Genomic DNA, 57,671 nt, shown 5'->3' on the forward strand with positions numbered 1-57,671 from the left:
AATGATATGAGATCAGGATTTACGTTCTGTGGAATAACATTTGAGGAATATAGAGGGCAAGCAACAGATCCTGAAGGAACCGTGAGAAGATTTATTGAGAAAGATACGGGGCACTGTTTTCCACTAGGAACAGCAAGCACATTTACAACGCATTTTGCACCAGCAGACTTTAATGAGACAGTAAATACTCTTGGACAGCCACTCTATGCAAAACAAGAGCCAAGGAGGTTTGATAGAGGGACCGATTTACATACACAGTCAAATCCTTTGCCAATGTGCCACAGGCCTGGAGTGCTAGTAAAAATTAGTTCTAGCTGATGAATATAGGAAAACTATTGAAAGATTGTTTTGAGCATTTAGGAGTGGAAGCCATATACTGTAATAAAAATAAGGAGGCGATTCGAAAAATAAAAGTGCTAATTAAACGTCCTGAGACTACGTACTCTCTAGGTGAAGATGGAGCATTAACTCAGCAAATTGCCTCAATAGAGATATGCAGTGAGGACGTTACTTCCTTTAGCATAGGTAATTATATCAAGATTGAAAAAAGATTCTACAAGATTTTTGAACTACCATTGAAAGATTCTTCGGGTAAGATATTGAAAATTGAGGCAATAGAAAGTGTTTGATATAAAAACTAATAACAATATTAATGAAATAATCTCGAATATTGAAAGAAAAGAGCAGAAAATAAGACTGGCAGCTATAAAAGCGCTGAACAAAACAGCAATATGGCTAAAATCAAAAGCAGCTAAGGAAATCAGTGAGGAAAAGAGAATAAAATTAAGTTTGATAAGAAAGAGATTAAGAATTTTTAAGGTGAAAACTAGCAGATTAGAAGTGTTAATTAGAGCAAATCTCTATGACATTAGAGCATCGACAATTGGTAAAATACAAAAAACAAGAAGAGGATCGAAAGTAGGAAAGCATGAGTTTATAGGAGGATTTGCAGCAGTTATGCCAAAAGGAAATAGCGGTATGTTTAAACGTGAAGGAAGGGCAGCATTGCCAATAAAGGAAGTTAAATTGCCATTGGAACCAGAAGCATCAAAAGTAATAAGAGATCTTGTTAATTATGAGGTTGAGAAAGTGTTTGAAAAGTTCTTTGAGCGTGATATTACAGAAAATGTATGAATTTTAAAGATTTACATCAAGCAATTTGCACTAAGTTAAAAGAAGAAATATCAGCAATACAGACGTGCGAAATTTATCCATCAATAAGAAAAGAATTATTAGCGCCAGCGGTGTTTGTAGAACTTAGCAGTCTTGAAAAAGGAAATGATCCTGGAACAGAGGAATTAGCCCTAAAAGCAAGATTTGAAGCGAGAATTGTAGTTGATGGAACAGTCGAGGATTCCTCGTTAGTTGTAAGGTCATTAGCAGCAGAAGTAGCAAGAGTAGTAAATAAAAATACTTGGAACGTGGAAAATATTTTTCCTGCTGAATTTCTCTCTGCGGAAATTGAAGGATTTATGCCAGAATTAGATGCATATCTTGTTTGGGTAGTTGATTGGGTTCATGAGATACATATTGGTGAGTCAGTGTGGTCAGAAACTGGAATTAAACCGCATATTATAGAGATAGGTAACGTACATGTTGGATCATAGTTTTGCAATTTCAGAGCTGAATAGGAAGCTAGCAAACGTTATTCGTATAGGAATTGTAAAAGAAATAGATTATGAAAAAGCAAAAATAAGAGTGAAAATAGGAGAATTTTTAACAGATTATTTGCCGTGGATAACAAGTAAAGCAGGAAAAGATAGAGATTGGTCTCCGCCAGATATCGATGAACAAGTTGTGGTATTTTCTCCTCTTGGTGAACTATCATTAGGAGTGGTGTTAGCAGGAATATATCAGGAAAAATACTCTGCACCAGAGAATAAAAAAGAAATAAATAGTGTGAAGTTTCAGGATGGAACAAGACTGTTATATGATAAAGAGAAGCATCATTTGGAGATTGAAGTAATGGACAAAGTAACACTGAAGGCTGGGAAATCAAGTATAGAAATGACAAAAAGTGGAATAAAATTGAAGGCAGATAGAATAGAACTTAATTAATTGGAAGAATGAATAAATCAGTTGTGCGAGTAGGAGATTATTGTGCAGAAGCAGCACCACATTTTTGCATTAGCGGCAGTAACAATGTTTTTGTAAATGGTAAGCCAATGTGCAGACAAGGAGACAATTTTAGTGAAGGAAGAGCATTAACTGAAGGATCAAAAACAGTGTTTGCAAATGGGTTTGGAGCGGGAAGAGTAGGAGATATAGTTTCATGTGGTTTTAAAGTAATAAAAGGCAGTGAAAGCGTTTTTGCAAAATAGAAATGAAGGGTATGGATGCTAAAACAGGAAAAGCATTAGAAGGAATAGAGCACTTAAAGCAATCTGTCGTAGATATTTTAACTACCCCTATTAATAGCAGAGTAATGAGGAGAGATTATGGGTCAAGATTATTTGAATTGGGGGATAAGCCAATAAATAGAGATTTAACACTTGAGATATATGCAGCAACAGGAGAAGCTTTGGAAAAATGGGAAAAGAGATTTAAGTTAGAAAAAGTAAAAGTTGAAGGAGTAAAAGAAGGGAGAGTAACATTGAATTTAGAAGGTGTCTATCTTTCAGAAGGCAAGTTCATAAATATTAGTGGAGTAGTTGTTTAGAAATGCAAACATCTAATATTATTGAAAAACTAAGATATGAGGAAATATTTTCGAGAATGAAGGAAGAGTTAGTAAAAAGTTTTACAGCATTAGTAGAAAGTGACCCAGCGATAAAGGTATTAGAAGTAGCAGCATGGAGGGAATTGTTACTAAGACAAAGAATAAATGAATCAGTAAAGAGCAATTTACTAAAATTTGCAAGGGGAGAAGAGCTTGATAATTTAGCTGAGTTTTATGGAGTAGAGAGGCAGAAAGAAGAAGAGGATGAACGATTTAGAAGAAGAATTAAAGCAAAGATAGTAGGCTCAAGCAAGGGAGGAAGCAAAGAGTATTATCGTTATCATGCACTTTCGGCAGATAGAAGAGTAAAAGATGCATTAGTAGAATCACCTATACCAGGGAAAGTACAGATCTCGATTTTATCAACACAATTATCCACAACTGACATAGCTTCAGAAGAGCTACTTGAAATTGTAAAAAAGCAGGTTACTAGAGATGATATAAGGGTTTTAACAGATACAGTAACAGTAATTGGTTGCAATATTACGGAAATAGATATTCACAGCAGAATGAGCATGAGTCCTGTAATATCAGAGGAAGAAATCAAGAAGCAGTTTATTAAGAAGTTTGAACTAGCAAAAAGATTAGGGTGGAGTGTGACAAGATCGTGGATAATAGCAAATCTATTTGTAGAGGGTGTAGAAAATGTGGAATTAATCGAGCCAAGAGAGGATGTTATGGTGCTAGGTAACGAGTGTGCAAATTTGGGAAATTTAAAGATTGAGTTGAATTAATGTTACTGCCACCAAATGCAACAAAACAGGAAAAAGCGCTAGTAGATGCGATAGATTATAAAGTAGATCCAGGCTGTATCAGAGGATTTAAGTTTAGTCTTAAAGAAGAAACATTGCCGTGGTTGATTGAGGAATATGAATTGGGGGAAATTTTACGTTGGATAAAGGATAAAAGAAAAGCCGTAGTAGAAGGAGTAAAATTTCAAAGACTGAGAGGAACACCTGCATCACTTAAAATAGCACTAAAGTGGGCAAATATAGAAGATATTACAATTATCGAAGAACCACCTGGTAAACACTTCTTTGAATTACAAATAGGAATAAAAGATGTTCCAAATGACTTTTTTGTAGATGCAGTAGTAGAACTTGCAAAACTATCATTACCAGCAAGATCAAGGCTAATGAGGATTTTTAATGACTACTATAACGTTGATAGGTTTATATTAGATGAAAGTATATTCGGCAGCTTATTATCAGACTATTCAGGTAGAAAAGTTGAAAAAGATGGACCAGTGTTATCGTTTGGAAGAATAAATTTTTTCAGTTCTAGAGGTCCGTTAGTAGAGATTGTAGACAACTATTTAAGAGAGCATTATGAACAAACATTTAGTAATGACATATATCGATTAGATGTAGCAATACTTGGAGAAACAGAGCCTCACACAAAGAATTATAACGGTATTTATGAAAGAAATCATTTGTGGTACAACTTAAAAGCACTATATCCATTACCACAGAGTTTATTACCATCGATTAAATTTGCAAAAGCGCAGATAGTATTATCAGACAGTTGGGATTTAGGAGACATAAATACGTGCTTTCCAGTTAGTAGCGTAGAAGAAAGAGGAAATAAATTTGTATTGGGAAGCGATAAACTTTCAGGGCAATATTGGAATTTAAAACACAAGCCAATTTTAGAAAGGTTTAGCGTTACTCATTTTTATCAAACAAAGAATTTCATTGACCAGAAAATAGTAGGATACGTTATAGCAGAACACAATGTTTACTATAAAAATGATTCAGAGCAAAAAGACTCAATACACGAATTAGAAAATCACGTTTTAGTATTTTATTCAGGAGTACTGAAGTGGCACGAACATCGACATTTGCACAGAAGTTGGAAAAATAGTCAAGTGATATGTGTAATAAGTTAAGTACTTATATTTAGATCCTCATAATATATTGTATTAATAATAGGTTAAAATGTATGAAATAAAAAGAAAAGGACTTGCTTTCTCATGCTAAAAAGGACATGACTTGAATAGCAGCAGGTAAATATAAGAAATTTATCTAACGCTAGAAAAGCTAATTTTGTGAGGTATGAAATGAGTTTTAGCAAGAGTAAGTTTTTTAAAGAAGTATCAAGTAACGGGTTTAAAAACATTAATAAAAGAAATAAAGAAGAAGAGACAATATTACACCAAGCAGTAGAAATCTCTGATTACAAAACAGTAAGATTATTAATAAAAAAAGGGGCAGAGGTAAATGCAAGAGATAAAAATGGTTATACACCACTACACTGTGCAGTATTTGCGAAAAGCTTAGAAAATGTAAAAGTGCTGCTAGGGGAAGGAGCAGAAGTAAATGCCACTCAATATGTCACTGGATGTACGCCACTGCACTCTGCATGCAAAATAGGAGGAGCAGGAGTTGAAATAATAAAAGAGCTAGTAAAAGCGGGAGCTGAAGTTAATCAACTGAATAAATATGGTGCAACACCAATGTATTACATCTGGGAAAGTGAAAAGTATTGTCTATGTGATAGCAAAGAGAGTGAAAAGGCGAGTAAATTTCTGAGAGAAAAGGGTGGAATAACAAAAAGTAGAGAACTGACGTGCTATGGAATAGAGGGGCTAGTGGGAGAAATAGCAGACATGTTGAATGGAAGCTACATGCCGGAGCTAAAAATAATAGAGATAGGAGAAATAAGGAAGAGAGACAAATCGCTAATAAAGAAAGAATGTCAAAATTTAGCAAACAAAATAATGAGCCAAGTAAATGAAATGATAGATGAGGTGGTGAAAAGGAGGGCTTAGGCCAAAAGGGCAATCAACCTTCCAACACACAGTTTCAGAATCTTCAGATTTTAATTCAAACCAAGATGGCCAAGGATGTTCTTAAATGAGCGTTCTTCCGCAGAAATGAGTAAATATATGTAAAAAATAGCGTGCTTCACAAACGACAGGTCGTAACAATTGTAATAACAAATCATTCTGAATAATTTGAATTCATGGATGGGCTGCCCTCATGGACACTAGTTCTATTCGCGGCAGGGCCGGATTAAGGGGGTGGCCACATGGGCCGCGGCCCATGGCGGCAAATTTTGCAATTTTTTAAATGTAGGTAATAAAAAAATGGGATTCAGAAAAAAAATTATCAATGAGTAAAGGGGACAAAATCTCTCTTTCCTGAGAATATAGTAATTTCTATAATTTTGTTGTTTTTCGGTGATACAAGAGACAGCATCTTTAATTAGTCGAGTTAAGAGAGGGACTAAATACGCAATTTGGCCTGGAGCTCAGAGCAGAGAGGAATGATGACGAAGACTTGAGATGAAAAGAAGAAGCCCTTGGCGCGGCGGTCGGCATGTAACACATATTAGCGCCTATAAGATTGCATGGATACTTCACGCATTGCGTCAGGCACAGTGCGGTCAGCAGCGGTCGGCGCGGCGTGAAACACATAGCGCCTACAAGACTGTAGGAATACTTCCCGTATTGCGCCAAATACAGTGCGGTCAGCGCGGAGCGGCGGCGGAAGTTAAAATTATTAAACCACATTTATGTTTGTTCTTTCTTAATTTTTTCGTTCAATTCTTATAAATGGAAGGCCTTGTCCACAAAGAGATAGGTTTACAAGACTTACTTTCGCGCCAAGTTCTGTGAACTTTTGCCAGTAGTGTTGACAGGGCTTTCGCAAAAATGTGTCTAACACGATTAAACGCTTTGCTGCACCTTTTGAAGGTTCAAAACTGGTGTCATACAGCAGGTCTATCAAGGGTATACCATTTGCGATTTGTTCTTTTGTAATAGTGTAACTAGAAAGCAATGAACTGTCTTCATTTTCAAAAGCAGAGATTGCAGCAGATCGTGCAAGTTCGGCTTCTTTGCAACCGTGACATATTTTCGTTACTTCTGTTGCCAAGACCTTTTTTGCTTCGTTTGTTTCTTGATCCTTCAAGGACTCTAGTTTTTTAATTTCATCAATTGATAAATCAGTGAAAAGTCTCAAAAAACGACCAACATCTTGATCATCAACATTGCGAAAATATTGCCAGTAGTCATAAGGCTTTAACATACTGCCATCAAGCCATAATGCCCCACTTTCAGTTTTGCCCATCTTTTTTCCTTGTGCGTTTAATAAAAGAGGTGTGGTAAGACCAAACAGCTCAGATAAATTCAACTTTTTGCCAAGTTCAATTCCGTTTACTATATTTCCCCATTGGTCTGACCCTCCAATCTGGAGACGACAGCCATACTTTTTATTCAACTCGACAAAATCATAGGCTTGTAACAACATGTAGTTAAACTCGAGAAAGCTTAGATTTTGCTCCCTGTCTAGCCTAATTTTCACACTATCAAAGCCTAACATGCGATTTACAGAAAAATGTGCCCCTATATCACGCAAAAAGTCTATATATTTTATGTTATCTAACCAATCTGCGTTGTTTACTATGATTGCACCGGTTTTTCCATCATTGAAAGATATCATCTTCTCGAGGGTTTTCTTTATACCAAGTATATTTTGATTGATATCTTCTATCGGCAAGACGCTTCTTGCTTTGTCTTTACCAGATGGGTCACCAATTTTTGTTGTGCCACCTCCAAGTAGAACTATTGGCTTATAACCGAATTTTTGTAGGTGACGGAGCATCATGATTTGAATGAGACTGCCAATATGCAAACTTGGTGCCGTACAATCAAACCCAATGTATGCAATTATATAATTATCTTGTGATAATAGCTGGTCTAACCCGTCAATGTTTGTACATTGATATAGGTATCCTCTTTCTTGAATGAAGTTTAAAAACTCAGATTTATGTTTCATAATATGTTATTTTGTGTGTAAATGGTGTTGTTAATGATGGCGTCATTCCAGTGCTTGACGCTGAAATCCAGTTTATTATGAAATTTCATCAAAAATGTTGTATAGTGTGCTAGTTTATGATTAAGTTTTCTAGATTCCAGTGTCGAACACTGGAATGACACCACCAACTTCATAAGGGTTGCCTTCAAAATTACAACATTTGAGCAAGTGTATACCAGCTACCTGGATAATCAATTCCATAACTCTTCTATCTTATAATATTCTCTTACTTCTGGCCTGAATAGGTGAACCATTATACCTTGAAAATTCACAATCACCCAGTTACCTTCATCCATACCTTCTACATCTATTTTATCATATTGCTTGAGATTTTTCATCACGTGCTCAGCTAATGCTTTTACATGGCGGCTCGAATCACCAGATGCAATGATCATATATTTTGCAATGACAGTTTTATTCTGTACATCAAAAGTAACTATATCTTGACCTTTGTTTTGATCTATTACATCTACAATTGTATTTTTTATTGATTCTGTATCACGATTCATTATTCTAAATTATATAATTTATCTGTAATGATACACTCAAAATTTCTGAATATGAAATATTTTTGATATGCTTCTAGTGTAACGTTTATAATACATATATTTGTAATATATGATAGTTTTCTGATGGTATGATCATTTACTTAATCGGATTTTCGGGTAATGGCAAACTTACGATTGCAAAAGAGCTGTGTAATATTATTGATGGAGTGATAGTAGACAATAACCTGTTTAATAATATCATATTTGATATGATTGATTTCAGAAAAACTGAGGTTACAAGTGAAATATGAGAAAAAATTTTTGTGATTAGAGAGAATATGTTAGCAATATTGGAAAAATACCATAAAGCATTATATATTTACAAATGAAAGGAAGTTGCAAAAAAAAATTGTTGAAAAAATGAATAGTAAAAAAGTAGTTGGAACTTCTATGATAGATAATTTAGCAACAGAGAGTATTTGTGATTAGTGAGGAGAAAGAGTATCGCCCTTGTGTTGGCATAATGTTATTTAACAAACAGGGAAATATTTTTATTGGAAAACGTTTTGATAGTGACTCTTATTGGCAGATGCCACAAGGTGGAGTTGATGAAGGTGAAGAGCTAGAGCAGGCAGCGCTACGTGAGCTATTGGAGGAAGTTGGTACTGATGAAGCAGAAGTTGTGGCTCAAAATAAAGAGTGGATATATTACAACTTACCCGAGGAAGTTATACCGATATGTTGGAATGGGAGGTATTCTGGCCAAAAGCAAAGGTGGTTCTTAATGAAATTTTGTGGGAAGGATAAGGATATTAATATTAACTATACTGATCATCCAGAGTTCAAAGAGTGGCGTTGGCAAAATGTGGATGATTTGGTAGCCAGTGCCATACCGTTCAAAAAAGAAGTTTATAAAAAAGTGATAGAAGAGTTTTCTTCTATCATAAAAGGATCTATTTATGATAGTTGATTCTCATTGTCATCTAATTTATTTTTCTGATGATGAAATACCAAAGGTAATTTCAAGAGCAGAGCAAAATGGTGTGAGAATTTTGCATAACATATGTATAAGCATTAATGATATCCCTAAATTATTAAAAATCTCTTCATCCTATGATCAAGTCTACTGCTCCGTTGGTATACATCCGCTTGATACTAATGTGGAAAAAGGTGAATGTATAAATGCTGATGAATTGATTGAATTTACTAAGGGCAAAAAGGTAATTAGTATCGGTGAAACCGGATTAGATTTTTATAAATCTGATAACAAAAGCTATCAAAAAAAAAGTTTTGCATCACATATAATAGAAACAGCAAGAGTAACAGGATTACCTTTAGTTATTCACACTAGAAATGCTGATAGTGAGATGATTGATATGTTAAATTCAGAAATGAAGAAGGACGCTTTTAGTGGAGTAATGCATTGCTTTGCTTCTTCTAAAGAGCTTGCTTATAAGGCTATGGACTTGGGATTATACATTTCATTTTCTGGAATTATTACTTTTAAAAATGCGAGCTTACTTAAAGAAATTGCACAAAATGTACCACATGAGCGTGTTTTAGTTGAAACTGATGCACCTTATCTATCTCCTGAGCCTTACAGAGGAAGAAAAAATGAACCGGCAATGGTAAAATATGTTGTGGATTGTTTAGCGGAACTGTGGAATAAACTACCAGATAAAGTTGCAGAGGTAACTACGAACAACTTCCTTAAACTATTTACAAAATTGAATGATAGTCTTTAAGTTGCTTTCATTAAACTAACTTTATTATAAATTGAGTTAATATTGAAAATCTTTTCAGCTTTTATAGCTATAATCCATAAGCTTATGCCTAAGATTCCAAAAAACATGGATTTATGAATGCCATTCCAGAAATATTCAAAAAATCTAGTGTATAAATTGATCATAAGAAATGTGATACCAAAATTACGCGTGACTGAGTCATCAAAACTGAGACCATGGTAAACTGCACCACCAGCAACTAAAGCAAAAATTAACGACCAGTGAAATAGCTCTATTTGTTTAACATCATACCAAGAACCAATATCACCATAATTACCAAATATTGACATAATCCATAAGGAAATAAATAAGTAGAGCAAGCCTACTACTAATGTAGATCTATTTAGAGATAACATTTTTGGATGTAATCGCATAAACATGGATGCATTAATTAAAATTACGCCAAACAATACAAACCTTAAAGGTTGATTCATTCCTAAATAATAAGCACCACAAAAACGAGCAGAATCAAGCACTCCTGCCATACCAACGATCATATTAGTTGGCAGATTTGAAGATTTGTGCACCACTGAAACCATAGCATCTAAGGGGTTAGTAACCACTATTACAAATGCGTTTGGAGAATGTTTTTTAATATTTTCCCCAACCTCTTTCATTACTGCAGCATTAGTTTGCAGAAGGTCATCTCTGCTCATTCCCGGTTTTCTAGCAATACCAGCAGTTATTATAATTGCATCGGAATCTTTTATATCTTCATATCTATTTGTGCCAGTAATGTTGACATTAAATACATCAATAGGAGATGATTCTGCCATATCAAGCGCTTTACCTTGTGGTATCCCATCGCTAACATCAAGTAAAACAACATCACCTAACTCTCTTAGTGCAATCATATGGGCAAGTGTTCCACCGATATTTCCTGCACCAATCAAAGATATTTTTTTTCTTTGTGCTGTCATTTTCTACTCCTTTCTATTTACTTTTGTGGCTTTACTACCTTCCCAAGGGGATAAGCTATCAAACATACGAAAATCTTGCGGTAAATCTATAGGGTTATATACAACCTCCTTTTTTGCCTCTATATCGTATCTTACTTCCTCGTAGCCAGTGAGAGAAAAATCTTTTAACATTGGATGACCTTTGAATCCATAATCCGTTAAAATCCTACGCAAATCAGGATGATCAGAGAACTCTATACCATACATATCAAATACTTCACGCTCAAACCACGAAGCTGCGTTAAATATCTTTGCTACACTTAGAGGTATATCACCTTCACATAACTGAAGCTTTATGTGCACTCTGATATTGTGTACAACGCTGAGCAAATTGTATATTAGCTCGAAACGTTTTTCTCTATCTGGGTAATCAACTCCAAAAACGTCAACTAATAATTCAAGCCTACACTTTTCATCATCACGTAGAAAGAGTAAGTGATTTTCAATGTCATTCAAAGCTGAATATATTACAATAGTACCATCATTTTTCTGAATACATTCACATTTAGTCTTTTTTTGTATGTATTTTGCAGTTTTATCCATGCTATATATTTTTAGTTCTTTTTATTTTATTTTGTAGACATAGCATTCCATATAGCAACGCCTCAGCAGTTGGAGGGCATCCAGGAACATACACATCAACTGGCACAATTCTATCGCAACCACGGACTACTGAGTAAGAATAATGATAATAGCCACCGCCATTTGCACAACTTCCCATAGAGACGACGTATTTGGGATCTGCCATTTGATCATAAACTTTACGCAATGCTGCTGCCATTTTATTAGTTAACGTGCCAGCAACAATCATAACATCTGCTTGCCTTGGGCTTGCACGAAAGATTATGCCATATCTATCAAGATCATAACGACTGGATGCAGTCTGCATCATCTCTACTGCGCAACATGCAAGACCAAATGTCATTGGCCACAATGAACCAGACCTTGCCCAGTTCATTATATAATCTATTAAATCGCCAAATTTAGTGATAAGAAAACCTTCTTTTTTGTAACGATTCCAGTCACCATTAGATAAATTTATTCCCATTCCAACGCACCTTTACACCACTCATAAATAAAGCCTATAGTAAGTATTGCAAGGAATATCATCATAGAACAAAATCCGCAATAGCTTATTTTAGATAAAGAAACGGCCCAAGGGAAAAGAAAAACAATTTCTAAATCGAATATTATGAACAATATTGCAACTAAGTAAAATTTTATGTCGAAACTTTTTCTGGCTCTTGATAAAGGATTAAAGCCACACTCATATGTAGAAAGCTTTTCACCATCTGGGTTACTGACTGCAAGAAACATAGGTAATACACCTAAAGTAAAGGATACTACAATTGATACATAGATAAAAATTAATATGGTTAAATATTCACTCATTTAAAAAACATATAACACTATGAATTTACATGCTTTCCTAATCTTTTACCACCTAAAATATGTATGTGAAAGTGCGGTATAACTTGCTCTCCATCTTTACCGTGATTAGTAACTAATCTATATCCTGTTTTTTCTAAGTTATATTTATGTGCTATTTCTCTAACAGTTTTAAAAAAACTTACTATTTCCTCTTCGGAAGCTTTCAGAACAAAATCATCGTATGAAACGTATTGAGCTTTTGGTATAACTAGAATATGAACTGGTGCATCAGGATACTTATCATGAAAAGCTAGCACATTTTCATTTTCATATACCTCCTCAAAAGATAATTCGCCTCTTAGTATTCGAGCAAAGATGTTATCGCTATCATAAACTTCATTGCTCATATCTTAAGAGCGACCTTTTCCTTCATCTCCTTTTGTAGATGGTGTAGATAACGGCTTTATTGATTCACCAGAGAAAACATCTTCAAAATTTAAAATACTTCCAAGCTCCCTTGCTTGTTCCTTTACCTGCTGTTCTCTTGAGAAAGATTGCACTTTACTCGCCTTTCCAGCAATAACTTCTGGCTGTAGATGATACATTTCCCGGGGATTAGTCATATTATTTTGAACAATAATCTCATTATTAGGTTCTGCAGTATTTAACGACTTTTTAGGCACCACAGTCTCTGATGATTTTTTAAGTGGTATTGCAGTTTCTGACGACCTGTTACCATATTCTCGATATAACTTTTCTGCAATACCATACAGCAATTTTCGGTCTGTGTGAATTTTAAACTCTCCACCAGTAATTTTTGTCAAATTTTTGAGATCACAATCAACTTTATTATAGATTTCTTTAAGAGCGCGGCTTTTTATTGCTTTTTCATCCATACCTGGATTTTTATCTTTTATTTCTTGAATAATCTCCTCAACATCAATTTCAATTACAACTTTGTTCTTTTCTTTAAAAATAGTTATATTTGGCAGTTCTCTCTTTATTTCATCTAATTGCTCTGAACTCAAGTAAGGTATATCCCCCGTTAAAGTTCTTGACGCTAAAAAACTTACCTTTCCTTTTTCTTGTTTTGTTATTTGTATGCCAAGGTACTTACTAGCTTCTGTGATTTCTATGGGTGTGTCATATTTCTTTTCTTCTTTAGGTACATCTATACCAACAGCCTCTTTTAATGAAACTTTAGCATCATGTTTCATTTCATCAATTGAAGCAAACGGTTTCTTTATAGGATAAATAAGTGCTTTAGGCACAAGAAAAGACACGCCTTTTATCTTAGCCAAAATAGACTTTTTATTTGACTTATCTTTTGCCATACATACCTCCAAGTCACTTTCTACAACCAAATAGTAAAACACACCTAATTATAGACGAAAACATTTAAGCTTGTATATCTATTATAAGATGAAATTATAGAGGTTGCAATCATTATTTGCACATTACCAAAGCATGTAGTATTTTTGCTGCTTTTCTTGTTCAAATTACCTTTAAAGATAAATTATGTTAAAATGGAACGCAAATAATATTATCGATGCTACTGGCGGAAGAGGGGAGGGTGTTTGTAATTCGGTATATAGCTCAAATATTTCAACGGATACAAGAAACATAAAAAAAGGTGATTTATTTATTGCTCTCAAGGGGAAGAAATTTAATGGGCATGATTTTCTACATGAAGCATTTTTAAAAGGAGCTGTTGCTGCGGTAGTAAGCGAAGATAAATATAGAAATTTTCCTCTAATTATTGTGCAAGATACTCTAAAAGCTTTGCATAATATGGCATCATATTACATTAGAAATATTCTTGTTAATGCTAAAGTTATCACAATTACAGGTAGTGTTGGGAAAACCACTACAAAAGATATGCTTAACACTGTTTTGTTGCATTATGGAGTATCTCATGTAAATGAAGGTAACTTGAATAATAATATAGGATTGCCTTTTACGATTCTAAAAGCGCCAGAAGAATGCCAGTACTTAATCCTTGAAGTAGGAATGAGTAGAGCTGGTGAAATAAAAGAGTTATCGGAGATTAGCAATCCGGATATTGCAGTTATTACCAACATTGAACCTGCGCATGTTGAAAATTTTTCATCTCTCCTTGATATTGCGCAAGCGAAATTAGAAATTCTACATGGTATGAAAAATAATGGTACTTTGGTTTTGAATAAGGATAATGGACATTATGATTATCTCTTATCAAATGCTAACAGAAATGTAGTAAGCTTTGGTAAGAATGAAAGTGCTACTGTTTGTTTGTTAGACCTAATAAGAGACGATAACGGTCTAAATTTAAAAATCAAACTGAACAATGGTCAAATTATGAACTGTAATTTACCTGTACAAGGCGAACATTTTGCATACTCTGCATTAGTTGTTACAGCAGTTTTGCAAAGTCTCGAACTTGATTTATCTAAATTACCACTAGCACTGGAGAATTTTACTGTAACAGAAGGTAGAGGTAATGTTCATCAAGCTAAATACAATGGAAAATTAGTACATTTGATTAACGACTCCTATAATGCTAACCCTACTTCAATGAAGGCTGCAATAAGAACTTTAGGTACATATTCTAATTTAAGAAAAGTGGCACTACTTGGCGATATGTTAGAACTTGGTAATGAAAGCATAGTATTTCATACAGAATTGCTTGACTCTATAGTAGAACAAAATGTGAATAAAGTTCATACGGTTGGTAAATTTATGTTAGAATTGAATAAACTTTTACCGGAGAATATAAAAGGCATGCATTTCGATGATTCTAACAAATTGAAAAGTAATTTAGCTAATATTGTTCAAGGTAATGATGTAATTTTAGTTAAAGGTTCTCATGGAATGAGAATGGACCTTATAATGCAGGAGTTCACAATAGAATATTAAGTAAAACTATTGTATTAATTTAAAGTTAAGTTATTGGAAGTTTTAACTGTGATAAAACGTATAGTTATTTTTGGTGGAACAGGATTTATAGGAAAACACATCGTAAGACGCTTGGTAGCGGCGGGGTATTTAATAAGAATATTTACTCGTGATCAGGAAAAAGCTGCTTGTCTAAAGTTATGTGGCAACTTAGGGCAAATATCAATAATTGAAGGAGATTTTTTTAATGAAAAATCAATTTTAGAAAGTATGGAGGGGTGTGATGTTGTTATAAATTTAGTAGGAATATTATATGAGAAAAGAAAATACGATTTCTATACAGTTCATGTTGGAATAGCTGAAAGAATAGCAAAAGCTGCGCAAATAAAAAATGTATCCATGATGATACATTTTTCTGCCATGGGAATAGAAAATGATAAGTTATCAAAATATGCCCAAAGTAAATTGAAAGGTGAGAAAGCTGTAGCTTCGGCGTTTCAAGGAGCAATGATAATTAAGCCCAGTCTTGTATTTGGTAAAGAAGATAATTTCTTCAATAAATTTGCAAGATTAGCAACAATTCTTCCTTTTTTGCCGTTGATCGGTAGTGGAATAACGAAGTTTCAGCCGATATGTGTAACAAACTTAGCTGAAGTGGTATACCGTATTATCAGCTTTAATAAGCAAGATAAAAAAATTTATAATATAGGTGGATCAAAAGTTTACTCTTTTAAAAGCTTATTAAAGTTTATTCTGAATGTGACTAACAGAAAGTGTCTACTGATCAATGTACCTTTTCCAATGGCAAGATTGATAGCCTTTTTCTTAGAAAGTAAAGTTGTTTCTGTGCTGTTAAAACCTATAACTGGAGATGCAAGCCCTATACTTACTCGAGATCAGGTGAAAGTTATGATGAGTAGTTCAATCGAAAAGTCAGATGATCTCGAAACAATGAAAATTAGACCACTAGCAATTGAAAATGTGGTACCAGAATACTTGAAAATTTATAGAAAGCATTGATAGAAGAATGTGCCCGGTAGGATTCGAACCTACGACCCACAGCTTAGAAGGCTGTTGCTCTATCCAACTGAGCTACGGGCACACATCATATATAAAATGCTTCTTAGTACACGTGAAGTCAAGTATTTCTTGTGAATATAATGTTTGTGATAATATCTCAAAACTTTGTCAGTACAGCATGTAACGATAAAATTGAGAAAAAAGAAGCGTGGGTAATAGGAAGTCTAATAGCGCAGTAACACAGAACCCCAGGCTAAACCTGCACCTATTGAAATCAGCAATATCAGATTTCCTGACTTTATTTTTGATTCTTGTACTGCATAGTCTAAGGCTAGTGGAATTGACGCTGCTGAGGTGTTTGCATGCTTATCAACTGTATTAATTACTTTTTCTATAGGAAAATTTAATTTCTTTACTACTGCTTCAATAATGCGAATGTTTGCTTGATGGGGAATTAACCAGTCAATATCAGTAATCTTCAAACTATTGCATTTTAGAGTTTCCTCTACTGAGGCTGTTAATTTCTCTACTGCATGTTTAAACACTTCTCTTCCATTCATAAGTATCTTTCCAGAATCACGAGTAGAGGATATTCCTCCGTTTGTACATAATAAGTCCACATTGCCATCAGAGTGTAAGTTTGTTGATATAATGCTACTGCTACTCATTTCTGATTTCATTATCACTGCACCAGCACCATCACCAAAGAGTACACAAGTTGACCTATCTTCCCAATCAACAATCCTAGACATTATTTCAGCACCAATAACAAGCGCGTATTTAATTCTATCGTTAGACTTTATAAGTGAATCAGCAACTGTAACTGCATATATAAAACCAGAGCATGCTGCCTGTACATCAAAAGCAAATGCGTTTTTACACTTTAATTTACTTTGTATAATCGTTGCACAGCTAGGAAAAGTTTTGTCAGGTGTTGTTGTTGCAACTATGATCAAACCAATTTCATCTATTGAAATTTTCCCTTTTTCTATAGCATTTCTCGCTGCATTAACAGCTAAATCTGACGTTAGTTCTCCTTCATCTGCTATATGTCTTTGAACTATTCCTGTTCTTTGCCTTATCCATTCATCGTTTGTTTCAACTATCGATGCAATTTCGTTATTACTCAAAATTTTTTTTGGTAGGTAAGAACCAGTGCTCAATATGAAACTTTTATTCAATATGACTTACCCCGTTAATTATCTTCTGGTTTAAATTTTCACTGATTGCATTTACTGCAAATTTTATAGCGTGAGCAAAAGAAATAGCATCAGAATTTCCGTGGCTCTTTATAATGATACCATTTAGCCCTAAAAACATAGCTCCACTTCTAATTTTAGGATTAAAACGCTCTAATGCTTTATTTAGCTTGGGTTTCAACAATATGCCGACAAGCATTTTTGTCATCCATGAATTAAATACTTCCTGTTTTATTAGACTGATAAAAGTACCAGCAGTTGCCTCAGCTGTCTTGAGCATTACATTACCAACAAAACCATCAGCAACAATTACGTCTATATTACCATCTAAAAATTCACTTGCCTCTATATATCCTTTGAAGTTAATACTTGGAGCATTTTTGAGTAACTCAAAAGCTCCTCTTACTGAGTCAGTACCTTTCACTTCTTCTGTACCAATGTTTAGCAAAGCGACTTCAGGATTTTCAACTTTTAATGCTATTTTTGCAAATATACTTCCCATTAATGCAAATTGAAATAATGAGTCAGTATTACAGTCAACATTTGCACCAAGATCAAGCAATGCAAAGCTTTTTGTCTTAGTTGGACAGACAGATGCAATAGCAGGACGATAGATATTGGGTAATGTTCCTAAAATAAATCTGGAGATAGCCATCAATGCTCCAGTGTTGCCTGAAGACACCATTCCAAAAGCTTTACCTTTTTTCACTGCTTCAACAGCTGCCTTCATACTTGAATCTTTGCGATGTTTCAGTGCAAAAGAGGGTTTATCATTTGGAAGAACATTATCAGAGCAATGGGTAAATTCGGAGTTATCGATTACTTTTTTGTATTTTGAAAGCAAAGGAGATATTTCTTTCTGATCTCCATAAATATGAAAAAAAACTTCAACACCTGGATCAACAAGATTATCCAAGAAAAAACTAGTACCCTGAATTATGGAAAGAGGTGCAAAATCCCCTCCCATAGCATCGAGTGCGATAACTATGTTGTTGTTGACCGTGGGTAACATATCATGAGTTACTCCGCCTTTTGTTTAATGAAAACACGTTTTCCTTTATAACTATTGTCAACTGCTATGTTGTGAGGCAACATGAATTCTCCAGTTGTTGCACATACCACAATATTCTTAGGCTTAATAGTATGATGAGAACGATGCATATTACGCCTTGACTTTGACTTTTTTCTCTTCGGAACTGCCAAAACTTACTCCAATTCAATTATATAACACAATTTATTAGTAGCATGTTTTTTACAAGAAGTAAATAGCGAAATAAGTAAGGTTTTCTTATACAATTCAGTCTTATAAACTTAAACTCAAGCATTTTGATCAAAGTATATTGAACTTAAGATATATCTTGACTATACTCTGGCGATAGAGTTAATAAAAATTTTAATAAAATCAGTAAAACTAATTTTAGCTAAGATAAATGCAAAGTGAGTTCCTTTGATGTAAACAGTGTTAGAATAATCGGTAGGTGCTTTATCAACTTTCTGTTGAGGCTTGGTAACGCATTTGTGTTTTTTATTCAATCTCTATACCACTGCTTTGTGCCACCGTATTATTTTAGCAATGTGGCAAGACAAATTATAGAGATAGGCTTTTTCTCTTTGCCAATTGTTGGGCTCACTGGAGTTTTTATAGGAGCGGTGATAGTTTTACAAAGTAGCTTAAGTGGTCTATTGATTAATCAAGAACAAGTAGTACCTAAGCTTGTTACGATCACTATCATTAAAGAGTTAGGGCCAGTTTTGATTAGCTTAATAATGGTAGGAAAGGTTGGGTCCTCAATTGCAGCAGAAATTGGCACGATGCGCATCACTGAACAAATAGATGCACTTACAACTTTGGACATCAATCCTTTCAAATATTTAATTGCACCAAGAATTCTAGCTTCAGTTATAGTATTTCCAATACTTACAGTATGTGCAGATCTAATAGGAATATTTGGAGGGTATGTCACCGCAGTCTTTGAATTTAACCACAATTTAAATATATACATAAAATATACAGCTCAATTCTTTAATATAAACGATTTTGTTGTTGGGCTGATGAAAGCGACTGCTTTTGGGGCTATAATTTCTGTTTCAAGTTGTTATTACGGTTACCATTGTAGAGAAGGTGCACGAGGAGTAGGTGTTGCGACAACATCAACTGTTGTTTTTTCGTCCATATTGATCATTTTAGCAAACTACTTGATTACTTTGATACATGTATAGCCCCATAATATCAATATTGAACCTAAGCTTGTCTTTTGATGATAGAACGATATTAAACAACATAAGTTTTAATATATCGAAGGGGGAATCATTAGTCATACTTGGCGGCTCAGGAAGTGGTAAATCTGTATTAACAAAAATAATCATTGGATTGCTAAAACCAGACTCAGGGTCTATTAAAATAAATAGTGAAAGCAAAAATAAATTTGGAGTCTTATTTCAAAATTCTGCTTTATTTGACTACGTTACAGTGTGGGAAAATATATCTTTTAATTATAAAAAACGCTTTAATATCAGCGAAAAGGAGGCAAAACAGCTAGCAATCGAGAAGTTAAATGATGTTGGACTGGAGGAAAGCATAGCAGATATGTTTCCAATCGAGCTATCAGGCGGAATGAAAAAAAGAGTAGCACTTGCAAGGGCGATTGCGCACAATCCAGAAATTATTGTATTGGATGAGCCAACTTCAGGATTGGACCCAATTATGTCAGATATGGTAAACGAGATAATAATAAAATTATCTAAAGACTTTAACCCTACAATTATCACGATTACACATGATATTCATAGTGCATTTAAAATAGCTGATAAAATAGCAGTATTATACGAAGGGAACATTATCTACCACGGAACTGTCCAAGAAATACAAAATACTAATAACGAATATATAAAAAAATTCATTCATTATATATAGCTATAGGTTTACAAACGATATTGTGAATGCCATATCTAGCCTAACTTGAGCTACTGATAATTGTCATTCTGTTACTAGTGTAGTGCCACGGTGGTATGGTGTGTTATCTATAAAACAACGCATTAAATATAGCTAAAGTAACTTATATCAATTTTTATTATTATGCCAATTCCAACTGCGGAAATTTATTGAATTTGTTACTTCACTACTCAACAGCAATTACAACTGATGATTTTATTTCATTCTACTACCTGCTGATTTATTTTCTGCTCAGCATATCCATCAAATCAGATTCTTTGAGTTTATTATGATCAACTTTACTGAATTTATTCACCATAGAGCTCATTTGATTATACTGCTTAATTAGAAGATTAACGTCAGTTACACTTGTTCCGGACCCCTTAGAAATTCTAAGTCTTCTTTTGCCATTTAAAATATCTGGATTTTGCCTTTCTTTTTCGGTCATTGAGTTTATGATGGCTATATATTTTTTCACTTTATCGTCGTTTGGCACACTGCTACTTAGCTTTTTTGTGAATGAACTAGGGATGAATTTCATTATGTTGCTAATGCCATCCATTTTACTCAGAGTTTTTAACATTCCCACTAGGTCGTTTAGGTCGAATTTACCCTTTTTTACTTTCTTTTGTAACTTATCAATTTCTTCCTGACCAACAATCTCAGCAGCTTTTTCAACCAATGATACAACATCACCCATGCTAAGTATCCTTTTTGCAATTCTATCGGGATAAAAATCATCGAGGTCACTTAATTTTTCACCACAAGCAATAAATTTAATTGGACAATCGGTGATCATTTTCATAGAAAGAGCAGCACCACCACGTGCATCACCATCAACACGGGTGAGAATAATGCCGGTTACACCTATTACCTCATTGAATGATTTGGCAATGTTGACCGCATCCTGGCCTATCATTGAGTCGGCTACTAAAATAACTTCTGCAGGTGAAGCTATTTCCTTTACGGCTTTCAACTCATTCATCATATTATTGTCAATATGAAGCCTGCCTGAGGTGTCTAGTATTAATACATCATAATTATCGTTCTTTGCTGCTGCCAGTGCCCTTTTTGTAATTGTAGTGGGCTTCTCGTCTATTACTAAAGGTAAAGTTTGCACATCTATTTGTTTACCTAGCACTTCAAGTTGTTTTTGAGCAGCTGGTCTATAAATGTCCAAAGAAGCAAGCAACACTTTTTTCTTTTGTTTTTTTAACTTCAGAGCAAGTTTCCCTGAAGTAGTTGTTTTTCCCGCACCTTGCAAACCCACCATCATAATCACAGCAGGAGGTTTAACCGATAAATTTAAGTCACTTTTTTCTGATCCAAGAACTGCAACTAAATTATCCTGCACAATTTTGATTATCATTTGTGCCGGAGAAACACTTTTTATGACTTTTTCCCCAATCACTTTATCTTTAATGTCGTTGATGAATTTTTTTGCAACTTCAAGTGAAACATCAGCTTCAATTAAGGCTATGCGTATTTCTCGCATGGCAAGGTTAAAATCATCTTCAGAAATAATTGACTTTCCTCTCAGTTTATGAAATACAGAATTTAAACTTTCAGTTAACGATTTAAACATAATATAATTAGTAGAATACTCATTAAAAAGAGAGAAGAAGCTGAAACAAAACTCACTGAGTTATAACTCAGCACTTCTTTAAGTTTATTAATATTATTAAAGTATAAACTAGCAGGTGAATTAGTCAAGTTTTGCAGTAGGTTGGCAGATATTTCTCTCACTTTAAAGATCAGTTGATTGAACAGCAAAGCAATATATGGTATAAGAGCTCTGAAAATCCAATCAACATCCATTTTAAAATTTATTCTTGGATAAAACAACTTGCGTAAAGGAATAAACAATAAAGTGGTACATAATAACAAATTAAATTGCGACAAAATATTTTTTGTGTTGTACACAAAATCGAAAATCGAAGATTTATTGTAAATAGGTAAGTAAGGATTGCCAGCGATTACACATATAAATGCTAAAATAAGCATAGATATTTTACCTTCCCTCTTTGCTAAAGGTTTTGACTTACTTTTTGCAATAAATATGTAGTAAAGAAATTTGAGTCCCACGCTTAAATAAAGCAGTAAATTCAGAATCTTGTATAAATTTTTATATCCTTTTAGGGCAGCACCATTTATTTCAATTTCAGCTGCAATGTATGATTTACTGACGAATCCAGCAGTTCCAGGAAATGTAGCCATTGTGAGTACTGCGATCATAGCGCACATACCTTCCACTGACATTAGTTTACCCATTCCATTAAAACTAATTGTTTTTGTTTGTGAAATAATCGAATTGCTGACTACAAATAATAGTGATTGATAAAGAAGAGAGAAAATTATGTGTAACATCAAAATTGGTATTGCATTTTCTGAAGGGATGAGCAAACCTCCTGCAATAATCAACAAGCCCATTTGTCCTACAACGTTATAGCATAAAAATCTACGAATATTTTGCTCAAGGGAAGCAAATATAATGCTGTAAATTACAGTAATGGCGCCTACAAGTGCTAATATTTCAGTACAATCTTGCCATAGGGTATAAGTGTGTAAAAGCATCACTAAAAAAGAGACTTTAGTGGTAAATAAAGAGAGATATGTAGTGCCATGCAGTGACGCATCAGGATACGCATCAACAACCCAAAATGAAAAAGGGAAACAAGCACAGTTTATCAATAAACCCAAAATTATCAGGTTAGTGCTTTGAGATGCCAATCCTGCTATCAATATAACTCCAACGAAAAAGTGTATACAAGCGTACCTTATTGCAGATCCACTATCTTTACAGCTAGCCGCGATAACAAAAAATGCACTGATGGTCATTAACTCAAAGAATATTATAACCAATATCATATGTTCAGACAAAACTGCATGAAGTGAACTAATAGTGTAAGCAGCAAAAGATAGCATCTCTGAAAAAGTCAAATTTTGTGCTGGTAGAACAGCTAAAAATGCAACTGACAAAAAAGATATTAGTATGATACGAAAAGATAAATCAAAATTTAGAACTGGATGAGAGCAATTCAGCGTAGTACCTAAATTTTCAGGTAATATTAGGACTATCACTATTAATGTAGTCAATAGAAATAGCAATAAAAATTTATAAAGTTGCACAATGATGTAAAACAGTATGGTTTATGCTACCTCAACATACAAATAAAATCAATTTGCGTATTAACCGTTAAGCTAATTACCATATAATTATATCAGGGTTTAGAAGGTTATAGAGAAACCGGTCAGATTAGATTAAAATCTAATCTGACCGATAGCTTTAATAGTGAGGTAAGCTTTAATATAGCACTCATAATTCACAGTGCTACACTCGTGCATAATTTATTTTTAATTTGTGCACGAGCGTTAGTAAATTATTTACTTTTTGAAATAAAGTTTGGCATCACTTTAATATCTAGAACTTCATTAAGTCTGTCAGTTGAGAGTTATTTACTCGCTTTTTCTTCAGTATTTGCATAAATATAATGGAGCTGCCAGTTTTTAATGCACTCATTCGACTTTTATGCTCTTCGCAATATCTGATTCTATTAAAGAATTCTTCGTTAATTTAGTTTTTTATGTTTTTTGGATAATGATATAGATAGGTTCCGCTAACACGTAATGGAATATTAAATTGTTTATCTATAGATCCCTGTATCAAGCATTGTAATGACGTCATTCGAGTAGAGATAATGGAACCAAGAGAGCTCTGAGTAGCTGTATAATGAAAATTAGATTATATAAAAACCTCTGACAACACATTCTGTGTTGTATCATTGTCCATAACTGTGTAATCAATATTATATTTATCGAATTCATTGTGCATCCTAGTTAAATGTCCTTTATCATGATCCAAAAGAACACTTACGTAGCTCAAGCTATCATTAAAAAGATCATTATAAATTACTGGAAATTGAACTGTGTAGGATGTTGTACACTCATCTTGACCGTTATTATCTTTACAAAGGGACATTTTTCCTGTTTTGCCAGTATCATCTTTAGTAGAAATAAGAAATTTCATACCTAAGTCTTCGTTTTTTGCTATAAACTCCTTACACTTTCTACTTTTTGCAGAACATGGTCCTATAGCTATAGAGTAGCTTTCTTTTGGAAGTGTGAATATTAACTGATGTGTCATAATACTACCTTAATAAAAATCATTATTGTAGTATAGATTTATTAATAAATAATATACATTATGGTATAATTAGTACAAAATAGGTTTAACCAATCTCAGTAGGACTGCCAGTTGGACCCATAAGAATTATTTGTTCACCTTCTTTAAAACATTTACATAAATTAGTGGAACCGCCATTTTCAAGCACAATAGTGGAAATAAATCCTTTTTTTTTGTCTACTTCAGTGCCGGTTACTGCTATACCTTCCATAGCAAGGTTTGTATTATTGGCTTTTCTGCTATTGGTTTCAAAATTTTGCAACCTAAAGAATTGTCCAGGTTTAAAATTCTTTGCCGCAAGTGGTGCTTTGATCACTATTTCCACAACTTTGTTTGTTAAATATTGAACTTTTATAACCTTTGCAGTGAATTTCTCTTTGATTTTTTTGAAAAATTCTTTGTTAGTTAGGTGTTCTGATATTATTCCAGCGCGTGACGCTTTAGCGTGCAAATGCTGCAATTTGTAGGTAATTCGCATAGCAGGTGGTGTCGTGCAAATAGCTGACACTGGAATCCAGTTCTGACTATATAACCATCTGGTGTACTCATTCAAAATTAAGTTTTCTGGATTCCAGTGTTTGGGCACTGGAATGACATCTTTTTTGGTGAAAGTTACTCTTATATTACAACATTCATACAATTGTGCATATGACTCCGAGATTCTAGCCGGAATGATATAAATGAAGCTATTAACTCTATTCAAAAGCTGAGAAATGATAGGGTAACCATTCTTAGCGCTTGCCATAGCTTTGACTACACTGCCGCTATACGAGGGATGAAGATCACCAAAAAAGCTAATTGTTTTATTGCCTTCCTTATATACTAATATTCTATCTTTGTCTCGCATCTTAGGAGAAAAGATAGGATCTATTTCTTTTCCCGATGAATTCAAATGAGTAAAATATCCGTTACTTAATTTAAAATGCTTTTTATCTTCTGTTGCAATAACTGTATTTGGCTTAGTACCTGCTGCTATAAAAATAGAACGTGCTTTTATATGCTTGATTTCATCAGATTTTGTGTCTATTAGTTTTATTGATTCAGCGTAGTTATATTTATCTGTTACAACTTCAATCGGCTCTAAGTTTTCAATAAAGTAAATCCCTTCTGATAGTGCATTTTGCACCTCTTCGCTATTTAATCGATAACTTGGTGAATCTTTTAGCTCTTTTCTATATACAATTTTCACTCCCCCTAGACTTTGCATTAGTTCCAATATTTTTGCTTCTCTATTCTCTTTTTTTGCTGATTCTTGCTCTTTTCGGATCAATTGTGCATGCGATATCAGCTCATTTGCAAGTTCATATTCCTCTTCTTTCCAATCTTTTTCGACATATTTCTTTCCATACTTATCAACCAATATTTCATAACGAAGAAGAAATTTTTCTACTTGAATCGGATAGTAAGCTAAAACTTCAGTAGCAGTATCAATTGCAGTGAGTCCTGCACCTATGACAACTATCGGCATACGAACTTGCAGATTTGCTATAGAATCAAATTTAAGAGCGCCAGTCAGTTGTAACGACATAAGAAAGTCAGATGCCATGCGCACTCCACGGGCTAGTATGTTTTTTATTTTGATCATTCGTGGCTTACCAGAGCCAAGTGCCAAGGCAATGTGATCAAAACCCAAGTTAAATGCGTCATCAACAGTTATCGTACTGCCAAAACGAATGCCTCCATAAAGTGCAAAATTCTCACGTCTTTCCAGCAGTAATCTAATAATCTTTAAGTAATTTTTATCCCACCTAGAAGTAATGCCGTATTCTGACACTCCACCAAACCCATCTGCCGTGCGTTCACTCAATTTTTCGTGTTCAAAATCTTTAATTAGCTGTAAATTATCGATCAAAGGTTCAATCTTTAGTCCATCAATGGCGATAACGTTATGCCCATCGTTTAATAAATGATGAGCTAAATTAAAACCCGCAGGACCAAGTCCTACAACTAGAACGTTTTTTCCAGTATTTTCTTTTGGCAATGGACGCTGAAAATTTAAAGGATTCCAGCGGCTAAGCAGAGAATATATTTCAAATCCATACGGTAAACTAAGCACATCATCTAGAATCCTTGTTTCAATTGCTGGCACATTTACGGGTTCTTGTTTTTGATATATGCACGAATTCATGCAGTCATTGCATATTCTGTGTCCAGTAGCCGCACATAATGGGTTATCTATCATCACAATTGCAAGACTTGCTATGCTGTATCCTTCGCTTTTTACCAGATTCATTTCTGATATTTTCTGCTCTAGTGGGCAGCCGTGAAGCTCAACTCTAAGTGGAGACTTTTTGAAAGTGTTGTCATCATTGATTAGCCCCTTTGAGCAGTTGTCCTTACTTTGCTTATGACAAAATATGCAGTAGTGAGCATTATCTAGTGCTTTATTCAAACTCACCTTTTTGCTTGTTAGATCAAAACCATATCTTCTTTTCACCTCATTTGAATACAGAACCTCAACCTCGTCTACTTCTTTTTTCAAGAATGATACGAGATTTTCGTAATCAATTTTCTTATGTATGCTAAATAGTATACTCTGTTTATTTTTCACTCTCCAAACTGCATATTGAGCCGCAAGTTCTATTTCTTCTTTGTGATCCTCTTTATTTTCAAGCCAACTCATTACCTGCTCAGAAAAGTTTTTTTCTGTTGTCGGTAAAGTAATGAAACTATTTAATTTGTTAGTGACATAATCAATATTTGCTACATCAGTGTATTTCTTCAATGCATAACGCTGAACAAATAATCTTTTGCATCTGTATATTACAGCAAAGTCATTGTGTTTTCTCTTTAACTCTTCTACTTCTTTTTCAATATTGAAAAATTTTGCAATAAATTCATCAAGTAAATGTGAGAGATCCATTATTAACTGGCTATTACAACCATCTTTCATCCAAGCTGGAATCCATCCTTCTTGTTTTCTGGATCCCAGTGTCAAGCACTGGGATGAACACTGGGATGACATCGAAGAAGAAGCTGCTTTTTCTCTTGCTTCAACTAATGAATAAAACAAGCTTTCATCGCACGATTTTATGTAATCCAAAAACGCCTTATCTAACTTTATTAATTCACTACGAGTGTATAAGTTTGAAAATGAGATTTTGAAATTCAGTTGCATCTTTATACTATACAGTGTACATACTGTTTCTTATAGATGAAGATTTTATTTATCTTGCAGTTTTGCTAAGATTGTTGCTCCTGCAACCTCTTCTTTTCCAACAGATGCAACACACTTAAATTTGTATACACCTAAACGCAAACCTTTAAAGTTAGATTGAAGAATTAAGGTATCTCCTGGAGTGACTGGCTTTCTGAATTTTGCGTTTTCAATGGACATAAAGTATACAACTTTATTTTCTACTGTTTTTTTACCGAGAACACATATAGCAGATGCCTGAGCTAAAGACTCAATTATCAAAACTCCTGGCATTATCGGATGGCCAGGAAAATGACCAATAAAAAATTGCTCGTTGAAAGTCACGTTTTTAATTGCTTTTATACTCATACCAGGATCGCATTCTATAACCCTATCTACTAAGAGAAAAGGATAAGAATGTGGTAGTATTTTTATAATATCATTGATATTACATTGCATAAGTCTATTCAATGTTTTGCAAAGCAAATTCGGGTATTTCCTTGTTTACATTTTTTAATACTACATCCGATAAATCTACTTCATCCATAGAGTATAAAACTTGATTCTTTTTTGAAATAAATAGTACCAAATCTATGTTGTTTTTTTCTGCTGTTTTTTTAGCAACTTCTTTTATCTTGTTAAAGACATTTTCTACTGCTTCTCTATAATTTTCTTCTAAATGTGATATTTTCTTAGCGTAATTATCCCTAACACTTACAGTATGCTTACTAAATTGTTCTGTCTTTTCTTTTTTTGCTTCTTCTGACAAAAGGTCAAATTCTTCTTTCGATGGCTTAAATTTTTCTAACTCATTTTCAAATTCCTTCTGTAATCTAGAATTCTGCTCCTTTATTTGTTGTTGTATATTTTGCAGAGCCAGAGATTCATTGATAACCTTATCACTATCAATAATGGCAGCCTTTGTATTAAGCGTGCTCTGAGGTTGATACCCTACAAACTTATACCCCACAAATAAGGAAATAATTAAGGCAATAACTGATGTAAATAACTGTATATATTTCATTTAAATCCCCGCTTCAATAGAAATTTTAACGTTTGTCGATGGTATTATGTCATAAGCTTCCTTTACTAAAGGAAACCCAAAATCTAATCTAATTCTACCAAAAGGAGAAGGCATTGAAAAGCCAAAACCTGGTGATACTCTTATAAGCTTACTATCGTAATATTTCCCACTATATCCCTTCTTTTCATCTAAACCAAAAAGTGTTGCATAGTCAACAAATAGTGAGCCTTTGATACCAGCATAGTCGTATAATTTAGATAGTGGAAAATCTACTTGCTGTGTTAAATTAAAATAAGTTTTGCCTCCCAATGAGCTTTGATTTTTGTCTTCTGCTCTTGGTCCAATGCCGGAAAGGTCAAATCCTCTAATTTCATTACCCCCTTTAAAAAAGTGCTGGCCAATGTTTAGCTCTTTATCGGTATAAGAGAAAATATGACCTGCTGCCATTTTAAAGCGCAGTGTTATATCATCATCAATTTTGCTTAGTATAGGGCGTGTATAAAAAGACAAAAACTCGGATTTTAGGAAATTTACATTTCCTCCCAATCCTGAAATATCCTGATTTAAGCGCAATAAATATCCCTCTTTAGGAGTATAGAGGTTATCCAGTTTATTGTATGATAACGTGTATCCCACTGATGAAACCTGATACTCACCTTCTTGATCTCTTATTATCTCAGAGATATCCTCATCTTTTTCACCCTTATTGTCCATGTGTATGTGATTATACTTATAAGAATATTGAAAGGAATTGGTTAGATTTTCTGAGATTTTATATGATACTTTTGCTATTCCTCCCCAGTTGCAGGTATCGAAAGTAGTGTTTGGTTTGTCTTGTTTTTCATAAAAAATACTCATGCCTAGTGAAGTATCAGAATCGTTAAAATTATTTTCAACAGCGTCTATACTAGTAGAAAGAACATATTGACTTTTTTCAAGAGCAAAAGATACCTCTTTACCACTACCAAATAAATTACGATCTGTGAAATCGGTTTTAACAAATACTCCACCAGGAAGAGACATGCCACCTGTTAAAGATAACGAGGCAGTTCTTTTTTCTTTGACATTTAAATCAAGATTTACTGCATTTTCATCCACTGTATAACTATTTATTTTTACTGTTTCAAAAAAAAAATCACTATATATCAATTTTCTACGTGATTTTTGAATCTCAGATGTGTTATATGCGTCGCCTTCTGCCATGCTAAGTTTTCTTCTAATTACTTTATCTAAAGTGCGGTCATTGCCATCAATGGTAATTTGGTTTATATAAATCTTTTTACCTGGTAACACTTTGTAAGTTACATTCACAATATTGTTATGTTGTGTATATTCTGGATTAACTTTTGCAAATATATATCCTTTTTCGTTTAAATGTTTACTTATTTTTTCTGCTGTATTGTTAATTTTAACTCTATTAAATATTTGATTATTTTCCTCTTTGATAAATTCTAATATTTCTTCCCTTAAACTTAAATCCTGAATCTCAGTTTCAATATCAACTTCATTATTTCCAAATAAGTATTGCTGCTTTTCATCAATCAAAAAAGTTAACTCTATTTGGTTGTTATTATCAACTTCAACAATTGGTTGGATATTATTTTGAATATATCCCTTAGATGAATAGAAGCGATCAAGCAGTTCTGTGTTAATCAGTAGATATTGAGGTGAATAATGAGTTCCGCTTTTAAAAATGGCTCTAAATAACTTACTAAATATATCATTGCTATGCCTTTTGATAACTTGCTCTAGCTCATTTGCTGAAAAGTTTTTATTACCTATGAATCGTAAACCCTTAATTTTAGACGTTCTTCCTTCTTTTATCTTAAAAATTAGATTTATCCTATTGCTACCAAGCTTATCTAGCTCATATGCAATTTTAACACCAATTTTACCACTGTTCCTATAAAGAGTAGCTAGATTTATTAAATCGTTTTGTAATTTTGTTTCAGTGAAAATAGTTAGTGATTTTGACTGGATAACGTTATTTAGCAACTCTTTACTGTTAAATAACTTATTGCCTTTCAATATTACTTTGTTAATCAATGGATTCTCATGAATTTTTACTACTAAGTTTTTTTCATCATCGATATAGGCGTTAATACTAGCAAATAACTTTGTTTTATATAAATCTTTTATAACTGAATCTACATCATCATCATTTATATGATTACCTGGTTCTAATTTTGTATAAAACCTTATTGTTTGATCACTTACTCGCTCATTGCCAATATACTTAATATTTTTTATCTGTACTTTTTCCTTATTTTCTAGAGCAACAAGTAGAGTGGGAAAAGAAATAAATATTATTATTAGTATGTGAAATAACTTTTTCATATGTATCTTAAAAAAGATGCCTAATATCATTTGTGATTGCAACTGCCATCAACAAAAACAGTATGGTAGCACCAAAAGTGGCTGCATATTTTTGATATTTCAAACTCAAATCTCTACGTATAACTGCTTCTATAATATAATGAAATAAATGGCCACCATCTAGTAGTGGTATTGGTAGCAAGTTAATTGCAGCTAAATTCGCTGAAATAATTGCCATAAAATATAGAACCATAATAAGTCCCTTTTTAGCTGATTGCCCTGAATATTTTGCAATTTTTATTGGCCCACCTATTTCATTTATACTCCTTTTACCAACAACAATTTGAAAGAGTGCTTTGATTGTTAAACACATAGTGTGGTAGGTTTCATTCACTGATAGGCTAGCAGCTCCAAGAAAAGATGACTCTTTTAACCCTATCATATTAATTGAGGTAATTCCTATAGTTTTTCTTTCTATTATGTTACCAAAGACATCTCTATCCTCAACTGTAAACGGAGTTAGAATAGTTCTGTATTCTTCGTTATTTCTGCTATACTTAATTTCTATTCTTGTTTCAGGGTTGGACATTATCACGCGTGAAATATCTTCAAAGTATTTTATTTTGTACTCATTGATCTGTGTAATAGTGTCACCTGGTAATAGGCCAGCTTGCTTTGCTGCACTTTCTTCAATTACATTACCAATTACTGGTGGAGTACGATAATAACCTGCCACGCTGAAAAATATTGTGAAGGCTATAACGGTAAATATCATGTTTGCAAAAGGCCCTGCAAAAACTATTGCTGCTTTTTGATACCGAGGTTTTGTATGGAATGAGTATAATTTTTCTTCTTCAGTTAATTTTTGTTGATCAACAGGAACGCTTGCTGCATTAGTATCCCCTAACATTTTAACGTAACCACCCAATGGAAAGGCACTTAATTTCCATCTAGTTCCAGACTTGTCGTTAAAACCAAAAATTTCAGGACCAAAGCCTATAGAAAAAGATTCAACTTTAACCTTGCATGCTTTAGCAACAATATAATGCCCACATTCATGCACGAATACTATGATAGAAATTATTAAAGAAAACGATAAAAAATAATATATTCCAGCACTAAGTTGATGAGAAATTAATTCCACCTATGTTTTAAATCTTAATCAAACGTTGAGTATATTAAAATGCGCCTTGCTTGACAAGTATTTAGTTTAGTCTTTAAATTAAAAAAAAGTTTAATGACAATGATAGATATCTCCTTATTAAGAAGAAAACTGATGTATAGGAGTTGGCATAGGGGTTGTAAAGAAACTGATATACTTTTAGGGCATTTTGCATTGAAATATCTTGATAAATTTTCCTTAAGTGAACTAATTGAATACGAAAAAATAGTTGATCTTGATGATTGCGAATTATATTGTTACATAACTCGTAAGAAACTTCTCCCCCCTGATTTGAGTAGTGAGGTAGTCGATTTGATTGCTTGCTTTAATCACTTATGCACCCAATAATCTTGTTTACCCTATCTAATACTTCAGCATATTCTACTCTTTTTTCCTCCCTATACTTTTTGCATTCTTGATTTATTTCGTCTAATCGCTTTGTTAATTCTAAAATTTTGTCTTCGAGAGTCAATGCTGCAAGTAAGAAATTTAATGCATCTGAGCCCTTACCTCCAGTTCTTTGAGATATGGAGCTAACTAGCTTGTTGAAGCTATTAGCAAGTTGTAATAAATGGTCCTTCTTTTTACTTTCGCAAGATATTTTATATGTGTTATTATGTATAACTATTTCTACTACTTGCATATGATGCTATATTGTACAACTTTCAAATTTACAATATAGATTTTCATTCATTTATCAAGAGGGATAACTTTTTACTGCTACGAAAATAAGTTTTAAAGTATTGATGTTTTGCAACCTTCTGTGACGTCAAATTACTTGCTTCTTTCAAGTTATAGCTTCTAATTGAAAAAGAACCAAACCCCCTGATTTCAACTCTATTATGATATTTCAACGTGTTTGAAAACACTTGAAAAAAAATATCAACTATGGCTGCTATAATGACCTTATCTAACAAAAGGTGTTTTTTTGCCACTCTTGCTGTTATATCAGATTTCGTTGCCATTTATATGAAGCACAAGAAGTTATTTGGCAGATAATATTATATTATATTTTTCAACACCTACTACTTCAACTTGTATTTTTTCTGATATAGAAAACTTTTTATTTTCTGGTAAATGCTCTTGATCTACTAAAAGGGTTACATTGTTCTCAACCTCAACGATTAGACCATTTTCCTCTCTCTTACTTACAGTAACCTGAATTTTATCCCCTACTTTAACTTTCTCTATCAGTTCTTCAAGAGGATCATACTCTATTTGCTTTACTCCAAGATAAATTCTTGTCCGATCTACGTTAGCCCTTATCACTTTTGCTTCTATTTCATCACCTACATTATACTTTTTTATCTCATCTGAATTGTTTTGCGACCAACTTAGATTTTGCATATAAATTGTTCCTTCTACGTCCTCAGATATCTCAGAATTATCAAAAGTCACAGATATTTGTGAACCATTGTTGCTTTTAACTTTACCAGAAACAATAGAACCAAGAGGATATTTATCAATAAATACTTGCCAAGGATTCTCTACGCACCTTTTTGTGCTTAAACTCATCTTATTTTTAATAATGTCAATACCGAGAATTTTTACATCCACTTCTTGTCCTATTGTTACAAAACTACTGATTGGTAAATTATTCTTGCTCCAAGTGATTTCTGATGAGTGTACCAAACCCGCAATCCCAGGTTTAATCTCAACAATGAATCCACAATCTTTTATACCCGTTACACATCCTTTGTGTAAGCTGTTAATTGGACATTTTGACTCTAGATCTTGCCAAGGATTATCTCCTAATTGTTTTACACCAAGGGAGATTTTTCCATTTTCTCTATCTATTTTTATAATTTTAGTTTTTATATGCTGACCACAAGAAAAAATTGCAGATGGATGACTTACATTACTCCAAGAGATATCTGTAATATGTAGCAGTCCATCTATAACTCCCACTGTATCTGATTCATGAATGCCAACAAATGCACCGTAGTGAGTGATGCTTTTTATTTTGCCTTCTACTACATCACCTTCATTTAAAGATTCTAAAAACTTAATTTTTTCACCAGCATGCAATTTCTCTAATACCAGCTTTCTTGATACTACAATATTCCCCTGCTTCTTATCCATTTTAAGCACGATGAATTTTTGTTCAGTTTCAATAAGGTGATTAGCATCTTTTATTTGCTTCAAATCCACATGACTCAGCGGTAAAAACGCACTTATTCCATCACCAAGATCAACAATAAAACCGCATTTAATTGAGCGTTTAATGATTCCTGTTACTTCATCTTTTGTAATTGCGCTTTCTTCCAATTTATTCCATTTTTCGTCTCTGATTGCTTTCTCACGACTAAGAACAACATTACCATGGTAATCTTCAATTCTTTCAACATAAACTCTAATTTTCGAGCCAACAGTGATATCATCATTACAACTGAGCTCCTTAATCAGAATTCTTCCGTCTGACTTTAAACCAACATCAACCACAATATCATTAGAATTTCTTCTTGTGATTATACCTTCTACCACATCTCCTTCTTTGATTTTGTTAGCAAAAGAATCTTCACAAAAGTCATTGTCTTGATTATCAAATTGATCTTGAAATATCTCTTCTATGAACCTATTTGATAATAGCCTCTTGATAGCAACTGTATTTTTCATACCTTTTAATTTTAACTTCATTAGAACTCATATATTATATAATATTAATAATTAGTGACAAGTAAATTCTCATTAATTCATTTCGAGAATTGTTTAAGCTATAAAAGATTAAGTTATGTAAGATATGTTATCTAGGAATAATAATTGGATTAGGTCATTTTCCAGAAGATCTAGGTTGAAGTTGAATGCTCTGGAGAAGTATTCTATTAAAAACAGCAAGGAATCTATAAAAAAGATCGTAGACTTACAAAAAAGAATACGGGTAGAAATAGGTTTCGGTAATGGTGAAAATATGCTCCATCAGACATTCAATGAATCTGATCTATTATTTATAGGATGTGAGCCTTATTTAAAGGGGGTCTCTTCCTTGCTAAAAAGCATAGAAGCACACAGCATAAAAAATATTTTAATATGGACAGAAGATGCAAGAGAATTAATTGTCAATTTTCCTGACCACAGTGTTGAAAAATTCTTTATTCTCTTTCCAGATCCATGGCCAAAAAGAAGTCACAACAAAAGACGGTTAATTAATACGGAATTTTTAAATTTATTAGCAAAAAAAATACTTGTCACAGGTGAAATATTTATTGCAACTGATCATCAGGATTATGCAGAGTGGATAGAGTTACATATAAAGCAGTGTAATTTTTTAACCTATAAGGAAGATAGTTTTGCAAATTATACCCCAACAAAATACCACAGAAAAGCGCTAGAATATCAGCGTAAAATAAAGTTTTTTAAAGTAAATGTTATATCTAAACTGACTTAGATTTACCTCTGCTTGTTAGTACAGATGTGTACATGACACTCTATAGTGCAAGTAGCCTACCATATACTGGGAATAACAGTTTACTGAATTCTTTAATCTCACAAATAGAAAGATCAATAAACTTGATAAACATCAACATTATCAGCCAGCATTGCTTTTGTAACTTCAATTTACCTTTTTTATGATCGGTTTGGATAATTTTATAACCTATAGCATTTTGTCTAGCAACCAATCTGGTGCTTCTCTACCTTTTTCCCACTTAGCAAATCTCATCTTTTCTTTTAAGTAATATTCTCTATAGGCTTCTATTGGGTTACTACATTTATATCGATCAGGTAACGCTTGTGTAAAAGCTTGTATATCAGCTGATCGAAATATTAGCAAATCCTTGTTATTATCGCACCAATCTATGACTTCTTCGGATTTATGCGTTCTTTTGTATCGCAAGCTATATTCTATACACAATTCTTTTCCATGTTTTATTAACCAATTAAAGTTTCCTTTTGATTGTCTAGCCCATAAAGAACAAGGATGGTTTTTGTGAGTAAGTTTATATGGAACTTCTATATTCTGATTTGTAATGCTGACTAAAGGATTTGGCTCTTTTAATGCTATTGAAAAAACACTGCTAAGCAATTGAGCAGTTTCTAGCGGCATTTTTACTATGTGCTTATCGCATAACATTTGTGCTGCAGTTACAGGATTTTCGTCTAATATAAAGATATTCATCTAAGCACCCAGAGATAGAATTTTTGCGTAGTATTTATTTCAATAAACCCTAAAATATCATTCAGAAAATGGATAAGTTAAATAAGCTCAGTTAAAAAAATTATACACAATTCCGAGGAACCTTTTCAAGCTACAATGAACGTATAGCTACCACTCTAGCAATATTATTTCTCACCCACTGAAGATATTGCACGGTACTGTCTACTTGATCGTCGTGACGGATTTCTGGAAACATTAAAATCTCATACTCAAAGTCGCTAAGCCATACTGCTTGGTTAGGGAGAAAAACCCGCTCAGATTCTATAATTGGGACAATTCGGTGAAATCGAGTTAATTTGTCATCATGTGGTACTATTTGAATAATAGGTAAATCACTGTTTTTCCTGAGCTCCTGAACCAATTGCTGACCGCTTGCTTTTGCTTCGATTAAAATTGCGTGTGGCTTCCACCTTGCAGCCAGCGACAGAACTTTCTCTTTAAGTTTTGGATATTCAAGTTTTGCGCGATATACATCGAGTAAATAGAATGTATTATCTACTTTTGTCCAGGTAGTGCAGACACTAAAGTCACTTGTATTGTTTGTTGAAATTGCAGTATCCCAACTTTGTGTTACATGCAAGAGGCTATCAGGAAAATTTTTATAGCGCTTCAACCACTCTCGTTTAATTATACCACTTGAAAGTGGCAGAGGATTTTGTTGGTATTGAGCAGCAAAACCATAACTCCCAAGTTCAGCTTTTATCATCTCAATTTCTTCTTTTCCTTCAGTTAGGGAATACAACAATTGACCTTCTTTTCTTGAGTATATTTCCTGTTCATGCTCTGGAATATGATTATTAACTGAATAAATAATCTCCTTATCTTCAGCTATTATTGGTAAACAGACATGGTGCCATATGTTTCTTGGTTTACAGAGGAGGTGAGCAGTTAAATCTTCTAAATGGAGTCTGTGCATCACAAGAACGATAACTCCTTTTTTTCTGTCGTTGAGCCTGGTTACTAAAGCCTGATCAAACCAGTTTGCAGCACGCTTTCTAAATGTTTCGCTCAAAGCTTGTGCGGGACTTAGTGGATCATCCACGATAATGAAATCTCCACCTTCACCGGTTAATGTTCCCCCAACTGATGTTGCAATTCGACATCCTCTTTGCACTGTTTGAAATTTATATTTAGTGTTTTGATCTTTGGATAATTCTACTTTCGGAAATAGCTTTCTATACCAATCAGATTGCATTATGCACCTGGTATCGAGTGAGTGCTTTTCGCTAAGCAGCCGAGAGTAACTTGCAACTATTATTCTTGCAGTTGGCTGATTCCCAAGTATCCATGCCGGCCATGCAACACTTACACAAATGGACTTCATTGAACGTGGCGGCATGTTGAATATTATTCGCTTCACTTCTTCACCTGCGCTTGCTGCTTCAAGCCTATCTGCTATGACTTTTATATATTGATAATCATTATACTCACACCCCGGCACTACCGTTTGAAAGCATAATTCAATGAATTTGAGAAGGTTTATATTGTTCATAAAATTAAGGTTTGTTGATTTTTTTAAGATTTTGTTGTATAATTAAACCAGCATAGTGAAAGTTAAAATGTGAAAGAAATAAGAGAGCAAACTGAGAGAGAATTTATAAAAACTCAAAACGGGATGAAAATAGAGACAATTACGCTTCTTGGTAAAAATCAAAATAGTAATCAAGGTGAAAAACATCTGATATACTTCATTGGCGGAAATAGAGCATTAAGTCCTAGTAAAGATTATTCCCAAAATTGGAATTGGGCCACAGAGTAAGGGATAACTGTACATCTTTTTAATTATCCTGGACTTGGTTTAAGTAAAAACAGTTCATTGATACGTAGCAATAGAGTTAAATCTGGTATAGCAGTTGTAACTAACTTGTTGGAAAAAGGTATAAAACCAGATGATATTATATTGTTTGGAGACTGCCTAGGTGGACATGTGGCTGCAGAGGTTCATAAAAATTTTAAGTGTAAGGATATACATTTAAGATGCATCGTTAGCAATGCTGCAAGTTCACTTAAACAAGCTTCTCTTTATTATTTTGGATTCTCATAGCAAAATTAAAAATTTTTCTTGCTCCGATAATCAAATTGGTACTAAAGATTTTTGGCTGCCACTGGAAGACATATAAAATCGTAAATTCAATTACTCCTTATACAATGTACTTTAATCGAGAGGGAGATAAAACGATAAAACAGCCAGCGCAACTTGCAACAGAAATAGAAAAAATAGATCAAAGCGGTAGAAGGAAAGATTATCAAAAAAAAGAAATATTTGAAGATTTTGAGGAATATGAAGGCTTTTTTAAGCAGCATACAACATTAAGAAAGAATGATAAATGTATTGATTCTAAAAAAGCTGATAAAGATATACATAAATTGCCAATTACGTGTTTAAAGTCTTCCAACAAAACTGATTACACTTTTCCTGAGTTGATTAGTTTATATATTCACATTACAGATGAATATTTTTCTAAATATGGCTCATTAAATAATGAAGAGAAGATTAAAGCATTTAAAGAAAGTAAATTTTATAAAGATTTTTCAAGCTGTAAAAATTCAAAGGGCTTTTTGCATAATCACATGAAGAAGCAAGAGATGTCATTTCAGCATGTGATAATAGAATCTAGGGAAAAAAGACCTTTGTTAACAAGTTAAAGAAGGCTAGTTGCTCTTAACTTGACGCGTATGCTTTCTTCAATATTTTAGCCATCTGTATCTGTTCAGATGTATGCAAATATTGAAACCAGTGTTTCTTTTCTTATCATCCGAGTAGCTTACACTGGGATCCAACTAAATTGGTGAACACTTTACAGCATTTTTGATGGAAAGGACTAGATGCCAGTGTCAGCTACTTTTGTGACACCCATTTAGGTGTCTTTTCTCATCCACCTCATTTTGCTGCTCTGCTGAACAGATACAAATAAATTTGCCAAGTAAGTTTTTGCAGCTTGCGTTCTATTATAAGTATTTCATACCACTGCGGTACTAACGAGTGGCAAAATGATAGCAAATCCAAGTTTTAAATTTTATTTTCAATAACGAAATTTGGCACATCTTGCTACACTTCCAGTTTTTATTGTATAAAAGAGGCTTCTGTCTGTGTCTGACATGAAGCTAATGTTATTCTCCCTCTTCCTTGTCCTGGATTTAGCTTGTCAAACGCGTGGTTGAAATCTTCCTTATTCACTACTTTGGACTTTCTTTCAAGAGCAGAGTGTATTTTTGCTTCATTGACTAATTGTTCTAACTCAGCTCCAGAATAGCCTTCTGTTTTTTCTGCAATATCTTGAATATTTAGCCTTCCATCAGTTTTTGTATTTTTGGTATAAAGCTCCAATATCTTTTGTCTCGTTTCCACATTTGGATTAGGTATATGAACCCTTTGACCTAAGCGTCCAGGCCTAATAAGTGCTGGATCTATCTCATTGACCAGGTTAGTTGCACCAATTACTATTATATCTTTTCTGCTCTTAAATCCATCTATTTCAGTTAGTAACTGTGTTAAGCTCTCTCGACAGTGGTAAGCTGAGTTATTAGCGGTACTTCTTTTTTGCGCAACTGCATCTATTTCATCTATGAATACTATACAAGGAGAATGTTTTCTCGCTACTTTAAAAAGCTCGCGTACAGCATGTGCACCATGACCAATATATACTCCAATAAGTTCTGGACCTGAGATACTTATAAAATTCATATTTGATTCACCTGCAATTGCGCGGGCGATAAGTGTTTTACCATTTCCAGGAGGGCCGTGCAGTATATAACCTTTTAGTAAGTTAATACTTTCACTTCCAAACATCTCACGCATTTCTTCTGTCATTTGGTTACAGCAAATAATCTGCAATCGTTGTTTTAAGGAATCGTCAATTATAACATTAGCAAATGTTGTTTTATTATCTGAATTAGCTAATTCTATTTCTATAGGCAGCTCTACTTCCTTCATTTTACTAAATACTTGATCATATATAAACCAAGCGATAAAAAAGAAAACAGTGAGCAACACAGCAGGCATAGCTTCGCTAATATAATGTGCAGCCAGCTCATATCCTTTACTGAGCAACATTGCATGCATATAGGCAAACAAAAGAGCAATAGAGACCATAATTGCTATGCATAGTAAACAGATAGCAATTCTTTTGAGTAATTCTGAAATTTCAATTTTTTTCATCTGACTGTCTTATATCGATTTTAAATTGAGAACAATTTTATTTGGATTAAATACTAAAAAGTATACTCTTACACTTCTTTGAATTCTACTAAATTCACTTTTAAAAAGCAATTATAATATACTTTGTGTGTGGTTAAGATAGCTCTGGAATAGTATAAAGGACTATGTCATCATTGAAGAGAAATTCATCTGTTGTTTCGTACTCTTTATTAATTTTATAAGAATCATAAACATCGTAATCTGCTTTTCTATGGTAATCACAATATTGAAACTTACCCTCGGTTTTTCAACACATCATTATATTTTATATCCTTCTGCTTATCTAAGTCTTCTTTCCCATCATAGTAAGATTTTCTAAGATCTTCACCATGTTTTGATAATATCCTCAAAGCTTGCATTTTATACTCTTGACTATTTTGATATTCATTACCTTGTTGATCAGAGTAAGTCAGCTTAACCTGCCCATCAGTAGTTTTTACTACCTTTAAAAAATGATATTCCTTTGATATATCGAGGTTATCATTTGTTGCCCTATTAAAAGCACGAGCATAATCGTAAAATGACACATGCTCTACAGCAGAGAAACTTCCAACGTTTTCTCCATCTATTTTTTCTATATTTGCTTTATAATAGGATACATCTTTAATTTCTCCACTCACTATTTCTTGACCGGTTGCTATAAAATCTCCTTTTGTAACTTGTAGGGCATTAATTTCTTCCATAGCAGTTTCCGTATTATTAGAAGCCAGCCAGCCTTTGAAGGAATCATTATGACCTTTTATTTGGTCTAGAAAATTTCCTGATTTATTTGCATCACCTTTACATAAAGCATCTAGGTAGTCTCTTAATAAACTAGGATCTTTTTCCTGTAAGTACATTATCAACGCATGACCAGTTTTATACACTAAACTGTTTTCTTCACCATTGGCTGAGTATTGTAAATTTAAAATTCCACCTAGATCCAAATTTGTGGCTTCAGTTTTATCAATGCTTGACCCTTGAGCATTGAACTTGTGATCTGAATGATGTTCAAAGTAATCTGCAATTCCCTCCATTAATACTGTAGGTAGAGATTTTCCTCCTGTAGCCAAGTAAGTTAAACCATGTGCAAATTCATGCTGAAGGTTATGAACGCCACCTTGCTGATAGACATACATCTCAGCAAAAATATCAGCTTCTCCTTTGTAGTAACATTTACCACCTTCATCTCCAAGGTAAGAACCAAAACGCTTGCTTCCACCAAGGTGAGTGTAATCAGCCTTATCATCAAACACATAAATTTTGAATGTTTGTTCTGAGCTACCAGGCTCCAGCTTAAATGCATCTTTAAAATTAGTAGCTGTTTCTCTTATCTCACTTTCAATGTGAGCAACTTTACTTGCTCTTAAATTATGAGAATAAACTTCTACTTTAATATTTAAATCTTTAACTTCTATGATATGCTTGTTGTTAAAATATTCATCTTTAGATATATTTTTATTTACTTGTCGATTGATTGTCATTACTTTAACCCCTAGTTTATTAGTCTTTACAATATCAAGCATAAAGTGACTCATCTGAAAAAAACGTAAATTCTCATATTAGTATAATTTGTATCTTAATAAAAAAGTATAGATAGTTAACTTAATATGTAACATTTAGAATGTGGCTAAAATTCTATAGCTAACCTTAGGTGGCTGCTAACAAGTAACGGAATTATAAATATTAAGAAATTTATCAATTTTAAAAAAGGCAAAAAAATCCCTATGTAGCGAGTTTTGACCCTATAACAATGTAAATTGGCGTTGTAATAATGTGCTAACAAGCGCGATTTAGCTGAATGTAGAAAAAATAAAAAAAGCCGCTATAATTTTTATGTAATTTGCCAATAAATATCTGAGTTTTTTACTGAATTTTTGTTGTTGAACCCAAAAACAAGGATAAATACTCTTATTGGTATGATAAGGAAAGTGGGAAGGTTTGTCAAGGAGTTTCATTCAGCAAGAAGTCTAAAAGCAAATTGACTTTCATTTCACTGAAGCACTATACTAAAGCTACGATGGGTAATTAGCTCAGTTGGTAGAGCACTTGCTTGACGTGCAAGGGGTCGCTGGTTCGAGCCCAGTGTTACCCACGTTTTTTTGCTCATAAAAAGATTTTATATGACAGCAGTGCACAATGGCAAACACTCAATAGCAGAGTCCAAGCGCTTAATTTATTCCATAATAATAGTTGCAATAACAATGCTTATGGAGATAGCAGGTGGAATAATTTCACATTCGCTTGCTCTACTATCAGATGCAGGGCATATGCTCACTGATCTTTTTGCCTTGATTTTAAGCTGGATAGCGCACAAATTTTCAGCTAAGAAATCTGATTTACAGAGGTCATATGGGTATCACAGATTGCAGATAATTGCAGCATTTGTTAATGGTTTAACTCTATTTCTCATTGCAGCGGTCATTATAATTGAATCAATAAAAAGATTTATTTTTCCAGTCAATGTTGAATGGAAAGTAATGTTAATAATTGCTACACTTGGCCTAATTTCTAACATTATAGTCTTTTTTATATTACATAGTAAATGTGAAAGCAATATAAACATAAAAAGTGCTGTATTGCATGTTATAGGAGATATTTTAGGTTCTGTAGCTGCTATACTTGCATCCATAATTATCATGTTTACCGGATGGCAAATAGTGGACCCTATTTTGTCAGTATTTGTCAGTGTAATAATCTTAAGCAGTGGCTATAAAATTCTCAAGAATTCTTGTCATATACTTCTTGAAGGTACACCCGAAGGTGTATCCGCTGAGGAGGTAAAAAGTGAGATTGTATCTAAGTTACCTGAAGTGATAGATGTGCATCACATACATGCATGGTCACTATCTGATAATTATTTTATACTTACTATGCATGCCAAGATAAAGCAAAATGGACAACACACTAATATTTTGTATGAGATAAAAAAAATACTATTAAATAGATTTGAAATTGCACACTCTACAGTTGAAATTGAATACGATGAGTGCGTAGACAGTAAAATACTTAAGCATTGACATTTATAGCCTATTTGTTATTACTACAATATCATAATATTATAGAGAGTAGGCTATGATAGGTATTTCTCAAATACAATTTCCTGGAAAGGATTCTTACAGATTAAAGACAGCAAGTTACTTCGCAGCTTTTGTTTCTTTAAGCATTTTAGTTAATCCTGCCAATGTCTTTTTATCTTTTGCCACATTGTTTTTTAGATCTGAAATAAAAACTTATTTGTCAAGGAGTTTCATTCAGCAAGAAGTCTAAAAGCAAATTGACTTTCATTTCACTGAAGCACTATACTAAAGCTACGATGGGTAATTAGCTCAGTTGGTAGAGCACTTGCTTGACGTGCAAGGGGTCGCTGGTTCGAGCCCAGTGTTACCCACGTATTTTTGCTCATAAAAAGATTTTATATGACAGCAGTGCACAATGGCAAACACTCAATAGCAGAGTCCAAGCGCTTAATTTATTCCATAATAATAGTTGCAATAACAATGCTTATGGAGATAGCAGGTGGAATAATTTCACATTCGCTTGCTCTACTATCAGATGCAGGGCATATGCTCACTGATCTTTTTGCCTTGATTTTAAGCTGGATAGCGCACAAATTTTCAGCTAAGAAATCTGATTTACAGAGGTCATATGGGTATCACAGATTGCAGATAATTGCAGCATTTGTTAATGGTTTAACTCTATTTCTCATTGCAGCGGTCATTATAATTGAATCAATAAAAAGATTTATTTTTCCAGTCAATGTTGAATGGAAAGTAATGTTAATAATTGCTACACTTGGCCTAATTTCTAACATTATAGTCTTTTTTATATTACATAGTAAATGTGAAAGCAATATAAACATAAAAAGTGCTGTACTGCACGTCATAGGAGATATTTTAGGCTCTGTAGCTGCTATAGTTGCATCCATAATTATCATGCTTACCGCGGATGGCAAATAGTGGACCCTATTTTGTCAGTATTTGTCAGTGTAATAATCTTAAGCAGTGGCTATAAAATTCTCAAGAATTCTTGTCATATACTTCTTGAAGGTACACCCGAAGGTGTATCCGCTGAGGAGGTAAAAAGTGAGATTGTATCTAAGTTACCTGAAGTGATAGATGTGCATCACATACATGCATGGTCACTATCTGATAATTATTTTATACTTACTATGCATGCCAAGATAAAGCAAAATGGACAACACACTAATATTTTGTATGAGATAAAAAAAATACTATTAAATAGATTTGAAATTGCACACTCTACAGTTGAAATTGAATACGATGAGTGCGTAGACAGTAAAATACTTAAGCATTGACATTTATAGCCTATTTGTTATTACTACAATATCATAATATTATAGAGAGTAGGCTATGATAGGTATTTCTCAAATACAATTTCCTGGAAAGGATTCTTACAGATTAAAGACAGCAAGTTACTTCGCAGCTTTTGTTTCTTTAAGCATTTTAGTTAATCCTGCCAATGTCTTTTTATCTTTTGCCACATTGTTTTTTAGATCTGAAATAAAAACTTTTTACGTTTATAAAGACATAAAAGCTGCAAAGCAGGAAAAAATAAGTAAAAAGGAATATTGGGAAATATTTTTTGAGAAAAATAAAATTAAGATAGCATCTTTCCTTTTATTTTTTGCTTCTGTAACATATCTAACCTTTACGACTACTTTTCTACTCGTTTCGTTACTTGCAACAATACCACTTGCAATGGTTTTAATTCTATTACAAAGTGAATTAAGGCCAAAGGATTTTAATCCATTTACGTTACTTAAAGCTGCTATAAATTTCTTTTTAGAAGGCATAAAAGAAAATACTCGCAGTATGACAAATAAGTTTGATGGTACTTATGAGCATTTACTACCCCATCAATTAAATAATGATATCATTAAAAATATTGACAAATTAAAAGATAAATATACTGAACAAGTATCTGAAGACACTATTAATAATGAGGGATTTAAAGAGTTTATTGAATATATAAATCACTTACATATGCTTGATGGCCAACCATTTAGTAATGAGAATAAGGGAAAATTAGTAATGTTTTTGCAAGATTTTTGCAAAGGTAATGAGAAACATAGCTCTGGTTTCACTGGTGGACAAATTCTTCTGTTAGTTCTTAGAGCCTGCAATGATGGAGATAGAGAAGCTGTAAAAAATAAAAAAGACGCGTTGATTGCAAATTTACTAGATAGCCAAACTTTCTCTAGAAAAGAACGAATTCCTAACACATGTTTTACTGGTGTTATCTACAGAATGTTAAGTACATTAGAGGGTATTCATTCCGATCCAGAGATTAAATTTACACCACCTAGACAAATGCTCCTTACAGAAGCAGAAAATGAAGCACGTAAGTTTATGTTAGACAGGCTAAAAAATAAGAAGAACAGTAAAGAAATTCTTAGGACTTGGCATAACGCCCAAAATAATTATGAAGATGATAAAAGTCAAAAAATAGTTGATGATTTTATTGCAGAAGTAAGTATTTCCTTAATGAGAAATTTACTGAGTTTTACTTCTCAATATAGTGAACAAATTGTGCTGACGTTAATGAAAAATATTAACTCTGTAAAGTTAAATAAATTAGAGCATTATGCGCTGTTTCAGCACATAACAAATAAACTACAGGGGGATGGTTTAGACGATCAACTCGAAAACATCAAAGGAAAAGTCTTTTTGGAGCTTTTAAACCAAAATTTACTTAGAACAGATTTTTTTCTCAAGGACTCATCTTTAACTGAAGCTAAGAGAATAGCTAGCAAAATAATAAAAGAAGAAGTAAAAGAATTAAAATTGAAAGCCAAGAAGACTATTAAGGGTCAAGTGGACAGAATGTTAGATAGTTTAAGAATGTTACCACTAAAGAAAAGGTGTCACAGAGTATACACAGAACTGAGTAAAAATAATAGGGATGGGAAAGAAGAAATAAAGAAAATTCTGCAAGAAAAATTAGCAATAACAGAAGCAGTAATGAATGATATGTTAAAAAAAGAAGCTTCATGCAAACTGAAGCTAGAAGCTGAAGATATGTATAGTCAAAATAAGCACGATCTAACTTCACTTTATGAAAAAATAAAAGAAGTGAAGCAAAGATTTATTGAAGATGGACTTTTAACACCTCAAGAAGTAGAGAGTATAACAAAAGCAAAAATTATAGACTTAAATAAAGAAGACAAAATAATGCCATCAAGCAGCTTATCTCGTAATTTAAGTGTTAATAACCTAGCAGTACACCGTTTATAAAAACCTGTGTTCCTTGCTTTGCAGAAGATTTGCAATATTTCTATAGTGCTTCAAGAAAATTAATATTGCTACAGTAAGTAGTGTAAGAAATAAGTCTTTTTGAAAAAAGAAAGATGCTAATAAAGCTGCTGTAGTAGAAATCAAAGAAGCAAGGGAAGAATATCGAAAAATAAAAAATACTACTAACCAAACAAATACAAACACTAATGACAAAGGGATACTGAGTGTTACCAAAATCCCTAAAGTTGTTGCAACCCCCTTTCCTCCGTTAAACTTCAGCCATATAGGAAACATATGTCCTAGAACTGCTAAAACAGCAGATGCATATATATACATATCGTTACTATCAAAGAATTGTTGTGCTATATAAACTGCGATAAATCCTTTAAATGAGTCCAGAAACAACGCCAAGGCAGCAAGGAATTTGTTTCCTGTCCTTGCAACATTTGTAGCACCAATATTTCCAGAACCTACTTCTCTTAAATTTATTCCTTTTATTTTTGTAATAATTAAGCTAAACGGTATTGAACCGAATACGTAGGATAATATAAGAATTATATATTTCTCCATTATTCTAGCATCCTCTCTCTTGTCATCCCAGTGTGTGACACTGGGATCCAGCGAACTTTGTTCGCAAACGAATCTAGTAGATAAATATAAAATTTTACATTAAAACATAACACTATGGTGGAACTATATGCAAAATAGATCCCAGTGTCACACACTTGGATAACAAGAGAGAGTTTTGGGATAACAAGAGGGAATTTTGCTATGAAAAGAAGATGACACTGGAATGACATCTGTTGTTGTACTTTCATATGCCAAAATTTAATTAATTTTATTATTCCTCAGCCTTTTTAGGTAACACTGAACTTCATCATTAATCTGATTACTAAATAGTATAAGTGCTGTCATATTGATGAGTGCTAAACAAGAGAATAAAGCCCCACCAATATTAGCAATAACCATTATATCTTTAGAAAGACCAGAAAAAAATGCAACCACTACTACTGCTATACGGTATATTACTATACTTTTTGCACCAAACAGATACAACCACCCCATCTCACAGCAATAGACAAACGAAATTACCGAAGAAAAAGCAAACAAAGGTGCCGCTATCGTTAAAAGTATAGGAAACCAAGAAGAAACTGTTTCAAATGCTTTTTGGGTGATCAATATTCCCTCACCAACACCGGTTTGGTATGCACCTGTTATTACTATTGTTATTCCTGTTAAACAACAAATTAACATCGTATCAAAGCATGGTTCTATCATCGCAACCAGTCCAGTTCTAACTGGCTCTTCATCCTTAGTTGCTGCATGAGTAATTGAGGCAGAACCAACACCTGCTTCACTGGCAAAAATTGCCCTTTGAATTCCAGCAACAAACGCTCCTACTACTCCTCCACCAACGGCGTTGAAGTCTATCATACTGGAAAACAATATTTTTAATGTATTGCCAAAGTTGTGAATATTAAATGCAATAATTGTGAAACAACTCAAAATATATATAAGTGACATAATAGGTACTAATGCAGAAGATACTCTAGCTATTCTCCTAATTCCACCGATAATCACTAGAGCAAGTAGCGTAGAAATTATAGAAGAAAGAAACCAAGGATGACTATCCACCCAGTTTGAATAACCAGATAATATTGAAACCATTTGGTTAGTTTGAAACGCTACACTTCCACCAAGACCTGATAACACAAAAAATGCTGCATATACTGCAGCCAATACAATACCAAGTTTTTTAAATCCAAATTCTTCTAGACCATTTCTTATATATTGAAAGGGACCACTGAATAACTGATCTTGACCTTCTGTTCTGTGTCTGAATGCTAAAGTCACTTCAGCAAACTTTGCTGACATACCAAAAAAGCCTGTAATCATCATCCAAGGAACTGCTCCTGGTCCTCCCATTGAAACTGCAATTGCAACACCAGCAACAGTTCCAAGGCCTACAGTACTTGAGAGTGCAGTCACAAATGCCTGAAAATGTGTAATGTGACCATCGTGATGATCTGTATCATATTTTCCACACAAAATGGCGAATGCATGCTTAAACATCCTTATGTTGAGAAACTTAAAACGCAGTGTTAGGAATACATAACCAAAAGCTAAAAGAAGAATTATAAATGGCACATAGAAGATTTTGAAAAATAATACTTCATTCATGAAGTTGTTTATTCCACTTAATACAGCATCATAGCTTTCGTAAAAACCTGAAGCTGCATAGACATCACTAAACAATAGGCAAAATGATACAATATAAAGCAATCTATAAATCATGTTCAATACCTTTTGTAATAAGAATCTATTGTATTTAAAACTTCCCTTCTCAGTAGATATATCGCAACAGCATTTGGAATCATAAGGCACATAAACAGGCTATCACCTAAATAAGATATAAATTCTATATTTTTTGATATACAGCTGATATAAACTGAACCCGCTATAAAAAACTGAAACAATATCAGTACTTTTTTGTTACCAAATAAGTACACTAGTGCAACTTCACAGTAGTAATAGTAAGCTATTATTGTGGAAAATGCAAAGGAAAACATTATCAGCGGAAGAGCTATCTTGCTCAATAAAGGCAAGGCTGTTGAAAATGCTGAGCTAACTAACGTAATATCACCTACGGTATTAGTGCTATGCATATCGGTGATAATTATCACAATACCAGTCAAAAATGAGACTAATATTGTGTCTACAAATGGTGCAATCATTGCAACACTCCCAACTTTAACTGGGTCTTTCTCTTTCACAATCGAATGTGCTATAGCTGCTGTTCCAGTGCCCGCTTCATTAGCAAACACTGACCTTCTTACCCCTGCTATTAATCCACTCAATACTCCACCTCCTATAGCTGATTTGTTAAAGATATCTTGAAATATTATAGATAGAGCATTCAGTAGATTATTTCCGTTTACATAGATTAAATATATACACATGCCTATATATAACATTATCATGATCGGTCCTAAACCTGTTGCAACTAAAGCAATTCGCTTTATTCCTCCCAGTATTACAATTAATACAAATAGCGAGATAATAACAGATGTGTTGTATTCAAATAAGTTACTTGACAACGCTGCAATTTGATTTGCCTGAAATGGTATGCCGCCTAGAATCATTGCAACAAGCAGCATAACTGCGTAGATAAATGCAAGGAATTTGCCAGTCTTCATAAATCCAATCTTTGCAAGTCCATGTTCCATATAATAAAAAGCCCCACCAGTTGTGTTTTCAGAGCGATGAGTAAATGCAAGCACTACTTCAGCAAATTTTATTGACATGCCAAGTACCCCGGTAATTATCATCCAAAAAACTGCACTTGGTCCCCCTATTGTAATAGCTATTGCAACTCCTGATATTGTTCCAAGACCAACTGTTCCTGAAATTACCGTTGCAAATGCCTGAATGTGGGTGATTATGCCGTTATTATTATGGCTCTCTAGGTTGAATAGTGTTTGTATTCCATATTTGAACAACCTAAAGTTAATGAATTTGAATCGAATCGTACAAAAAACCCCAGTTGCAATTACCCAAATAATTATAAATGGTATGTTGAATATCTTTATATATAAAAAAGAGTTTAATAGATCAATTACTTTTATAATCATGCTGCTCACTATTTTTTATATAGCTGACTATTTTTATATAGCTGACTATTTTTATATGCGTAATGTATATAAAGTCCGGTACTTATTGGAATAGTCAAGATATAAACTGCACCTAAAATTGGTAGTGTTATCCAGGGCTTACTTATAAAAAATATGATCAATATTCCAAAAAATGACACAAATATATAGGATAAACTTTTAGGGACATAAATGTATTTTGCAGAGAAAGTTGGAATATGACTTATCGAAAAAAATGAGATGGTCAAAAAGTAACAAGCTGTATTCTTTACGTTAAAAAATTGCTCTATAAGAAGTAGATATTCACTTTCATGAGATTGAAAGGTAATAATTATTGGAAACAGAACAAGTAAAGCGCATACAGGAGCTGGAACACCAGAAAAGAAAAATTTTTTCCAGTATAATTGCTCTAAATGTAGCGAAACATTGAATCTTGCAAGTCTTATTGATATGCAGATTACATATATCATTACTAAAATCCATCCTACAACTTTAATTTCATTTAACTTCCAAAAATATAAAAGAAAAGCAGGTGCTGAACCAAAATTTAGAAAATCTGCAAAAGAGTCAAGTTGTGCTCCAAAATCGCTAGTTGATTTTAAAATTCTGGCTATCCTGCCATCCATTCCATCTATTATTGCTGCAATGATAATAAAAATTGCTGAAAATTCCCATTGTTCATTAAATGTGAATTTAAGTGAAGTAAGGCCAGCACATAAACCCAGTAAAGTTATAAAGTTTGGGAATAACTTGGTAATAGGTAAGGATTTACCGTTACTTTCATCGTTATTCATACAATGTCAAAAGTAAGCTTCTCTTGTTTATTAAAATCTGCTATAACTGTCTCACCGCCAATGACAGTTTGTCCTTCTGAAACTCTTACTTCTATACCAATAGGAATATAAATATTTACTCTGCTACCAAATCTTATAATTCCAAATCTTTCACCTGCTTTTACGCTATGAGATGTCCTCAAATTACAAACAATGCGGCGTGCAATAAATCCAGCTATTTGTTCCACAATGATTTCTTTTCCCTTTTCATATTCAATCACAATAATCTGCTTTTCATTTTCATTACTGGATCTATTACTCATTGCAGAAACAAACTTGCCTTTTTTATAGTTCATTTCCTTTATCGTACCAGATATTGGTATACGATTCACATGGACATTCAAAACGCTTAGAAATATGCTGACAAGTGTAAATTTCTTTTCTCCTTCATTCTCTTCTGATAAAGAGTAACTAACTTCTTCTATCTTTGAAATCACACCATCAGCGGGGCTTAATATAAAATCCTTATTGCTTGGTACAGTTCTTGCTGGATCACGAAAAAAATAGGTACATAATAACGTTGGAAATAAGCAAGTAATTCCAGCTCCCCAAGATATAGAGAATGCTATACATGTTACGATAAAGGAAACAACTATAAATAAGTAACCTTCTCTGTTTATATTAGGCAAACCAAAGCACATAATTTATTCTCGATAATTCATTATTAACAATTTATCATTTATAATTTCTCATGAAAAGCTTTTTTTCACTTCTTCACTTTTGGAATGCTTATATAAGCATTAATGGATATTAAATCTTTAATAAAAATTAAAGATTTTTAGCTGTTGTTAATATTATTTTAATAAAAAATTAATAATAATTCTTAATAATATATGAATTATTATGTTCGCAATTTCGTATGACAGGGGAAATAGAAAAAGATGAATCTCCTTCCTTATACGTTGCAATTAAGGAAGGTGATATTGAAGCTACAGAGCTGCTAATAAAGTCTGGTGCAAACGTCAATGATAATTATGAACGTAATCGTACGCCACTGCATGTTGCTATCGGGCATAAGCAGTTTGAAATAGCGAAATTGCTGATAAATAAAGGAGCAAACGTTCACGCAAAAACTGAAAATCATGGTAAAGACGACTTAACACCAATGCACCTTGCAATTTTTGCAAACACGCCAGAGTTTATAGAATTGCTAGCTAGCAATGGTGCGTCAATTGATGAAAGAGAAATCACTGAAGGACATACACCTCTTCACTTCGCTGCTTTATATGGGAATAAAAGTGTAATACAAGCCTTAGTTAATAAGGGACAGAATATTGAAGATATTGATAATAATGGGCGGACAGCTTTATTTTTAGCTATTAGGCAATGCACTGGAGCAGAGGGTGATAGCAGAATAGAAGTTATTGAGTATTTGATAAATAAACTCAAAGCGGACATAACGAAAAAAGATAATAATAACAACACAATACTTGTTTCTGCTGCTAATAATTGTCCTGGAAAGGTAGTGAAACTTATCATTAAACAATATATAGAAAGCTTTGGTAGAGATCAGTTGAAGAATTTTATCAACCATAAAAATAAAGATGGAATGGATGCTTTGGATATTGCGCTCAACAGTGAAAATGAAGAAGCCATTGAAGTACTTAGATTATATGGAGCAAGTATTGAAAAGATAGAAGGTGAAAGTCGTCTATTTCGTGCAGTAGAAGAAGGTAATATAGGAAAAGTGAGCCTTCTTTTAGAGCAAGGAGCAAACGTTAATATAAAAAATGGAAAGGGGCTTACTCCTTTAGATATTGCGATGCGGGAAAACGATCAAGACATGGCTCGATTTCTAAGAGAGAATAAAGCAAAAACAAATTTAGAGATAAAAGTTAAGTTAGCAGCATTAATTACGCTAACTATTATAACCTTCAGCTTAGCACTAGTAGTGTATTTTATTGTGAAAGGTATTAAAGAAATTGCTGCACAAAAAACAGGCAGTACTCTCAATAATGTAGAAAGTACAAAGATAGAACCTCCTATCAAGCAAAAATAAAGCTTTTTACAGGTAGTTGATAAGTTTCTTGCTTTATTTACATTCTTTCTATAGTATGATATATTAATGTTAGAATAGGGTATGTTTGCAGGTCAAAATAATAATCAACAGCAAAATAGAAATAGAGCACAGGCTTTAATAGAAAGAGTGCAAAATGCTTACAACAACACTAATAAAATTAAAAGATTCATTAATATAGTTTTATTAGTAAGTATGATTCCTTCATTTTTTCTTCTTGTACAGCTCTCTTTGTATTTATCATTAGTAAATTATTTTTTCAAACCAAGGGAAAATGAAAAAAGATTATCAGCGTGGCCAAAAAATGTTATTAGAATAACATTAAGCATTTTTTTAATTATACACATTATCAATTCCTGTGTGCTTTTGGTACTGTCTATATTGTGCTTATGGTTGCTAAACAAATCACTCACTGAAGAAATACAGCAGTTTAACGATTTAATACAACAAATTCCAGAGGAAGAAAGGGGCCTTTTTGCTGCTGATATAGTCAATATTCTTCCCTTTGCTGCGCAAACTACTCATGATCCAAGTGCAGTTGCTAGTATAAACTTGAGTGTTGATAGACTCATAGAAAAGTATAAAGAGAATTTAAGCAAAGATGAATTCTATGTACAGCTAAATAGAGGCAACACAACCGACATTGAAGAGTACATCAAACAGTCAAATGAATTTACAGAAGGCGATAAATCTCATGCACTTGAATGCTTAAGATTTATCAATAGAACAGGAGATAATTTTAAAGACAATCATAGTAAGTTAACACTGAAGCAAGCAGCTATTTTATGTTGGAAAGCCTGCAATGATAGAAATACAGGAACAGAGAATCAAAGAACTCCTTTGAATGATGAAGACATAAAAAACAGAAAAGATATGTTTTTAAAAGGTCTTGTAGACGCTGCAACAACTTACGGTAATCAAGGTCAAAGTTGTGCAGGTGGAACATACAATAAATTATTTGAGTCTTTATCTGGCTTACATCCATCAGTGGTTATTACACTCGATGGAGAAGAGGCTAGAGAAATGATAAAAGAAACGATCACACAAAAATTCCCTGAAATGGCCAGAGCCAATTTCACCAATTTCTCTGGAACAGAACAAGAAAGGATCCGTAGCGAGTTACCAGAGTTATCATCTGAAACAGTAAGGTATATTATGACTACGCATTCAGCTCTTGAGAGAAGGTGTCAAGAGTTCAGCAATAGATTAAACAATGATAAAAAGAATGAAATATTAGAAGAGTGTATGAGCAACTTATCCTGTGTTAAATTGGAAAATCTAAGTGGAAGGAAAAGGTAAATTGTATTTGATTGTAGCCATTTATCTTAAAATATGAAGCAGAGTTTTGGATTATTTGAACTTAAGTTTATGTATTGAAATAACATGTAAAACCACTTCGTGTAGGTGATGTATTATATTTTATCTACATGTCAAGGATCCTTCTTTCAACCTAAAGATGTTGCTAATCAGCACATACAAATGTAATATTAATTAATATTTATAAATAAAGCAATTCCATGGAAAGTAACTACAACGCTGACGCAATAAAAATCCTAAGAGGTCTTGATGCTGTAAGAAAGCGTCCGGGTATGTATATTGGTGACACTGATGATGGATCAGGCTTGCACCATATGGTGTATGAGGTTGTTGACAATGCGATAGATGAATCTTTGGCTGGTTATTGTAGTAAGATTGAAGTTAGCATAAATGAAGATGGTTCAGTTTCTGTAACCGACAACGGTCGTGGCATTCCAACAGACATTCATCCAGAGGAAGGAATATCAGCAGCAGAAGTAATAATGACCCAACTACATGCAGGAGGTAAATTTGACAGCAATACCTATAAGGTTTCCGGAGGATTACATGGTGTTGGAATTTCAGTTGTTAATGCGTTATCGAGTTGGCTGGAATTAACCATCTGGCGCAATAAAAAAGAACATTTTATGCGCTTTGAAGATGGTGAGTCTGTTGAATCTTTAAAGGTAGTCAATGAAAACACAAGTAAAAGAGGAACTAGAGTAACGTTTATGCCATCAACGGGGACTTTTAGTAGTATTGATTTTAGTTACTCCACTCTTGAGAGTCGCATCAGAGAATTGGCATTTTTAAACTCAAATATTGAGATCATTTTGTGTGATCTCCGTAATAAACCACATGTAAAGTCTCATTTTAACGATAGTAAAGAGTCTGAAGATAATTTTGGTACAGCTAATTTTGTACGGTACTTAGACAAGAATAAGACACATGTTACTAAAATTGCCAGCATTAGAGATAATGTAAAAGATCTAGGTACCAGTGTAGAAATATCAATGGAGTGGAATGATTCCTACTATGAGAATATGCTATGCTTCACAAATAATATAAGACAACGGGATGGTGGTACGCATTTGGCGGGGTTTAGATCTGCACTAACCAGATGTATCAATAACTATGCAAACAATGAAGGTTTTTTGAAGAAGGCAAAAGTGAATTTGACTGGAGAAGATGTTAGAGAAGGCTTAACTTGTGTTTTATCTCTCAAGATGCCTGATCCTAAATTTTCTTCACAGACAAAAGATAAATTGGTCAGTTCTGAAGCGCGGGCAGTTGTAGAGAGCATAGTTTTTGACAAGTTGAGTACAATACTTGAAACTGACCCCAAGTTAGCAGCAAGTATAGTAGAAAGAGCGATTAGGTCAGCAAAAGGAAGAGAAGCCGCAAGAAAAGCACGAGAGTTAGTTAAAAATAAAAACAATATTAATATTGCAACTCTACCTGGAAAGCTTGCCGATTGTCAGGAAAAAGTTCCTGAGTTATCGGAATTGTTTATAGTAGAGGGTAATTCCGCAGGTGGTACTGCAAAGCAGGGACGTAATCGTAAAACACAGGCGGTACTTGCTTTAAGAGGGAAAATTCTAAACGTAGAACGTGCAGGGCTGGATCGTATTTTTTCATCTGCAGAAATTGGCTCTCTGATCACGGCAATTGGAGCTGGAATAGGGAGTGAGCACTTCGATATTGAAAAAACTAGGTATCATAAAATTATCATTATGACAGACGCAGACGTTGATGGCTCGCATATAAGAACTTTGATTCTAACTTTCTTTTTTAGATATATGCGTGAAGTAATTGAGAAAGGATATTTATACATAGCGCAGCCACCGCTCTATAAAGTTACAAAAAATGCTAAAGATACTTATATCAAAGATGATGAAACTTTTGAAGAGTATATAGTAAATTCAGCGATTAAAAGATTAACATTAAATGGTGTAGGCAAAGATTTGCGTTTCGTTTTGAATAAGTGCCTCAGTATTTCAAACATTAGCAAAAATTATGATAGGGAAATACCAAAAGATCTCTTAGAATCATTGCTAATTTTAAGCAAAAAGAATGCTCTATTGTCTGCTGATGAGATATTAAAATATTTAAAATTGATGTATAGTGAATATAATTGGGAAGTAGAAGTAAAAGATGAGGAAATTCACATTGCTAAATTGTTTCAAGGGTTAGCAGACAAATATGTATTCTCGCTTAGTATGCTTGAAAGCAAAGAAATACGGAATATATTGAGTTCTCTTGATAACATAATTGACTTATTTAATGGTGATTCATTTTTACAGTTGCAAGAAACTGAAATAAAAATAAAGTCTCCAAGTGCACTCGCAAAAATAGTGATGGATTATGGTAAAAAAGGTTTAACTCTGCAGAGATTTAAAGGCCTTGGTGAAATGAATGCTGATCAGCTTTGGGAAACTACACTCAATCCAGAAACTAGAACTCTGTTAAAAGTTGAAATAAAAGATTGTGAAGAAGCAGATAGTATATTCTCGGTGTTAATGGGTGATATAGTTGAACCACGTCGTGACTTTATAAATAACAATGCACTTAACGTACATGATGTTGATATTTGATTTTAGAAACGCTAAACCCTTATGGCTTAGCATTGTGTGCCAAGCCGGCTATTTAAAACATACTACTAACCAATCCATTTCAGAAATCTGAATTGATCTCGGTTGTATTCCCATTTTCGATCATAAATATATAGATTTTCTTCCCTATTGTTGTTATAATTAATGCCTCGCTAAATTGAATATTAATGGATGAATGAATTAAGAAAGCTAAGTATTACAGAGATGCATGATGGACTTAGGAGGAGGAATTTTTCTGCTGTTGAGCTTGTAGAAACGCATATTAATGCAGTTGAAAATGAGCAACTAAATGCATTTATAACAAAAACTCCAGAAATCGCAATAAAAGCCGCTAAAATAGCAGATGAACATTTCTTAAAACAAAAAGATGATATTCCACCACTTATGGGCATACCAGTTGGTGTTAAAGATTTATTCTGTACAAAAGGAATAAAAACAACAGCATGTTCAAAAATGCTGGAAAATTTCATCCCGACTTATGAATCTACGGTATCTAATTTGCTTTTAAAAAGTGGAGCAGCCATGCTTGGTAAGCTTAATATGGATGAATTTGCTATGGGTTCTGCGAACACAAATAGCTATTTTGGTCCTGTTGAAAATGTGTGGATTAGAAAAAAAAGTGATGGAGAAAAAGTTGTTCCTGGTGGATCATCTGGTGGATCTGCAGCATCAGTTGCTGGGTTTTTATG

General features: G+C 33.4%; 53 protein-coding genes, 3 tRNA genes and 6 pseudogenes (1 of these 62 only partly in view). 30 read left to right on the forward strand and 32 right to left on the reverse strand.

Annotated elements, in window-relative coordinates:
- The 10 genes from BBB02_RS03920 to BBB02_RS03965 form a co-directional block, all read left to right on the forward strand.
- A partial coding sequence (locus tag BBB02_RS03920; protein WP_179948503.1) for a major capsid protein occupies positions 1-318 on the forward strand: 318 nt, incomplete at its 5' end.
- Entirely contained in the window at positions 318-629 is a 312-nt protein-coding gene (locus BBB02_RS03925; RefSeq protein WP_127463624.1) for a head-tail joining protein, read from the forward strand. The genes BBB02_RS03920 and BBB02_RS03925, both read left to right, overlap by 1 nt.
- Positions 622-1,134: a phage tail protein gene (locus BBB02_RS03930; protein WP_010405454.1), complete on the forward strand. Its 513-nt coding sequence runs from the start codon at positions 622-624 to the stop codon at positions 1,132-1,134. The genes BBB02_RS03925 and BBB02_RS03930 overlap by 8 nt, the downstream gene beginning before the upstream one ends.
- The gene (locus BBB02_RS03935; protein ID WP_127464043.1) at positions 1,131-1,607 is read left to right on the forward strand and encodes a hypothetical protein; all 477 of its coding nucleotides are present in this window, start codon (positions 1,131-1,133) and stop codon (positions 1,605-1,607) included. The genes BBB02_RS03930 and BBB02_RS03935 overlap by 4 nt, the downstream gene beginning before the upstream one ends.
- A complete protein-coding gene (locus BBB02_RS03940; protein ID WP_127464044.1) occupies positions 1,594-2,058 on the forward strand; it encodes a phage baseplate assembly protein V in 465 nt (154 codons plus the stop codon). The genes BBB02_RS03935 and BBB02_RS03940 overlap by 14 nt, the downstream gene beginning before the upstream one ends.
- 8 nt (positions 2,059-2,066) lie before the next feature.
- Complete coding sequence (locus tag BBB02_RS03945) at positions 2,067-2,321, forward strand: PAAR domain-containing protein (RefSeq protein WP_127464045.1); 255 nt, start codon at positions 2,067-2,069, stop codon at positions 2,319-2,321.
- 2 nt (positions 2,322-2,323) lie between these two features.
- A complete protein-coding gene (locus BBB02_RS03950) occupies positions 2,324-2,659 on the forward strand; it encodes a GPW/gp25 family protein (RefSeq protein WP_127464046.1) in 336 nt (111 codons plus the stop codon).
- Between the two features lie 2 nt (positions 2,660-2,661).
- The gene (locus tag BBB02_RS03955) at positions 2,662-3,453 is read left to right on the forward strand and encodes a baseplate assembly protein (RefSeq protein ID WP_127464047.1); all 792 of its coding nucleotides are present in this window, start codon (positions 2,662-2,664) and stop codon (positions 3,451-3,453) included.
- Positions 3,453-4,607: a phage tail protein gene (locus BBB02_RS03960; protein ID WP_127464048.1), complete on the forward strand. Its 1,155-nt coding sequence runs from the start codon at positions 3,453-3,455 to the stop codon at positions 4,605-4,607. Before BBB02_RS03955 ends, BBB02_RS03960 begins: the two co-directional genes overlap by 1 nt.
- Positions 4,608-4,778: 171 nt before the next feature.
- Positions 4,779-5,489 carry an ankyrin repeat domain-containing protein gene (locus BBB02_RS03965; RefSeq protein WP_127464049.1) on the forward strand — a complete coding sequence of 237 codons (711 nt, stop codon included), beginning with the start codon at positions 4,779-4,781 and terminating at the stop codon, positions 5,487-5,489.
- Between the two features lie 898 nt (positions 5,490-6,387).
- Here BBB02_RS03965 and tyrS read toward each other — a convergent pair.
- Positions 6,388-7,500, reverse strand: a pseudogene (gene tyrS / locus BBB02_RS03970) (tyrosine--tRNA ligase); the annotation flags it as partial.
- A gap of 230 nt (positions 7,501-7,730) precedes the next feature.
- The gene (gene rsfS, locus BBB02_RS03975; RefSeq protein WP_063630991.1) at positions 7,731-8,048 is read right to left on the reverse strand and encodes a ribosome silencing factor; all 318 of its coding nucleotides are present in this window, start codon (positions 8,046-8,048) and stop codon (positions 7,731-7,733) included.
- Positions 8,049-8,176: 128 nt separating this feature from the next.
- Here rsfS and BBB02_RS06450 point away from each other — a divergent pair, with 128 nt between their 5' ends.
- From BBB02_RS06450 to BBB02_RS03990, 3 genes are all read left to right on the forward strand, one after another.
- The gene (locus BBB02_RS06450) at positions 8,177-8,338 is read left to right on the forward strand and encodes a hypothetical protein (protein WP_241653856.1); all 162 of its coding nucleotides are present in this window, start codon (positions 8,177-8,179) and stop codon (positions 8,336-8,338) included.
- A 170-nt stretch (positions 8,339-8,508) separates the two neighbouring features.
- A complete protein-coding gene (locus tag BBB02_RS03985; RefSeq protein ID WP_007302261.1) occupies positions 8,509-8,997 on the forward strand; it encodes an RNA pyrophosphohydrolase in 489 nt (162 codons plus the stop codon).
- Complete coding sequence (locus BBB02_RS03990; protein WP_127464050.1) at positions 8,987-9,772, forward strand: TatD family hydrolase; 786 nt, start codon at positions 8,987-8,989, stop codon at positions 9,770-9,772. The genes BBB02_RS03985 and BBB02_RS03990 overlap by 11 nt, the downstream gene beginning before the upstream one ends.
- Before the next feature lie 494 nt (positions 9,773-10,266).
- On the opposite strand, the pseudogene BBB02_RS03995 reads toward BBB02_RS03990, so the two are convergent.
- The 6 genes and pseudogenes from BBB02_RS03995 to BBB02_RS06455 form a co-directional block, all read right to left on the reverse strand.
- Positions 10,267-10,731: pseudogene (locus BBB02_RS03995) on the reverse strand (lactate/malate family dehydrogenase); the annotation flags it as partial.
- A gap of 3 nt (positions 10,732-10,734) precedes the next feature.
- The gene (locus tag BBB02_RS04000; RefSeq protein WP_127464051.1) at positions 10,735-11,313 is read right to left on the reverse strand and encodes an NADH-quinone oxidoreductase subunit C; all 579 of its coding nucleotides are present in this window, start codon (positions 11,311-11,313) and stop codon (positions 10,735-10,737) included.
- A 1-nt stretch (position 11,314) separates the two neighbouring features.
- Positions 11,315-11,818, reverse strand: coding sequence for a NuoB/complex I 20 kDa subunit family protein (locus tag BBB02_RS04005; protein ID WP_127464052.1), 504 nt, complete (start codon positions 11,816-11,818; stop codon positions 11,315-11,317).
- Complete coding sequence (gene ndhC / locus BBB02_RS04010; protein WP_127464053.1) at positions 11,809-12,162, reverse strand: NADH-quinone oxidoreductase subunit A; 354 nt, start codon at positions 12,160-12,162, stop codon at positions 11,809-11,811. Before ndhC ends, BBB02_RS04005 begins: the two co-directional genes overlap by 10 nt.
- Before the next feature lie 17 nt (positions 12,163-12,179).
- A complete protein-coding gene (locus BBB02_RS04015) occupies positions 12,180-12,548 on the reverse strand; it encodes an HIT domain-containing protein (protein WP_127464054.1) in 369 nt (122 codons plus the stop codon).
- Positions 12,549-12,551: 3 nt separating this feature from the next.
- Positions 12,552-13,475 (reverse strand): hypothetical protein, encoded by a 924-nt coding sequence (locus tag BBB02_RS06455; RefSeq protein ID WP_245970067.1) that lies wholly within the window; start codon positions 13,473-13,475, stop codon positions 12,552-12,554.
- A gap of 184 nt (positions 13,476-13,659) precedes the next feature.
- Here BBB02_RS06455 and BBB02_RS04025 point away from each other — a divergent pair, with 184 nt between their 5' ends.
- Both BBB02_RS04025 and BBB02_RS04030 read left to right on the forward strand, forming a co-directional pair.
- Positions 13,660-15,036: a UDP-N-acetylmuramoyl-tripeptide--D-alanyl-D-alanine ligase gene (locus BBB02_RS04025; protein ID WP_127464055.1), complete on the forward strand. Its 1,377-nt coding sequence runs from the start codon at positions 13,660-13,662 to the stop codon at positions 15,034-15,036.
- Between the two features lie 48 nt (positions 15,037-15,084).
- On the forward strand, positions 15,085-16,035 hold the full coding sequence (locus BBB02_RS04030; protein WP_179948524.1) for a complex I NDUFA9 subunit family protein: 951 nt from the start codon (positions 15,085-15,087) through the stop codon (positions 16,033-16,035).
- A gap of 8 nt (positions 16,036-16,043) precedes the next feature.
- Here the strand turns inward: BBB02_RS04030 and BBB02_RS04035 are convergent.
- The 4 genes from BBB02_RS04035 to rpmF form a co-directional block, all read right to left on the reverse strand.
- Positions 16,044-16,117: transfer RNA gene (locus BBB02_RS04035), tRNA-Arg, on the reverse strand.
- A 142-nt stretch (positions 16,118-16,259) separates the two neighbouring features.
- Positions 16,260-17,216, reverse strand: a complete 957-nt coding sequence (locus tag BBB02_RS04040) for a beta-ketoacyl-ACP synthase III (RefSeq protein WP_127464057.1) — start codon at positions 17,214-17,216, stop codon at positions 16,260-16,262.
- Complete coding sequence (plsX, locus tag BBB02_RS04045) at positions 17,209-18,246, reverse strand: phosphate acyltransferase PlsX (RefSeq protein ID WP_127464058.1); 1,038 nt, start codon at positions 18,244-18,246, stop codon at positions 17,209-17,211. Before plsX ends, BBB02_RS04040 begins: the two co-directional genes overlap by 8 nt.
- A gap of 8 nt (positions 18,247-18,254) precedes the next feature.
- Positions 18,255-18,437: a 50S ribosomal protein L32 gene (gene rpmF / locus BBB02_RS04050; protein ID WP_029237672.1), complete on the reverse strand. Its 183-nt coding sequence runs from the start codon at positions 18,435-18,437 to the stop codon at positions 18,255-18,257.
- 234 nt (positions 18,438-18,671) lie between these two features.
- Here rpmF and BBB02_RS04055 point away from each other — a divergent pair, with 234 nt between their 5' ends.
- Together BBB02_RS04055 and BBB02_RS04060 are read left to right on the forward strand one after the other, a co-directional pair.
- Entirely contained in the window at positions 18,672-19,454 is a 783-nt protein-coding gene (locus tag BBB02_RS04055) for an MlaE family ABC transporter permease (RefSeq protein WP_127464059.1), read from the forward strand.
- On the forward strand, positions 19,447-20,148 hold the full coding sequence (locus BBB02_RS04060; RefSeq protein ID WP_010405332.1) for an ABC transporter ATP-binding protein: 702 nt from the start codon (positions 19,447-19,449) through the stop codon (positions 20,146-20,148). The genes BBB02_RS04055 and BBB02_RS04060 overlap by 8 nt, the downstream gene beginning before the upstream one ends.
- A gap of 259 nt (positions 20,149-20,407) precedes the next feature.
- Here BBB02_RS04060 and ffh read toward each other — a convergent pair whose 3' ends face one another.
- The 8 genes from ffh to rseP all read right to left on the reverse strand — a co-directional run bounded on the left by ffh (position 20,408) and on the right by rseP (position 31,969).
- Positions 20,408-21,751 (reverse strand): signal recognition particle protein, encoded by a 1,344-nt coding sequence (ffh, locus tag BBB02_RS04065; RefSeq protein ID WP_127464060.1) that lies wholly within the window; start codon positions 21,749-21,751, stop codon positions 20,408-20,410.
- Complete coding sequence (locus BBB02_RS04070; protein ID WP_127464061.1) at positions 21,736-23,295, reverse strand: proton-conducting transporter transmembrane domain-containing protein; 1,560 nt, start codon at positions 23,293-23,295, stop codon at positions 21,736-21,738. The genes ffh and BBB02_RS04070 overlap by 16 nt, the downstream gene beginning before the upstream one ends.
- A gap of 613 nt (positions 23,296-23,908) precedes the next feature.
- Positions 23,909-24,310: a hypothetical protein gene (locus tag BBB02_RS04075; protein WP_127464062.1), complete on the reverse strand. Its 402-nt coding sequence runs from the start codon at positions 24,308-24,310 to the stop codon at positions 23,909-23,911.
- A gap of 85 nt (positions 24,311-24,395) precedes the next feature.
- Positions 24,396-27,467, reverse strand: a complete 3,072-nt coding sequence (locus BBB02_RS04080) for a WPE palindromic element domain-containing protein (protein ID WP_127464063.1) — start codon at positions 27,465-27,467, stop codon at positions 24,396-24,398.
- A gap of 45 nt (positions 27,468-27,512) precedes the next feature.
- Positions 27,513-27,944 carry a 3-hydroxyacyl-ACP dehydratase FabZ gene (gene fabZ, locus BBB02_RS04085; RefSeq protein WP_127464064.1) on the reverse strand — a complete coding sequence of 144 codons (432 nt, stop codon included), beginning with the start codon at positions 27,942-27,944 and terminating at the stop codon, positions 27,513-27,515.
- Positions 27,945-27,948: 4 nt separating this feature from the next.
- Positions 27,949-28,509, reverse strand: a complete 561-nt coding sequence (locus BBB02_RS04090; protein WP_063631010.1) for an OmpH family outer membrane protein — start codon at positions 28,507-28,509, stop codon at positions 27,949-27,951.
- Positions 28,510-30,846 carry an outer membrane protein assembly factor BamA gene (gene bamA, locus BBB02_RS04095; RefSeq protein WP_127464065.1) on the reverse strand — a complete coding sequence of 779 codons (2,337 nt, stop codon included), beginning with the start codon at positions 30,844-30,846 and terminating at the stop codon, positions 28,510-28,512.
- 7 nt (positions 30,847-30,853) lie between these two features.
- Complete coding sequence (gene rseP, locus BBB02_RS04100; RefSeq protein ID WP_127464066.1) at positions 30,854-31,969, reverse strand: RIP metalloprotease RseP; 1,116 nt, start codon at positions 31,967-31,969, stop codon at positions 30,854-30,856.
- Positions 31,970-32,068: 99 nt separating this feature from the next.
- Between rseP and BBB02_RS04105 the strand changes: the two genes are divergently transcribed.
- Complete coding sequence (locus BBB02_RS04105) at positions 32,069-32,335, forward strand: succinate dehydrogenase assembly factor 2 (RefSeq protein WP_010404229.1); 267 nt, start codon at positions 32,069-32,071, stop codon at positions 32,333-32,335.
- On the opposite strand, the gene BBB02_RS04110 is transcribed toward BBB02_RS04105, so the two are convergent.
- The 3 genes from BBB02_RS04110 to BBB02_RS04120 are packed head-to-tail and all read right to left on the reverse strand — an operon-like array spanning position 32,313 to position 34,624.
- Positions 32,313-32,630: a cell division protein ZapA gene (locus tag BBB02_RS04110; protein ID WP_010404232.1), complete on the reverse strand. Its 318-nt coding sequence runs from the start codon at positions 32,628-32,630 to the stop codon at positions 32,313-32,315. The two genes, BBB02_RS04105 and BBB02_RS04110, sit on opposite strands and share 23 nt — an antisense overlap.
- 43 nt (positions 32,631-32,673) lie before the next feature.
- Positions 32,674-32,952, reverse strand: a complete 279-nt coding sequence (locus BBB02_RS04115; protein WP_006014469.1) for an HU family DNA-binding protein — start codon at positions 32,950-32,952, stop codon at positions 32,674-32,676.
- A gap of 19 nt (positions 32,953-32,971) precedes the next feature.
- Positions 32,972-34,624 (reverse strand): 30S ribosomal protein S1, encoded by a 1,653-nt coding sequence (locus BBB02_RS04120; protein WP_127464067.1) that lies wholly within the window; start codon positions 34,622-34,624, stop codon positions 32,972-32,974.
- A gap of 103 nt (positions 34,625-34,727) precedes the next feature.
- Between BBB02_RS04120 and trmB the strand changes: the two genes are divergently transcribed.
- Positions 34,728-35,372: a tRNA (guanosine(46)-N7)-methyltransferase TrmB gene (gene trmB / locus BBB02_RS04125; protein WP_127464068.1), complete on the forward strand. Its 645-nt coding sequence runs from the start codon at positions 34,728-34,730 to the stop codon at positions 35,370-35,372.
- Between the two features lie 207 nt (positions 35,373-35,579).
- On the opposite strand, the gene BBB02_RS04130 is transcribed toward trmB, so the two are convergent.
- On the reverse strand, positions 35,580-36,101 hold the full coding sequence (locus BBB02_RS04130) for a pyrimidine dimer DNA glycosylase/endonuclease V (protein ID WP_127464069.1): 522 nt from the start codon (positions 36,099-36,101) through the stop codon (positions 35,580-35,582).
- Positions 36,102-36,231: 130 nt separating this feature from the next.
- Positions 36,232-37,632, reverse strand: a complete 1,401-nt coding sequence (terL, locus tag BBB02_RS04135; protein ID WP_127464070.1) for a phage terminase large subunit — start codon at positions 37,630-37,632, stop codon at positions 36,232-36,234.
- Between the two features lie 69 nt (positions 37,633-37,701).
- On the opposite strand from terL, the pseudogene BBB02_RS06850 reads away from it, so the two are divergent.
- Positions 37,702-38,786 (forward strand): annotated as a pseudogene (locus BBB02_RS06850) (alpha/beta hydrolase).
- Between the two features lie 418 nt (positions 38,787-39,204).
- Here the strand turns inward: BBB02_RS06850 and BBB02_RS04150 are convergent.
- Together BBB02_RS04150 and BBB02_RS04155 are read right to left on the reverse strand one after the other, a co-directional pair.
- Positions 39,205-40,299: an AAA family ATPase gene (locus BBB02_RS04150; RefSeq protein WP_127464072.1), complete on the reverse strand. Its 1,095-nt coding sequence runs from the start codon at positions 40,297-40,299 to the stop codon at positions 39,205-39,207.
- Between the two features lie 272 nt (positions 40,300-40,571).
- A complete protein-coding gene (locus tag BBB02_RS04155; protein ID WP_245970070.1) occupies positions 40,572-41,843 on the reverse strand; it encodes a surface protein-related protein in 1,272 nt (423 codons plus the stop codon).
- Positions 41,844-42,339: 496 nt separating this feature from the next.
- Here BBB02_RS04155 and BBB02_RS04160 point away from each other — a divergent pair.
- From BBB02_RS04160 to BBB02_RS04180, 5 genes and pseudogenes are all read left to right on the forward strand, one after another.
- Positions 42,340-42,412: transfer RNA gene (locus tag BBB02_RS04160), tRNA-Val, on the forward strand.
- Between the two features lie 28 nt (positions 42,413-42,440).
- Entirely contained in the window at positions 42,441-43,337 is an 897-nt protein-coding gene (locus BBB02_RS04165; protein WP_127464073.1) for a cation diffusion facilitator family transporter, read from the forward strand.
- A gap of 298 nt (positions 43,338-43,635) precedes the next feature.
- A tRNA-Val gene (locus BBB02_RS04170) sits at positions 43,636-43,708 on the forward strand.
- 28 nt (positions 43,709-43,736) lie between these two features.
- Positions 43,737-44,635 (forward strand): annotated as a pseudogene (locus BBB02_RS04175) (cation diffusion facilitator family transporter).
- A gap of 55 nt (positions 44,636-44,690) precedes the next feature.
- Positions 44,691-46,574 carry a hypothetical protein gene (locus BBB02_RS04180; RefSeq protein WP_127464074.1) on the forward strand — a complete coding sequence of 628 codons (1,884 nt, stop codon included), beginning with the start codon at positions 44,691-44,693 and terminating at the stop codon, positions 46,572-46,574.
- Here the strand turns inward: BBB02_RS04180 and plsY are convergent.
- The 5 genes from plsY to BBB02_RS04205 all read right to left on the reverse strand — a co-directional run bounded on the left by plsY (position 46,569) and on the right by BBB02_RS04205 (position 51,698).
- Entirely contained in the window at positions 46,569-47,144 is a 576-nt protein-coding gene (gene plsY / locus BBB02_RS04185) for a glycerol-3-phosphate 1-O-acyltransferase PlsY (protein ID WP_127464075.1), read from the reverse strand. The genes BBB02_RS04180 and plsY overlap by 6 nt on opposite strands.
- A 258-nt stretch (positions 47,145-47,402) precedes the next feature.
- Positions 47,403-48,869 carry an alanine/glycine:cation symporter family protein gene (locus BBB02_RS04190; RefSeq protein ID WP_127464076.1) on the reverse strand — a complete coding sequence of 489 codons (1,467 nt, stop codon included), beginning with the start codon at positions 48,867-48,869 and terminating at the stop codon, positions 47,403-47,405.
- 2 nt (positions 48,870-48,871) lie between these two features.
- On the reverse strand, positions 48,872-50,206 hold the full coding sequence (locus BBB02_RS04195; RefSeq protein WP_127464077.1) for an alanine/glycine:cation symporter family protein: 1,335 nt from the start codon (positions 50,204-50,206) through the stop codon (positions 48,872-48,874).
- Positions 50,207-50,214: 8 nt separating this feature from the next.
- Entirely contained in the window at positions 50,215-51,018 is an 804-nt protein-coding gene (locus tag BBB02_RS04200) for a CDP-alcohol phosphatidyltransferase family protein (RefSeq protein ID WP_127464078.1), read from the reverse strand.
- Positions 51,015-51,698: a phosphatidylserine decarboxylase gene (locus tag BBB02_RS04205; RefSeq protein ID WP_127464079.1), complete on the reverse strand. Its 684-nt coding sequence runs from the start codon at positions 51,696-51,698 to the stop codon at positions 51,015-51,017. The genes BBB02_RS04200 and BBB02_RS04205 overlap by 4 nt, the downstream gene beginning before the upstream one ends.
- A gap of 218 nt (positions 51,699-51,916) precedes the next feature.
- On the opposite strand from BBB02_RS04205, the pseudogene BBB02_RS04210 reads away from it, so the two are divergent.
- From BBB02_RS04210 to gatA, 5 genes and pseudogenes are all read left to right on the forward strand, one after another.
- Positions 51,917-52,822 (forward strand): annotated as a pseudogene (locus BBB02_RS04210) (ankyrin repeat domain-containing protein); the annotation flags it as partial.
- A 12-nt stretch (positions 52,823-52,834) separates the two neighbouring features.
- Positions 52,835-53,056 (forward strand): annotated as a pseudogene (locus BBB02_RS06750) (hypothetical protein); the annotation flags it as partial.
- Between the two features lie 81 nt (positions 53,057-53,137).
- Positions 53,138-54,373 (forward strand): G protein-coupled receptor family protein, encoded by a 1,236-nt coding sequence (locus BBB02_RS04215; RefSeq protein WP_127464080.1) that lies wholly within the window; start codon positions 53,138-53,140, stop codon positions 54,371-54,373.
- A 218-nt stretch (positions 54,374-54,591) separates the two neighbouring features.
- Entirely contained in the window at positions 54,592-56,964 is a 2,373-nt protein-coding gene (gyrB, locus tag BBB02_RS04220; RefSeq protein ID WP_017532447.1) for a DNA topoisomerase (ATP-hydrolyzing) subunit B, read from the forward strand.
- 189 nt (positions 56,965-57,153) lie between these two features.
- Positions 57,154-57,671, forward strand: the 5' end (the start) of a protein-coding gene (gatA, locus tag BBB02_RS04225) for an Asp-tRNA(Asn)/Glu-tRNA(Gln) amidotransferase subunit GatA (protein ID WP_127464081.1). It continues 958 nt past the right edge of the window; only the first 518 of its 1,476 coding nucleotides appear in the window; the start codon lies at positions 57,154-57,156; its stop codon lies off the right edge, out of view.

Source organism: Wolbachia endosymbiont of Bemisia tabaci, assembly GCF_003999585.1.
In the GTDB taxonomy this organism is placed as follows: Bacteria; Pseudomonadota; Alphaproteobacteria; order Rickettsiales; family Anaplasmataceae; genus Wolbachia.

Bases quoted from the DNA above. Each gene is read 5' to 3' on its own strand.
- BBB02_RS03945 (WP_127464045.1), top strand. From the start codon at position 2,067: ATGAATAAATCAGTTGTGCGAGTAGGAGATTATTGTGCAGAAGCAGCA.
- BBB02_RS04110 (WP_010404232.1), bottom strand. From the start codon at position 32,630: ATGCAAGTAGTAGAAATAGTTATACATAATAACACATATAAAATATCT.
- BBB02_RS06450 (WP_241653856.1), top strand. From the start codon at position 8,177: ATGATCATTTACTTAATCGGATTTTCGGGTAATGGCAAACTTACGATT.
- BBB02_RS04130 (WP_127464069.1), bottom strand. From the start codon at position 36,101: ATGAATATCTTTATATTAGACGAAAATCCTGTAACTGCAGCACAAATG.
- gyrB (WP_017532447.1), top strand. From the start codon at position 54,592: ATGGAAAGTAACTACAACGCTGACGCAATAAAAATCCTAAGAGGTCTT.
- BBB02_RS04115 (WP_006014469.1), bottom strand. From the start codon at position 32,952: ATGGCAACGAAATCTGATATAACAGCAAGAGTGGCAAAAAAACACCTT.
- BBB02_RS03925 (WP_127463624.1), top strand. From the start codon at position 318: ATGAATATAGGAAAACTATTGAAAGATTGTTTTGAGCATTTAGGAGTG.
- BBB02_RS04190 (WP_127464076.1), bottom strand. From the start codon at position 48,869: ATGATTTATAGATTGCTTTATATTGTATCATTTTGCCTATTGTTTAGT.
- bamA (WP_127464065.1), bottom strand. From the start codon at position 30,846: ATGAAAAAGTTATTTCACATACTAATAATAATATTTATTTCTTTTCCC.
- BBB02_RS04025 (WP_127464055.1), top strand. From the start codon at position 13,660: ATGTTAAAATGGAACGCAAATAATATTATCGATGCTACTGGCGGAAGA.
- BBB02_RS03935 (WP_127464043.1), top strand. From the start codon at position 1,131: ATGAATTTTAAAGATTTACATCAAGCAATTTGCACTAAGTTAAAAGAA.
- BBB02_RS04215 (WP_127464080.1), top strand. From the start codon at position 53,138: ATGTTTGCAGGTCAAAATAATAATCAACAGCAAAATAGAAATAGAGCA.
- trmB (WP_127464068.1), top strand. From the start codon at position 34,728: ATGTTATCTAGGAATAATAATTGGATTAGGTCATTTTCCAGAAGATCT.
- plsY (WP_127464075.1), bottom strand. From the start codon at position 47,144: ATGGAGAAATATATAATTCTTATATTATCCTACGTATTCGGTTCAATA.
- rsfS (WP_063630991.1), bottom strand. From the start codon at position 8,048: ATGAATCGTGATACAGAATCAATAAAAAATACAATTGTAGATGTAATA.
- ndhC (WP_127464053.1), bottom strand. From the start codon at position 12,162: ATGAGTGAATATTTAACCATATTAATTTTTATCTATGTATCAATTGTA.
- BBB02_RS03990 (WP_127464050.1), top strand. From the start codon at position 8,987: ATGATAGTTGATTCTCATTGTCATCTAATTTATTTTTCTGATGATGAA.
- BBB02_RS04165 (WP_127464073.1), top strand. From the start codon at position 42,441: ATGACAGCAGTGCACAATGGCAAACACTCAATAGCAGAGTCCAAGCGC.
- BBB02_RS04120 (WP_127464067.1), bottom strand. From the start codon at position 34,624: ATGAAGTTAAAATTAAAAGGTATGAAAAATACAGTTGCTATCAAGAGG.
- BBB02_RS06455 (WP_245970067.1), bottom strand. From the start codon at position 13,475: ATGGCAAAAGATAAGTCAAATAAAAAGTCTATTTTGGCTAAGATAAAA.
- BBB02_RS03960 (WP_127464048.1), top strand. From the start codon at position 3,453: ATGTTACTGCCACCAAATGCAACAAAACAGGAAAAAGCGCTAGTAGAT.
- BBB02_RS04060 (WP_010405332.1), top strand. From the start codon at position 19,447: ATGTATAGCCCCATAATATCAATATTGAACCTAAGCTTGTCTTTTGAT.
- BBB02_RS04075 (WP_127464062.1), bottom strand. From the start codon at position 24,310: ATGACACATCAGTTAATATTCACACTTCCAAAAGAAAGCTACTCTATA.
- terL (WP_127464070.1), bottom strand. From the start codon at position 37,632: ATGAACAATATAAACCTTCTCAAATTCATTGAATTATGCTTTCAAACG.
- BBB02_RS03955 (WP_127464047.1), top strand. From the start codon at position 2,662: ATGCAAACATCTAATATTATTGAAAAACTAAGATATGAGGAAATATTT.
- fabZ (WP_127464064.1), bottom strand. From the start codon at position 27,944: ATGCAATGTAATATCAATGATATTATAAAAATACTACCACATTCTTAT.
- BBB02_RS04015 (WP_127464054.1), bottom strand. From the start codon at position 12,548: ATGAGCAATGAAGTTTATGATAGCGATAACATCTTTGCTCGAATACTA.
- BBB02_RS03965 (WP_127464049.1), top strand. From the start codon at position 4,779: ATGAGTTTTAGCAAGAGTAAGTTTTTTAAAGAAGTATCAAGTAACGGG.
- BBB02_RS03950 (WP_127464046.1), top strand. From the start codon at position 2,324: ATGAAGGGTATGGATGCTAAAACAGGAAAAGCATTAGAAGGAATAGAG.
- BBB02_RS04200 (WP_127464078.1), bottom strand. From the start codon at position 51,018: ATGAATAACGATGAAAGTAACGGTAAATCCTTACCTATTACCAAGTTA.
- BBB02_RS04155 (WP_245970070.1), bottom strand. From the start codon at position 41,843: ATGCTTGATATTGTAAAGACTAATAAACTAGGGGTTAAAGTAATGACA.
- BBB02_RS03940 (WP_127464044.1), top strand. From the start codon at position 1,594: ATGTTGGATCATAGTTTTGCAATTTCAGAGCTGAATAGGAAGCTAGCA.
- BBB02_RS04150 (WP_127464072.1), bottom strand. From the start codon at position 40,299: ATGAAAAAAATTGAAATTTCAGAATTACTCAAAAGAATTGCTATCTGT.
- BBB02_RS04105 (WP_010404229.1), top strand. From the start codon at position 32,069: ATGATAGATATCTCCTTATTAAGAAGAAAACTGATGTATAGGAGTTGG.
- BBB02_RS04195 (WP_127464077.1), bottom strand. From the start codon at position 50,206: ATGATTATAAAAGTAATTGATCTATTAAACTCTTTTTTATATATAAAG.
- ffh (WP_127464060.1), bottom strand. From the start codon at position 21,751: ATGTTTAAATCGTTAACTGAAAGTTTAAATTCTGTATTTCATAAACTG.
- BBB02_RS04000 (WP_127464051.1), bottom strand. From the start codon at position 11,313: ATGGATAAAACTGCAAAATACATACAAAAAAAGACTAAATGTGAATGT.
- BBB02_RS04180 (WP_127464074.1), top strand. From the start codon at position 44,691: ATGATAGGTATTTCTCAAATACAATTTCCTGGAAAGGATTCTTACAGA.
- BBB02_RS04080 (WP_127464063.1), bottom strand. From the start codon at position 27,467: ATGCAACTGAATTTCAAAATCTCATTTTCAAACTTATACACTCGTAGT.
- BBB02_RS04005 (WP_127464052.1), bottom strand. From the start codon at position 11,818: ATGGGAATAAATTTATCTAATGGTGACTGGAATCGTTACAAAAAAGAA.
- BBB02_RS04205 (WP_127464079.1), bottom strand. From the start codon at position 51,698: ATGTGCTTTGGTTTGCCTAATATAAACAGAGAAGGTTACTTATTTATA.
- BBB02_RS04090 (WP_063631010.1), bottom strand. From the start codon at position 28,509: ATGAAATATATACAGTTATTTACATCAGTTATTGCCTTAATTATTTCC.
- plsX (WP_127464058.1), bottom strand. From the start codon at position 18,246: ATGTTACCCACGGTCAACAACAACATAGTTATCGCACTCGATGCTATG.